The following is a 57062-nucleotide window of genomic DNA, read 5'->3' on the forward strand; positions in this document are numbered from 1 at the left end:
ACCCATCCCGGTACGCCGCAAACCCGACCCATCCCGGTACGCCGCAAACCCGACCCATCCCGGTACGCCGCAAACCCGACCCATCCCGGTACGCCGCAAACCCGACCCATCCCGGTACGCCATACGCCCGGCCCGCGATCTCAGCCCGGCGGGCGCGGCACCGGCCGTGGAGCAGGCGGGACGGTCATAGGCGGTCGGGGGCGGTTCCCGCCCGTACCGGAAAGAAGGTGAGGCCGGGAAGGGACGGCCCGGAGCAGAAAGAAGGGAAGGACGGCCCGGAGCTGACAGACGGCAAGGCCGGGAGGGGCGCGGACGCTGGTTCGGGCGGCCTGCTTCGCTCAACCCCGGCGGCGTGCGGCCGATAACCCCTGAGTGACCGGGAACGGACAGATAAGACAGGACCCGGTGCTTGCCGTGGCCGCGGCCTGGACCGTGCTCGGTGTGGCCCTGTTCTTCATGCTCGACGGCAGCCCGGACACCCAGGTGAACGTGTACTGGGTGTTCCAGCCGCCGCTCGACGCGCTGCTCGCCTACTCCGCCTGGCGGGTGTGGCGGGTCGCGGCCCGCCCGCTGCGCCGGTTCTGGCTGCTGTTGAGCATCGCCGGCGGTGTGCTCACCGTCGGCGACGTGATCCAGGTGGTCGTCTCGTTCTGGCAGCCGGGCGAGTGGACCACCGCGGGCGGGCCGGTCCAGTCGATCTGCTTCGCCATCGGGCTCGGGCTGATCATCGTCGGGATGCTGCTGCATCCGCACGCCGGCCGCAGCCGCCGGGATCGCCTGGCGTTCTGGATCGACTCCGGCACGGTGCTCGTCGGCGGTGCCGTGGTGGCGTGGTGTTTCGCCATCGACCCGGACGACAAGGGCGGCAACCTGGTCGCCGCGCTGGCCGGGGCCGCGGTGGTGCTCACCTCGGCGTTCGCCGCGGTGAAGATGATCCTCAGCGGGAACGCCCCGATGCATCGCGGCGCGGCCGTCCCGATGATCGCTTCGGCCGCGGTGAACGCCGTCGGGTTGTTCGCGGCTCCCCCGGACGCGAACGGCTCGCTGCCGGCTTTCGTCTACGCCATCCGTTTCGTGCCGTCGATGCTCATCGCCATGGGTCCGCGGATCCAGGAGCTCATCGCCCGGTTCGACGAGCAGGCTGCCTTCGGGACACGGCGGCGCAAACCGTACAGCCTGCTGCCGTACGGGTCGATCGTGGTCGTGTTCAGCACGCTGGTCGTGGTGCTGACCGATCACGAGGTGAAGGACGACATCCGGCTGTGGGGCACCGTCTGCGGGCTCGGCGTGATCGTCGCCCTGGTGGTGGCCCGGCAGTTGCTCGCCTTCCACGACAACAAGCGCCTGATCGCCGAACTGCAGGAGCACGAGGTCCGGCTGCGCCATCAGGCGATGTTCGACGACCTGACCGGGCTGGCCAACCGCAGCCACTTCCGCGAGGAGGTGATGGACGCCCTCCTCACGGCCGCCCCGGGAACGGTGTCGGTGCTGCTCATCGACCTGGACGGGTTCAAGGCGGTGAACGACACCCTGGGCCACGCGGCCGGGGACACGCTGCTCGCCGGGGTCGCCGACAAGCTGCGCACCTCGGTGCGCTCCGGGGATCTGCCGGCCCGCCTCGGCGGCGACGAGTTCGCGGTGCTGCTGCGCGACTGTGACGCCGGCGACGCCGAACGCACCGCGCAGCGGATCCTGCACGCCATGACGGTGCCGATCCCGATCGACGGTGAGCCGATCCGGGCCAACGCCAGCATCGGGGTGGCCTGCTCACAGCCGGGCGACGACATCCGCACGCTCCTGCACGCCGCCGACACCGCCATGTACTCGGCCAAGAACGACGGCAAGGGCACCTGGGCCTGGGCGGCCTGACACGCCGAAAACCATTTTCCGGGGGTACGGGCAATCCCCGCCCCCGCCGAATCATGGCCGTCCCGCCTGCTCCCCGCGACCTCCCGCCCGCGCACGCCTCTGCCGCGCCCGCCGGGCTGAGCTGCCCACTCACCCGGGATTCAGGAACGCAACCAGGTACGGACGGCGAGGGTGGCCCGGACGTCGTCCTCGTTGTAGGCCAGCAGACGGGCGGCGGCGGAGGCGTCGCCGTGACGGGCCGCGGCGTGCCAGGACTGGGACTGCAGGCCGCCGGGGTCGGGGTCGCGCCACGTGTGGCCGGGGCCGTGGGTGGCGACCGTCTTGAGACCGTGCCCGGCCCGGGAGTCGACGGTGGCGCGAACCACCGGGAGCAGGTCGATCCACCGGTCCGGGCCGGCGGTGCCGGACGGCAGCGGCGGAAACCGGCGGGCCTGACGGGGTTCGGGGGTGCCGTAGTGGAAGACCAGCAGATCGGGGTTCTCGGTGGCCAGGGCGGTGAGGCGGTCGAGGCAGCGGCGGGCGAGGAGTTCCTCGTCGCGGTCGGTGCTCACCCGGGGGTCGAAGAAGGACTCGTAGCGGGCCGCGCCGTTCGACGTGATCAGCAGACCCCACAGGTAGACGCGGTCGTCGACGCCCCATTCGATGTCGATGTCCACTTCGACGGCGGCGCGCGGGATGTCGGCCCGTTCACGGCGGCGCACGACCAGGCCGTCGGCGGCCAGGCGGGCGGCGGTCACCGCTTTGCGGAGACGAAACGACCGGGTACGCAGGTGCGGGACCTCCGCGCCGTACCCACCGGCGAGCAGGGCGTCCGGGTCGCCGGCGGCCAGGTCGGCGACCGTGTGGACACCGGCCGCGCGCAACGCCAGGTACTCGCGCACGCCCAGGATGCCGCGCAGGACGCCGCTCAGGTCCGTACCGGGGAGGGTGTCGGCACAGACCGGCGACCAGCGGCAGGTGGCGCACTCGGCCTGGCCGATCGGCTCGACGAGCGGGAGCGGGTCCCCGGCGGCGCCGGTGCGGCGACGCGCGACGTCGGCGACCCGGCGGCGGAAGCCGTGCTCGTGGTCGTAGCGTTCCAGGGCGCTGCGGGTGGCGACGCCGGAGGTCCGGGAGAAGGTGCGGAAGGCGGGGGCGGCCAGGTCGTACCAGACGAGCACCGGGTCGCCGGGCCGGTCGTCGCCGCAGATCGCGCCGCGCGGATGGGCCGCCTGGTGGCCGCACGCCTCCAGCATCCGCCAGTAGTGGGCGAGCTGGAGCAGGTCCTCCTCGCGCCGCCGGGCGCCGCCGTCCGGCAGCGCGACGGCGTCCCGGAACGACGGGGTCTTGAGCGTGCTGGCCAGGGCGTTGTCGTACTTGCGGTCGAGGACGTGGTGGGCCTTGATGTCGGCCGGGTGGTAGCCGCTGCCGTCGTGGAGCAGGATGTCGGGCTTTCCGGTACGGGCGCCGTCCGGGTCGTCGGGCAGCCGGCCGCCGACGATCACGGAAGCGCCGGCCCGCATCGCGCCGATCGTGGCGCCGATGTGGACGCGTTTGTCGCCGTCCAGATCACGCAGGTCGACGTAGCCGGGCAGGCTCAGCGCCGACCAGGCGGCGAGCACCTCCGCCTCGAAGGTGACGCCGCTGTCGTACAGGGCCTGGAGTTCCGGCGCGACCGGCAGGACGGGGCGCGGCACGGTCGGGTCGTAGTCGTTGTGGACGGCACGGGGGCAGGACTTGGCCGCGTAACCGCCGAGGAGGACCGGCCGCAAGTCAGCGCTGCTCGCCGGGGCGCAGCGTGCCGTTGGTGAGCCCGTCGCGGGCGCGGGCGATGGCGTCGAGACCCAGCTTGTTCAGTTGGCGCAGGGTCTCCTCCGCCTCGTCGAGCGCCCGGAAGGCGGCGCCGTAACGGCGTTGTTCCTCGATGTCCATCTGTGGAATGCGGGAACCGCGGATGTCCACCCGGAACGTTCCGCTGCTGCTCGTGTTTCTCGCCGAATTGGCGGAACCGTGCAGGAATCCGCGCAGATAATCGGTGTCCAATTGATCACTCGCGGAGGTGACGGTCTTCTCCTCGATGTCGACTATTCCGGCGCGGGCCAGATCGGCTATGCGTAATGTGCCACCCTCGATCGATCCGGTTCCGGCGGTGAGTTCCGGAAGTGATCCGGCGATCCGCTCCAGCACCTGGAGGATCTGCCGGCGGTCGGCGGCGTACTCGCCGGCGTGGTCGATCTGGGCGACCGGGAGGTGCGCGGCCGGGGTGAGGTCGACGGTCTCGTCCAGCAGGTCGATCACCGGCACGTGCACGACCGGCTGCGGTTCGGCGGCGAACGGATTGCCGGGGGCGGCGTGGGTGAGGTCGGTCATGCGGACCTCGGAGACCGGGCGTTCGCCGTCGACGGGCCGGCGCAGCACCCACAGGTGGACCGGCTGAGCGTGTGACGCCACCATTCCCGAGGGCAGCGCGACGACCTGTTCCAGAACCCCGCCGCGCAGCAATTCCGATCGAATGCGTTTACCGGCACGGCGATAGGCGACCGACGGCGGCATCACGAATATCACCCGGCCGCCGGGCGCGGTGTGCGCATAACAATGTTGCAGCCACGCCAGTTCGCTCTCCGCTTTCGTGGGAACGCCGAATTCCCATCTGCGGTCGACCATCAGGACGTCCCGGCCCCAGTCGGTGAGGCCCGCCGGCGGATCACAGACGACCAGGTCGGCGCGCAGGTCGGGCCAGGCGTCACCCTGGAACGAGTCACCGACCCGGAACTCCAGGTCGGCCCCGGCCAGGGCGGCCCGGGCCCGGGCCAGCCGGGCCGTCGCCGGGTTGCCGTCCTGGCCGGTCAGCCGGACGCCGGGGTGTTCCGCGCAGGCCAGCAGCAGGGAGCCGGCGCCGGCGGCCGGGTCGAACACGGTGCCGGTGACGTCACCGGCCACGTGGGCGACCGCCTTCGCCAGGTGTTTCGTGGTCAGCGCGGCGCCGGAGGCGATCAGTCGCTCGATGAAGCCGGAGACCACCTCGGCCGGCGAGGTGTTGGCGGCCTTCCCCCGCAGCCGCAGGCGGGACGCCTCGTCCAGCCGGCCCGGCGGGCCGTCGGCGGTCAGCAGCTCGGCGATCTCGGCGACCCCGCCGATCATGTCCTCGCCGTAGAGGGCGCGCAGCTCCTGCCAGACCAGCACCTCGTCGGAGACGTCGGTGCTCTTGCGCTGGCGGTCGAGCCAGTCGGTGATCTCGGAGAGGGCGAACAGCGCGTTACGGCCGCCGCCGACCGCCTCGGGGAAGTCGGGATGGCGCCGTCGCCAGTTGGACACCGCGGCGCGGGTCACGCCGGCCAGGCGTGCCACCTCCGCTGCGGAAATGAGCCTGCCGTCGGCGCCTGGCGTTGGACCCGTCACAGGCACGACCCTACACGTTGACCTGCGTTCTTACACCTGCGACCCATAACAGTGTCAACACATCAGCTCGTTCCGGCCGGACGGCCGGCCCGGGTCCGCTGGGTGAGCACCACGCACGCGAGCACGGCCAGCGCGGCGACGACAGCCGGCGCCGCCAGCCGCTCCCCCAGCAGCAGCGCGGACCAGAGCAGCGTCAGAATCGGCTGGGCCAGCTGGAGCTGGCCGACCCGGGCGATCCCCCCGCGCGCCAGTCCCGCATACCAGGCGAAGAACGCCAAGAACATCGAGACCACCGAGAGGTACGCGAAAGCCAGCCAGATCGTGACACCGGCCTGCGGTGGACGGGTCACGGCGGCGAACCCGGTCAGCGGCGCCGTCACCGGCAGCGCGACCAGCAGAGCCCAGCAGATGGTGCGGGCGCCGCCCAGCTCACGGGCGAGCGCGCCGCCCTCGGCGTACCCGAGACCGCACAGGGCGACGGCGGCCAGCAGGTGGAGGTCGGGGACGGACAGCGCGCCGTGCACGGTTCCGCTCGCCACCAGGAACGTCAGGACGGCCAGCAGCCCGGCACCACCGGCCAGCCAGAACGCGGGCGGTGGGCGCTCGCCGGCGCGGAGCACCGCGAGGACGGCGGTGGTCGCCGGCAGCAGCGTGACGACCACCGCGCCGTGCGAGGCCGTCTCGCTGGTCAGCGCCAGCGACGTGAACAGCGGGAACCCGGCGACCACGCCGAGCGCCACGATCGTGAGGCGGCGCCACTGGTCGCGGGTGGGCCGAGGCGCCCGGGTGAACCACAGGTAGCCGGCGGCGAGCACAGCCGCCACCATCGCCCGGCCGAACGCCACGAACCACGGGTCCAGCCCTTGCACCGCCACCCGGGTGGCCGGCAGGGACAGGCTGAAACCGAGCACTCCCAGCGCCCCGGCCGTTATCGCCCCCACGGCAGTAGCGCTACTCTTGTCTCTCATGGGTAACGGTAACGCAGCCGATCGGGTCATCCAAGATCTGCGGACCGCGGCGGGCGCCTCACCCGCCGGGACGCGACTGCCGTCGGTGCGCGAGCTGACCGTTCGCCACCAGGCCTCGCCGGTCACCGTGGCCGAGGCGATCCGGCAGCTCGTGGCAGAGGGCGTGGTCGAGACCCGGTCCGGGCGGGGCACCTTCGTGGCGGTGCGCCCCGGCCCGGCCGCACCGCCCGACCTGTCCTGGCAGACGGTGGCGCTCGGCCCCCGGCGGCCCGGCGAGGAGGAGATGCAGGCGTTACTGTCGTTACCGCCCGCAGGTGCCATTCCACTGTCCGGCGGTTATCTGGACGCCGACCTGCAACCGGCCGCCGCGCTCGGGGCGGCGCTGGCCCGGGCCGCCCGGCAGCCGGCCGCCTGGCAGCGCGGGCCGGCCGAAGGACGTGAGGATCTGCGCGCCTGGTTCGCCCGGGAGGCCGGCGGTGGGCTGCGGGCCGCCGACATGGTGATCTGCCCCGGCGGGCAGGCCGCGCTGTCGTCGACGTTGCGGGCGCTCTCCGGCCCCGGCGACACCCTGCTCGTCGAATCACCCACCTACCTCGGAGCGCTCGCCACCGCCCACGCCGCCGGGCTGCGCGTGGTGCCGGTGCCGGCCGACCACGACGGGGTGCGGCCGGATCACCTGGCGGCGGCGTTCACACGCACCGGGGCGCGGCTGTTCTACTGCCAGCCGCTGTATGCCAATCCGACCGGAGCGACCCTCTCCCCCGGCCGCCGGCCCGAGGTGCTCGCCGCCGTCCGGGCCGCCGGAGCGTTCCTGATCGAGGACGACTACGCCCGCGATCTGACCGTCGACGGGAAACCGCCTCCCCCACTGGCGTCCGGCGACCCGCACGGTCACGTCGTCTACCTGCGGTCGCTGACCAAGTCGGCGGCGCCCGGCCTGCGGGTCGCCGGGCTCGGGGCGCGCGGCCCGGCCGGGGCACGGCTGCGCGCCGCCCGGCTGCTCGACGACTTCTTCGTGGCCGGGCCGATGCAGCAGGCCACTCTGGAGTTCGTGACCAGCCCCGCGTGGGGGCGGCATCGCCGTAGCCTGCGGGCCGAGCTGGGAAACCGGCGGGCGGCCCTGCTCGCCGCGCTGCGGCGCCATCTGCCCGATCTGGCCCCCACCGTGATCCCCCGCGGTGGCCTGCATCTGTGGGCGCGGCTGCCGGACGGCTTCGACGACGTGGCGGTGGCGTCCGCGGCCGCTGCCGCCGGGGTGATCGTCTTCCCCGGGCGCGCGTGGCACGCGGCCGAGCCACCCGGGCCGTTCCTGCGGCTGACCTATGCGGCCACTCCGGCGGACACGATGGAGGAGGCCGTCCAGCGCCTCCGCCGGGCGATACTCGGCCCATAGAGCACAACCCCGGCTCTCCCTCCGCGCCCGCGTTCCACCGACCGTCAGAGCAGCCGCGGTGTGGTCAAGCCGACCCGGCAGGTCAGCCCGGGACGGCCCACCCAGGCTGGGACGGCCCACGCAGGCTGGGACGGCGCACCCAGGCTGGGACGGCCCACGCAGGCTGGGACGGCTGACGCACGCTGGAACGGCCGACGCACGCTGGGACGGCCCACGCACGCTGGAACGGCGCACCCAGGCTGGAACGGCCCACGCACGCTGGAACGGCCCACGCACGCTGGGGAAACGCAGAAGCCAGGCCGCAGGTTGCGGTCTCGCTGATCTGTCAGGGCGGTCACGGATGAGGCTGCGACTCGACATCCCAAACAAGAGATGTACACCCGCTGCGGGTGTGGGCACACCCGCAGCGGGTGTCGAACGCGGAAAGGTGGTGTCCCGGCGATGCCTACGTGCAAGCCCTTGGCGAACGGTCGCCGGGCCGGTGAGGCCACGCCGACCCTGACGAGGCGACCCTGAGGGCAGCCCGGCAGGTCAACCCGCCGCGGACGGCAGACAAGTCAGGCCGCGCCGGCGCGGACGCGGCGGCGGTGAGGGTTACCCGGCAGGTCAACCCGCCCCGGGCGGCAGACGGTCGCCAGGCGGTGAGGGTTGCCCGGCAGGTCAGCCCGGTGCGGGCGGCAGAGGCTTGCGTGGCAGGTGGTCGCCGGGTCGGGCGGTACTGTGTCCAACGCGTACGATAAAGGGGTTTTTGTCAGGTTCCGCAGAAGGTGCGGTAGGTGCCGAAGTCCGGTGGGGCCGGCTCGGCGTAGCGGGCCAGTTCGGGGCGCTCGTCGAAGGGTGACGTGATCGCTTCGAGGAGTTCGTGGATCTCGCCGTCCGCCAGTGCTTCCTCGACCAGGTGGTTGCGGGGGATGTAGACGGGATTGACCCGGTTCATCGCCTCGGTGTCGGGGGTCTCGGCACGCCAGCGGTCGACCCATTCGCCGGTTTCCTCCCCGGCGGCCAGTCTGCGGAAGAACGACGTGAAGTCGGCCTTCTCGGCGGCCAGGTGGGCTAGGAGATCCTCGGCCAAGGGAGCGTTGTCGGCCTTGAGGCCCAGCTTGGCGCTCATGCCCGTGATGGTGGCCCGCGCGTAGCGGGCACGGAACCCGCCCAGCGCCTCGGTGGCCAGGGCGATCGCCTTCTCCTGGTCGTCGTCGAAGAGCGGCAGCAGCGACTCGGCGAGGCGGGCAAGGTTCCACTGGGCGATCGTGGGCTGGTTGCCGTAGGCGTAACGGCCCGTCTCGTCGATCGAACTGAACACCGTCGCCGGGTCGAAGGCGTCCATGAAAGCGCACGGACCGTAGTCGATGGTCTCGCCCGAGATGGTCATGTTGTCGGTGTTCATCACACCGTGGACGAAGCCGGTGAGCATCCACTTGGCGATCAGCTCGGCCTGGGCGGTCACCACGGCCTCGAACAGCTCCAGAGCGTTACCGGCGCCCGGGTGGTGCCGGCTGATCGCGTGGTCGGCGAGGCGGCGCAGCAGGTCGGCGTCACCGGTCGCGCGGGCGTACTGAAAACTGCCGACGCGCAGGTGGCCGGCCGCGACCCGGGTCAGGACGGCGCCCGGGGCCAGATTGTCCCGGACGATGCTCCGGCCGGTCGCCACCACCGCCAGGGAGCGGGTCGTCGGGATGCCGAGGGCGTGCATGGCTTCGCTGATCACATACTCGCGCAGCATCGGGCCGACCGCGGCCAGGCCGTCGCCGCCGCGGGCGAACGGGGTGCGGCCGGAGCCCTTCAGGTGGATGTCGCGGCCGTTCAGCTCGCCGAGCAGCAGGGCGCGGCCGTCACCGAGACGTGGGGAGTAGCCGCCGAACTGGTGGCCGGCGTAGGCCTGGGCGACCGGTTTCGCCTGCTCGGGGAGGTTGGTGCCGGTGAGGAAGCCGAGGCCGTCGGGGGTCTCCAGCCAGTCGGGGTCGAGGCCGAGGTCGTCGGCGAGGGGCCGGTTGAGGGCCAGGAGGCGGGGCTTGGGTGTTTCGGCGGCCTGCCAGGGGATCGCCATCTCCGGGAACGTGTCGGCGAAGACGGACGTCAGTGGGATGGCGGGTGCGGCACTCACCTCACCGAGGTTACGTCGGAGGCCGCGGATCAGCGCCCCGGGAGAAGGCTCGGCTCTGCGCCACTTTACAGACCGAGCCGGGGCCAGGCTCATTCCGTTTGCCCGGTAGATCAGCCTCTGAGGCCGTTTCGAACTTCCAGGAGCCACTACGACGGGCGGCGTCCTGCGTTACGCGGACGCCGTTCGTCGTGAGTCCCGGCGGACGGCATACGCTCGGGAAGATCCACACGCTCACCTGGAGTGAAGCGGAGCCGCTCGCCGTCCAGGGACCAAAGGGTGAGATCTTCGCTTTCGGTAGCCCACGATGTGGCCGTTCAGGCGGCGAGGCGGCGGAGGTGCTCGCGGAGGGACGCCACCTCCCGGACCGTGGAACCACCCGGGCCGTAGACGTCATGCAGGTCGGCGAGAAGCGAGTCGAGCTGCTCGATCGCCTCGCCGACCTGGCCGATCCCCGCGGTGATCACGGCGATCTGGTGGCGCAGCTGGAACCGCTCCGGCCCGGTCGCCTCCCGCAGCAGCTCGTTGAGGGTGAGCAGGGCCTCGGCCGTCTGACCGGTCTCCGCCTGGCAGGTGGCGATGTGCCCCCGGCACTCGCGGACCAGCTCGTGACCGGGCCCGTAGCGGGCCGCCAGGTCGACGACGAGTTGTTCGAGGACCGGCAGGGCGGCCCGGTAGTCGCCGGCCAGCTCCAGCATGCCGGCGTAGCCGAGCTGAACCTCGAGGATCTCGGGCGTACGGGCGCCGTAGACCGGGACGGCCCGCCGCAGCACGGTGCCGAGCAGGTCGGCGGCCTGACCGAAACGTTCCTCGTCGACGAGGGCGTGCGCCTGTTCGAGCGCGTCCTGCACTTCGTCGAGGCTCGGGACGCTGCCCGGCGTGGACGGCGCCACGATCAGCCGGGAGCCGGCCGAACTCTCCCGGGGCAGCGGCCCGAACGGGAAACGGTACGGCGAGGTCGGGTCGGCGGTGCTGCGGTCCTCCGGGGCGCGATTGAGCGGGGGCAGCTCGGAGGTGACCCACCGCATCAGGCCACCGTAGACCTCGGCCGCCGACCCGGGCCGGTCCTGCGGGTCCTTCGCCAGCAGGGTGACGATCAGATCGTCGAGGGCGGCGGGCACGTCGTCGCGGGTGTCCCGGGCTCGCGGAACCGGCGACTCCAGGTGCAGGTGCAGCATGCCGAGCGGGGTCTCCGACCGGTACGGCGGCCGGCCGGTCAACAGTTCGAACAGGACGCAGCCCAGCGCGTACAGGTCGGCGGCGGGGCCGACCGTGGTCACGCCGAGCGCCTGCTCCGGGGCCACATAGGTGGGGGTGCCGACGAACTCGCCGGTGTTCGTGAGCTTCGGCAGCCTCGAGTCGAGGACCGCGGCGACCCCGAAGTCCAGCACCTTCACCGTGCCGGTGGGCGTCAGCACCAGGTTGCTGGGCTTGATGTCCCGGTGCACCAGCGACGCGCCGTGTGCGGCGGCGAGCACCGAGCAGACCTGCGCGCCGATCGCGGCCACCCACGGCACCGGCATCGGCCCCTGCTCCGTCAGCGTCGCGAGCGTGCTGCCGGGCACCAACTGCATGACGATGTACAGGTCCTCACCCAGGATCCCGGCGTCGTGGACGGCCGGCACGCCGGGATGGTCCAGGCGGGCGGTGACCCGGGCCTCGCGTTTGAACCGCTCGGCCACGGCCTGGCGATCGTCGGCGCTCGCCAGGCCGGGTTTGAGGAACTTGACGGCGACGGGCCGGTCCAGGCGCTCGTCGTAACCGGCCCAGACCAGGCCCATGCCGCCGTCACCGATCTTCTCGGTCAGCTGATAGCGGTCGGCGACGCGGTCTCCCGCCTCCACCTGTCCCCCCGTGGTGTCGGCCCGTTCACGTGAGGCCGTGCTTCCGGCGGATCAGCCGGTAGGCCTGGCTACGCGCGAACTGGTTGAGTTGACTGCGCAGCGTGTCGTCGTCGAGATAGCGCTGCATCAGTTTGCCGTTGTCGTCGTGCCGAGACAGGATCACATCCTCGATGCGCTTGTCACAGACCACGCCGAAGTTACTTTCGTCATTGACGAGCGCGGCGGCCTCGACCACCCCGTCCTCGGACAGCGCCTGGATCTGCTGCTCCACCCAGATCTTGTCGCCCTCGCCGAGCCCGATGCCGAAACGGTCGTTGAACACCTCGATCAACTCGGACAGGGCGACCTTGTCCGGGTCGTTCTGCGGGCCCGCGCCGCCGCCGAGGAAGCCGGGCAGCATCTGCTCGCCCTCCGGTGACAGGGAGGCGTCGTGCCGGCCGGTCTCGCTGATCCGCAGGTGGGTGAGCTGCACCTCGCCGATGTCGACGGAGGCGTCCTCGGTGCGGGGCAGCCGGTTCAGCAGGGCCCGGCCGTAGAGGTAGAGCCGTTCCAGGCCCGCGTCCTGGTAGGGCACGACCTGGCTGAGGAACGCGTACATCCGGGTGAAGTCGCGCAGCGCGGCCCGGAAACCCTCGGCGGCGTCCGGGTCGTCCGCGGCGAGCGCGACGTAGCGGTCCCGGGCCGGTTCGGTGAAACGGTAGAGGGCGGCGTGTGCTTTCTGCAGCGCGGCGTCCGTCTTCGCCTTGCCCTCCGCTTCGAGGAGCGCGTCGGCGTACGCCTGCATCTCCGAATCGACGAGCAGGGCGTACGAGGTGACCGCGTTCTCCGCCGTGTAGAGCAGATTCGGGTCGGTCGGCATGGTGGCCGCCGTCTCGAAGAACGGTTTGAACTGCTCGGTGATGTCGCCGGCCTCGTTGACGAAGTCCAGCACGAACACGTCGCCCTGCCCCTTGAGCGGGTGGGTGCGGTTGAGCCGGGACAGGGTCTGCACCGCGGCGACACCCTTGAGCGGCTTGTCCACGTACATCGTGGTGAGCAGCGGCTGATCGAAACCGGTCTGGTACTTCTCCGCCACCACCAGAATCTTGTACTCGACCGGCTGTTTCGCCCTCGGACCGCCGGCGAACTTGTCGTCGGCGGCCGTGTAGGCGAACCGCTCCGGCAGCTCACCCTCGGCGAAACCGTTCAGCTTCGCCTCGCTGACCTCGACACCGTCGAGTTCCAGGTCGCCGGAGAACGCGACGAGCGGCGCGCAGCCGGTGTAGCCGTGCAGCTCGATGTACTTCTTCAAGGCCGTGTACAGCCGAGCCGCCGCCTCGCGGGAACCGGTCACCACCATGGCTTTCGCCCGGCCGCCGAGCCGCTGAGCCGTGTGTTTCAGGAAGTGCTCGACGATCACTTCGGCCTTCTGCGCCATCATCGTCGGGTGCAGCACCGCGAACCGGGCCAGCTGTGAACCGGCCTTCTTCGGGTCCACCTCCGGGTCGTCGACGTTGGCGTTCGCCAGCTTCCAGTACGACTTGTAGGTCACGTAGTTCTTCAGCGTGTCGAGGATGAAACTCTCCTCGATCGCCTGCCGCATCGAGTAGGTGTGGAACGGGTACAGGTTCCCGGTCACCGGGTGCGGCGTACCGAAAAGCTCCAGGGTCTTCGGTTTCGGCGTCGCGGTGAACGCGAAGTAGGACAGCGTCTCGTGCCGCCCGCGCGCCAGCGCCGACGCGGTGAGCAGGTCGCCGCTCTCGTCGACGTCGTCGCTGCCCATCTTGAGCAGCACCTTCTTCAAAGCGGCCGCCGAATCACCGGACTGCGACGAGTGCGCCTCGTCGACGACCACCGCGAACTTCTTGCCTTTCAGCCCGGACACCTTGTCCAGGACGAACGGGAACTTCTGCATCGTCGTGATGATGATCTTCGCGGTCTCGCCCTGGAGCGCGGTCGCGAGCTGCGCCGAGTCCTTGTCGATCCGCTGCACCACACCCGGCACGTGCTCGAACTGGAACACCGTGTCCTGCAACTGCCGGTCCAGCACCACCCGGTCGGTGATGATGATGACCTTGTCGAAGACCGGCTCGTTGGCGGCGCTGTGCAGACTCGACAGGCGGTGCGCCAGCCATGCGATCGTGTTCGACTTGCCCGAGCCCGCCGAGTGCATCACCAGGTAGTTGTGGCCCGCCCCGTGCGCGGCGGCATGCTCGGTCAACTGCGTCACCGCGTGCCACTGGTGGTAGCGCGGGAAGATCAGCGCCCGCGACTCCTTCTCCGTGTGCAGGAAACGCCGGACCAGGTCCATCCAGGTGTCCGGGTGCCAGATCTGCTCCCAGAGGTACGCGGTCCGGTAACCCTGCGCGGTCGGGTTACCGGCCCCACCCGACACCCCCGGCCCCTCGGAACCGGTGTTGAACGGCAGGAACCGGGTCTTCTCCCCCGCCAGCCGGGTGGTCACGAAAACCAGATTCTGATCAACGGCAAAATGCGCGAGGGTACGCCGGGCGAAGAGCAATTCCCTCGGATCCCGGTCGGTGCGGTACTGCGCCTTGGCGTCCTCGACGGTCTGCTTGGTGAGTTCGTTCTTCAGCTCGGCCGTCGCCAGGGGGATGCCGTTCACGAAGAGGGCGAGGTCGACGCTGTTCTGGTTGCTCTCGGAGTAGCGGAGCTGGCGGGTCACGCTCAGCCGGTTCGCCCGGTAGAGGTTGAGCGCGTCGTCGGTGATCGAGTGCGCCGGCTTGAAGAACGCCAGCCGGAACAGGATTCCCCGGTCCTTGACACCGCGCCGCAGCACATCCAGCGGGCCGCGTTCGTCGATCTGCTTGGCCAGGTACTGCTTGAAGCGCTTCTGCGCCTCGTCCTGGCTGTTCCCGTGATAGGCCACGAGCCTCAGCCAGGCCTCGTTCTGGGTAGCCCCGATGAACGCGAACAGCTCCGACGTGTCCAGCCCGAGCTGCCGGTCATAGTTTCCCGGCAGTCCGCGCGTCCAGCCGCTGTCGAGCAGCGACTGCTCGATGACAGCCTCGAACGTGCTCTCCCCGTGAACACTCATCTCAGACCACTCCCCCAGCCGTAGTCACATCAATCTGTCCGGTAACCGCCGCCGTAATCAACGCCTGCCGCCGCTCCTCTGCGAGAGCATTGGAGCGCTCGGTCAATATTCGAAGAGGCCGAACAAATCTGATCCATTCGCCGATCTCCTCCTGCAATAAAAGTGGCACATCAGGAACTGGAATACGCCCAAAGAGGTCCCAGTTACGAAAGTCGACCGCGCGTTCCCGAGTGCTAAACGCAAACAACCCAAGATAGCCCGAAACTGCAAGAACTCGCAGCAGCCGTCCCAAGAAGAGCGAATTCCCGCCTTTGCGAGGAACGCAGACATGATAGACCGGACTGCAATTCCCGGCCGCCTCAGACATGCCGATGGCACCGGCAAAGCCATCCAGACCATGAACCACAACGTCACCAGCCTCAACATATTGGCCTTGCACTTCGGCACTGGACGGCAGAGTATATCCATCCACACGGCGACTCGATCGGGTTGCCACCTGCCCATCCCGAAAGGCAGTAATAACCTCACTCCCAGGCACCGCAGGACGAACCACCTTGGACAGCAATCGCCGGATAGGCAGGACGGGGTTGGCTGAATCCGAGTAATCGACGATCCGACTGGCACCTATGTACTCGAGAATTCGTCCGTCGATCCTCTCATCCAGCAAGGAAAGCAGCTCGATCTTCTTTAAAAGAATGGCATCGATCTTCCGCGTTTCACCGTCCAAGAAATTGGCGATGCGCCGTTGTTCTTCTAGCGGAGGCAGGCGAATCGAGATAGAGCGGAGTTCGTCATTGTCGACCTCCATTTGATTGGGCCTTACACCTCGCGATATCCGCTGATATTCAAGGACGTAAGGCTGCGACCGGAGCAGATAGTTCAAAAAACGAGGATGCTCTTTGTGGCGCGGACGGAAGCAAATATAGTGCCCAGATACGATTCCTCGATACTCCGATACGCCAACCGACCCCTGCCAAGCCTTCATCCGATTGACCACCAACCATCTATCATCAACCAATTGATAGATGTTCCGATTTTCGGCGGTCTTGTTCATGTTGTCGTCGCGACTAGCCTTTTTCACTACACCATAATCACGATATACGCTCAACATCTCTTCGCCGGGATGTCCGACATCCTTAACGCGCTCGAAGAGAGCCCAAAGCGGAACCCTACGCCAGCCCTCCGGCCACGCAACACCAGAGTTTTCAATGGTCGGCACATCCAGGGTCATTTGGTCACCTCACCGAGCAGGCTCTGGATCTGAGACTCAAGAGCTTTAAGTTCGGCATCGATTTCGGCCAGAGGACGCGGCGGCTGGTAGACGTAGAAGTGGCGGGTGAGGGGAATCTCGTAGCCGATCTTTGTCTTGGGCTCGTCGATCCAGGCGTCAGGGATGTGGGGGTGCACCTCGCGCTTGAGGTAGTCGTTGACGTCCTCCATCAGGGGGACGTTCTCGTTGTCTCGGAGGTCGGCGTCCGGGAGGGGGTTGCCCTTGCGGTCGGTCTGGATCTCGCCGGACGGGTCGCTGATCGAGAAGGCGTCCCACACCGCCTTGTCCACGGCGGCCGGCAGCTTGCCGAGCGGGGCCAGCGCCATCGCGAATTCGGCACGGCTCGTCGCTGTGGTGCCGAGCAGGGACTTCGCGGTGGCCAGCAACGGTTCGCGTTCGGCGTACCGGAGAAGGGGTTTTGAATCGGCGAGCAGCGCGAGCGTCTCCTCGGAGATCTCGAAACGCAGGCGCAGCGGACGTTCGACGGTGATGCGCTGGTAGCCGAAGTCGGTGGTCTGGAAGACCTTGACCTTGCTGTGCAGCGGGTGTGAGGCGTCGTCGGCGATCGTCAGCGCTTCGACGTAGGCCTTCGTGAGGTCGGTGATGTGGTCGTCGTTGAGCATTTTGCGCTTGTCGCCGAGGCTCTTGCGCATCTTGACCCAGTAGTCGCGGCCGTCGAGCAGGACGACCTTCTTGCGGCGCGACGGGACCTTCCGGTTGGTGAGGATCCAGAAATACGTGGAGATGCCGGTGTTGTAGAAGAGCTGGTCCGGGAGGGCGACGATGCCTTCGAGCAGGTCGTTCTCCAGGATCCAGCGGCGGATCTCGGACTCTCCGGAGCCGGCCGCGCCGGTGAACAGTGGCGAGCCGTTGAAGACGATCGCGAGGCGGCTACCACCGTCCTCCGGCCGTTTCATTTTTGAAATCATGTGCTGGAGGAAGAGCAGCGACCCGTCGTTGATGCGGGGCAGGCCGGCGCCGAAACGGCCGGCGTGACCACGGGACGCCTCGTCCTTGACGAATTTCTCGACCTTCTTCCATTCGACACCGAACGGCGGGTTGGCGAGCATGTAGTCGAACTTCTCGTCCTCGTGGCCGTCCTGGCTGAACGAGTTCCCGAAGGCGATCTTGTTGGGGTCGCCGCCCTTCATCATCATGTCGGAGCGGCAGATCGCGTACGTCTCGCCGTTGAGCTCCTGCCCGTAGACCTCGACCGTGGCGTGCGCGTTGTGCGCCTCGATGTGGTCCTGGGCCTCGCTGAGCATGCCGCCCGTACCGCAAGCGGGGTCGTAGATCTTCCGGACGATGCCGGGGGTGATCAGCTCGTCCTCGTCGGGGGCGAGGAGCAGGTTGACCATCAGCTTGATGACCTCGCGCGGGGTGAAGTGCTCACCGGCGGTCTCGTTGCTGATCTCGGAGAACTTCCGGACGAGTTCCTCGAAGAGGTAACCCATCTGGTGGTTGCTGACCACGTCGGGCCGCAGGTCGATCTCGACGAACTTACTGACAACCTGATAGAGCAGCCCGGACTCATCCAGTCGGGTGATCTGGGCGTCGAAGCCATACTTGTCGAGCACGTCGACCGCGCCGGGGGAGAACCCGCCGATGTAGGAACGCAGGTTGATCGCCACGTTGTACTCGTCGCCCGTGAGGGTGCGGAAGTTCAGCTTGCTGGTGTTGTAGAAGTTCAGCTTGGCGGTCTTGCGCAGCACCGGGTCCATGTTCTTGACGCCGGCGTCGGACAGCTGGGCGTGCCGGGCCAGGACGGCGTCCTTGGTCGGTTCGAGGACCCAGTCGAGTCGGCGGAGCACGGTGAGCGGCAGGATCACCCGCCCGTACTCGGACCGCCTGTAGTCGCCGCGCAGCAGGTCGGCGACCGACCAGATGAAGTTCGCCAGCTTCTGATGATCAGTGCTCACCAGGGTCCTTCCTCGCTTCTCGCACTAGGTCCGTGCAGCTTGCCGTAACCAGGCCGTTCGCTGCCGACCGGGTCCAGATCGGCAGCACCGCCCGCCACACAAGCCGTTACAGTACACGATCGCGCAACCCAACTTCGCGTTGACAATCTCGACCGAATGTCTGTAGCTTCACTGCATCGGCCGAACGGTTGCCGAGTTAACGACCTCAATCGGAGTGATGTCATGAAGAACCCGTCCCGGGCCTGGTACTGGATCGCCGGCGCCGTTGTCGGTCTCACGCTGCTGGGATGCTCCGGCGCCGGTGACACGGAGACCGCCGCCGCCGACGAGCCGGCCGGTGTCGAGGCCACCGCCGCCAAGCAGGAGAAGAAGGCCGACAAGCCGGAGAAGAAGACGCCCGGCCTGAACGACGCGGTGCGGGACGGCAAGTTCGAGTTCACCGTCACCAAGGTCAAGTGCGGTGTGAACAAGGTCGGCTCGGACCTGATCGGTGAGAAGGCGCAGGGCCAGTTCTGCCTCATCGACGTGCAGGTGAAGAACATCGGCAAGGAGGCGCAGGCCTTCGCCGACTCGGCGCAGAAGGCGTTCGACGCCAAGAAGGTGGAGTACTCGGTCGACTCGGCGGCGGCGCTCTACGCCAACGAGGACCAGCAGGTGCTCTTCGAGGAGATCAACCCGGGCAACACGGTGAAGGGCAAGCTGGTCTTCGACATCCCGGACGGCACGAAGCTGACCTCGCTGGAGCTGCACGACTCGGTGTTCTCCGGCGGTGTGACGGTGTCGCTGCGATGACCTCCCACGAAGTCCACCCCGGCCGTCGGCACATCGAACTGATCGGTTGAGCGCATGTCTGAGAACATCCGCCTGGAGCGGCGGGACACGGAACTGACGGTGATCGCCGAGTGGGGCGACGCGGCGGCGGAGTGGCCGCGGCGGTTGGTGATCGAGGCGCCGGCGATCAGCGGGAAGACGCTGCGGGAGGTGGAGCGGCGGCTGTTCGCGATGTCCGCCGAGCTGCACGAGATGCCCTCGGTCGGCGGGTTCGCGGTGATGGTCCGTCAGTTCGCGGAGAACCGGCTGGCGGAGCTGCCCGAGGACGGCCCCGCGTTCCACCGGGGTCTGCTGGAGATTTACGAAAAGATCGACACGGACGGGCACGTCGACGCTGTTCGCACCTTGGCGGCGGCGATGCGCCTGCCGGAGGAGACCATGCGCGCCTGCCTGCGGGTGGCGCGGCAGCGGCTCAGCGACTGACCGGAGGGGTGCGGTGAACGACGAGACCGAGCCGGCCGAAAAGCCGGGCACGCCGGCGGATGCGGCGGACAGCGACACCGGGCCTGCCGAAACGCCGGCGGACAGCGAGACCGGGCTGGCTGAGCGGCTGCGTGCGGCGGGCACGCCGGAGGCGGTGACCGCGCTGATCCTCGAAATGCTGCCGGACGGGCCGGACGACGCCGTCGAGGCGCCGGAGGTGTTCCTGGAGTCGATCCGGGTGGCCGGTTTCCGCGGGATCGGGCCGGAGGCCACGCTGAGCCTGCGACCGCGGCCCGGCCTCACCCTCGTCATCGGCCGTAACGGGTCGGGAAAGTCGAGTTTCGCGGAGGCGGCCGAGCTGACGCTGACCGCCGACTCGATGCGGTGGGCGCAGCGGCCGGTCGTCTTCCGGGAGGGCTGGCGCAACCTGCATCACGACGGCGACACCGAGATCAGCGTACGGATGCGGCTCGGCGACGACAGCCCGCCCGTCACGATCCGGCGATCCTGGGAGCGGACCGCCACCGATCCGGCGGACGCCCTGGTCACCACCACGGTCGGGACGGCCCGGCGGCCGGCCGGGGAGGTTCCGGCGTGGTTGGGCCGGATGTCGCTGTACCGGCCGTTCCTGTCGGCCCGCGACCTGGAGCGGGTGATCACCGCGAAGCCGTCTGAACTCTACGACGCGCTCGCCCCGATTCTCGGCCTGGCCCCGCTGGCCGCCGCCGACGCCGCGTTGCAGGCCCGCCGGAGGGAACGTGAGGAACGGGTGCGGGCGGTCCGTGCCGGGTTCGCCGAGCTGCGCGAACTGCTCGCCGGTGTGGACGACGACCGGGCCCGGCAGGCGCTGAAAGCGCTCGGCGGCCGGTTCGCGAGCGCCGACCTGGACCTGCTGGAGACGCTGGCCGGTGGGGACGGGCCGGACGCGGAAGCGCCCGCCGCGGCCGCCGCCCACCGCCTGATCGAGAACGAGCTGCCGGACGTGGAGTCGTCGCTGCGGGAGCTGGTGGCCGCCTCCGACGCCGTCGAACGGTTGTCCGGCAGCGCGTCGGCGGCCGCGGAACGCACCGCCGACCTGCTGCGGCGTGCTCTCGACCTGCACACCGCCGAAGGCGACCGGTCGTGCCCGGTCTGCCGGTGCGGGCACCTGGACGAGCAGTGGCGGGTGGCCGCCGAGACCGAGACGGCGCGTCTCGAGGCGTCGGCCGCGGAGGCCCGGGCGGCACGTGCGGCCCTCGCGACAGCCCAGAAGAACACCGACCAAACCCTCGATTTCGTACGCCGTGAGCTGCGCGCTGTCGCCTCAGCTCTGGAGGTGGTGCTGCCCGAACCGGCCGGGCGGCTGCGTGACGTGCTCGCCGTCCCGGCCGCGGGGGTCGCGGCCGGGACCGGCGACACTGCCGCCGTCGCGGGCGGGGCCGGGGACATGACCGCCGTTGTGGGGGCGTGGCGGGACATCGCTTCGGCGTACATCGAAATGGTTGAGGCTGCCACCCGCTGGCTGGTGCGGCGGCGCGACGTCTGGCGCGAACCCGGCGCGGCCGTGCGCCGCTGGCGGGACGCCGCCCTGGTGGTCCGCGCCGAGGCGGCCGAGCTGAGCCTGCTGGTGGCGGCGCGGGCGGCGCTCGGCCGGGCGATCGACGAGATCCGGGCGGAGCGGCTGGCCGCGTTCGTGGGACGGTCCGAGTCGATCTGGCGGCGGCTGCGGCAGGAGAGCAACGTCGAGCTGCACCGGATGCGGATGGAGGGCACGGCGACGCAGCGCAAGGTGCGGTTCCCGGTGGCGGTGGACGGGGCGGAGGCGAACGCGCTGGCCGTGATGAGCCAGGGTGAGCTGCACGCGCTGGGGCTGTCGGTGTTCCTGCCGCGAGCGACCGCGGAGGCGAGCCCGTACCGGTTCGTGATCGTCGACGATCCGGTGCAGAGCATGGATCCGGCGAAGGTCGACGGGCTGGCCGAAGTGCTCGGCGAGATCGCGGCGACCCGGCAGGTGGTGGTGTTCACCCACGACGACCGGCTGCCGGAGGCGGTGCGGCGGCTGGGGCTGGAGGCGACCGTGTGGGAGGCCGGGCGGCGCGAACGGTCCGTGGTCGAGCTGCGGAAAGCGGCCGATCCGGCGTCGCGGTACCTCGCGGACGCGTATGCTCTCGCGGCGGCGCAGACACTGCCGGAGGACGCGCGTTTCCCGGTGGTCGCCGGGTTCTGCCGGTCGGCGCTGGAAGCGGCCGGAATGGATCATTACCGGGCGCGCCGTTACCGGGACGGGGCGACCCACCGTGAGGTGGAGTCGCGGCTGGCGGAGGCGGACACCGTGAAGCAGCGGCTCACCCTGGCCTTCCTGGGCGATCTCGGCCGGGGCGGGGAGTTGTACACGTACCTGAACCGGACATACGGCGGCTGGGCAGCCGACACGGTCCGCGCGGTGGCCGAGGGCGCGCACGGCGCCCGCCGGATGCCGATGAGGTCCCTGGTGGCGAACACGTCCGACCTGGTGGAGAAACTGCAGTGAGCTCACGGTGGCTCCGTGGCGCATCGGAGGCGACGGCATGAGCGTCTATCTGGCGGCGGCGGATCAGCTTCTGGAAACGGTGGTTCCGGGGGCACGGGGCACCTGGCCGCGGGCCTGCGCCTGGCTGCTGCGCCTCGAGTTGGAGTCGGTCCTGGACCGCTACTGGGCCCGGGTGCGCCCGGAGATCGGGCAGGTCCAGGCGCAGCGGCCGAAACTGCTGATGCTGGCCGCCTACGCCGGTGACGAGCCGGCCCGGCGTGCCGGATACCTGTGGTGGGCTCTGTCACGAGCCGGACACCACCACCGGTACGAACTTGGCCTTACGGTGTCGGAGTTGCTCCGTCTTCGTGCCGAACTGGCCGCGGTGACGGAGGGACTACGGGCGACGGTCACCCGAACGGGCGTTTAGCGGTTCCATGCTGCGGATTCGGGGTCGCCGAACAGGGCCGAACAACCGTATGATCCTCCAGCTTTGAGATCTAGAGGTGTGCGCATGCGTGAGTTCTCCGTACCCGAGCGATTGGGCGGCTTCGGCGCGCTCGTCGCGGTCGGGGCGGTGGTCTGGCCGACGGTCACCGCCCGTACCGGAGCGGGTCTGCCGTGTCCGTTACGGACGATGACCGGTGTGCCGTGCCCGGCGTGTGGTCTGACGACCGCCGCCGTGGCGCTGGTGCGCGGCCAGGTCGACACCGCTTTCCATGCCAACCCTCTGATCTTCGGTCTGGCGGCGTTCACCGCCGTCGCCGGCCCGCTCGTGGTGCTGCGTGCCGCGGGCGTGCTCAAACCGCCACGCTCGTGGTCGTCCGCGCGACGGCGACAGGTGGGCTGGCTCGCCGGGCTGATCGCCACGGCGAGCTGGATATTTCAACTGCACCGGCTCGGATGAGCCGACCCCTACGAAGGAAACGAATATGAGCTACCCGCCTCCGCCCCCGAACGACCCCTACGGCAACCAGGTTCCGCCGCCCCCGCCGTACGGTGGCGCACCCTACGGTGGCGCCGGTGCCTACGGCGCTCCGGCCGTCAACTACGCCAACTGGGGCCAGCGCGTCGGTGCGTACCTGATCGACAACATCATCGTGCTGCCGTTCGGCATCCTCGGCGCCACGCTGGGCCAGGACACCGAGAACGGCGTGGTCACGTACAACGCCCTCTACTGGATCTTCCAGCTGCTGTCGCTCGCCGTGTGGGGCTACAACCGCTGGTTCCAGGCCGGCAAGACCGGTCAGAGCTGGGGCCGGAAGGCGCTGGGCATCACCCTCGTCGACGCCAACGTCGGCCAGCCGATCGGCGCCGGCAAGGCGTTCCTGCGTGACCTCGCGCACTTCATCGACACCATCATCTGCTTCATCGGCTTCCTGTTCCCGCTGTGGGACGCGAAGCGGCAGACCCTCGCTGACAAGATCGTCAGCACGGTCGTCATCCGCTGAACCGACTGATGGCCTGACGGCCCGCCCGGCGCCCCGTTGCGCTGAGCGGGCCGTCTCGCTTTCACCCCTTCTCCCCCGGTACGGCCCGCGCGTCCCATCACAGACGACGCATCCACGACAGTGCTCATCGAACGAAACCTCCTCGCCCGGCGTACACGAGGACAGAAGGCACCGCAAGCGGGGAGAGATCATCGTGGCCAACGACCGGACTCTGACCATCGACCTCGCCAACCTGTGGGAGGCCGGGGCCATCGTCGAGATCTACTTCTCGTCCGGATATTACGACCACACGTCCGAAGCCGATCTGGAACATCGCCTAGGGTCCCTGCTCCGGTCTCTGTGGGCGGACTTCGAGGAGGCACGGCGACGGGTCAGTCAGGTGTATCCCGACGACAGCGAACTCTCCGATGCCGATCGCCGCTTCTTCGAGGAGCGGGATGCGCTGGTCGCCGAGGGCCGGTCCGACGACGGTCGGATCACCATCACCGCCCAGGGCATGCAGCCATGGCGTGTCCACATCGCCGAAGACACGATTCGTGCCCTGCGCGAGGCCGAGTTCTGCGCCGGTGTTCGAGTCGCCGCCAAACGACTGATCAAGGATCGGTTGGCGCAGGCTATCCAGCTGAGGGGACGAATCTACCGATGAGACGATGGTTCCTGGTCTCGGCCGGCGTCGTCGCCGTGCTGCTGGCCGGCGTTGGTGTCTGGTTCGCCCAGCGCTCTGAAGGCGACACAGCCGTTGTCGTGGCCTCCTGCCCCGACGCGGTTGCGCCTACCGACCAGGGGGCGCCGGCCGCCACCGCAAACCCGAACAAGTCCGGCATAGCTGCGCCGGACGGCGGCGACCTCAGAGTCGTGGAGTCCGGATTCACCCAGATGGACGACGGCAGGTACGTCAGCTTGGGTGCGGTCGTGGAGAACAGCAGCAACCGCGTTGCTTTCCACACCCGGGTCGGCTTCCGGCTGTCGACGGCCGAAGACGAACCCGTCCTCGTTGTCGGCGAAGGACACCGGATCGAGATTCCCATCATTCACCCCGGCCAACGCGTGGTGATCGGAACCGTCCTCGGCCTCGATCCCAAGCCGCGGTTGCGGCCTGGTGGCTCGAACCCGGTCGTCGCCGAGGCGGGCGTCGATCTCGCACAGACACGATGGGTCCCAGCGGAGGGCACCGCCTCCTATCCGACCGTCATCACGACACTTGATCCGACATATCCGCCCAGCCGCAACGCTGGAACTTTCCGGCTGCGGACCAACTCGAATGCTTGCGGCGACCTCGTCCCGCGAGGCGCGACTCTGATCTACCGAGACGGATCGGACAAGATCGTCGGCGGCTCGTTCAGCAACGATCGGCATCCGGAGCAATGCCTCAGGGGAGATCAGGAGACAACCCTCCGGCCTTTCTACGATCCGCCTCCGACCGCCGACATGAACCGCGTCGAAGCGGCGGTGTTGTGTGATGTGACCGGGGCGACGCCGAAGGTGACCGATCCGAGTCCGCCGGTCAATTAGCGGCCGGCGCAGTAGCGGGCCAGTTCGGTCTTGCTGTGGGGGTCCATCCATTCGAAGGTGCCCCGTAGGAGGTCGGCGCGCTGGTCGACGGTGGTCACGGAGGCGGTCATCTCCCCCCACGGCATGGTGATGTGCAGAAGGGTGCGGCCTATGCCGTACGGAAGGGCCGGCAGGTTGTCGCCGGTGCTGGCTCTCAGCAGAAGGCCTGCGGTGGAGATGTCCTCGACGCGGCCGGTGATCTGGATCAGCCGGCGGCCGTCGATGCTCTCGATCTGAGCGGTGCCGACGGTGGGGTGGTTGCCGGGGCGGCGGGCGGCTGTGCGGCGCTGGACCACGTCGGTGGGGGCGTCGCCGATGACTTTGAGCTGGTCGTTGCGTAGCTCGGCTTCGACCCAGGTGACGCCGGAGGCGGTGACCAGTTCCAGGATGCCGATACGGCGGACCCCGGGGCCATCGAGGCTGAGCACCGGGATCGGCGGGAGCTCGGCCAGGAACTGCGCCTGCACCTCCGCCAGTGAGACCAGAATGATGGGCTGCGTGTCGGGGCAGCGCATGGTGAGGCTGCTGCCCGCCGGAACGGTGATCATCGTCCCTCCCGGTGAATGGCCGCCCTCGAAGCGAACACTACCGGCCGGCGGAGGTGCTCATCGGTGAAAGCCGGTAGGCGGCCCCGCGACTTGGCAGGAGCCGCACGACCCGGCCTACTTGCGAAACCGAGCGGCCCGGCCGGATTGCGGAGCCGCACGACCGGCCGGGGGTTACGGAGCCGAGCAACCCGGCGGAACACGGAGCCGCACCACCGGCCGGGGGTTACGGAGCCGAGCAACCCGGCGGAACACGGAGCCGCACCACCGGCCGGGGGTTACGGAGCCGAGCAACCCGGCGGAACACGGAGCCGCACCACCGGCCGGGGGTTACGGAGCCGAGCAACCCGGCGGATCGCGGAGTTGCATGACCGGCCGGATCGCGGGTCGCTCGGGTTGGCCGGGCGGGGCGTCAGGCCTCTGGGAGGCGGATGTCGTCGACCTTGACGGTGCAGTCGCTGACGTGCAGCCCGTACCGTTCGACGGCCTCGATGACCTCGTGGCGGACGTTGGCGGTCACGTCGGAGACCACCTCGCCCGCGTTGATCACCAGGATGACGGTGATCTCTACGTCGGTGCCGTCCACCTTGGCCCAGACGCCGCGGGTGGCGTCGCCGACCTTGTCCAGGCCGATCTTGTCGAGCACCGAGTTGAAGAAGCGGGCCACGTCGCCGCCGAGTTCGGCGACGCCGGCGACCGACTTGGCCGCGGAGGCCGCGATCTTCTCGATCACCTCGCGCTCGAACTTGGTGTTGCCGCGGTAGGCGGCCACCTCGATGACCTCAGCCCCGCCGTGCTGCGGTGGCACGGCCGGGACCACGGCCGGCAGGTAGAACTCCTGCGTCCGGTCCGCGTGGAACTCGGCCTCGTCACTCATATCCGTCCCTTTGCTGTGCTCTCGGAAACCAGGCCAGAGCCTACTAGTGAATCTTGCTCATGCCCCTCATGGAGTCGTGCCAGGACACTGTCGGACCGCCGACTCCAGCACTTGCGCGGCGAGGGTGCGCAGGCGGGCCCGGAACGGTTCGCCGGCGGTGCCGAGCAGTTCGTCCTCGAGGTGGCCGGCCACGTCGCGGACGGCGGGCAACCGGCCGGCATGCCGGGCACGATAGCGTGCCTCTTGCCATAGTGTGTGAGACACAGTATCGTGATTGGCATGACAATGGATGCGACGCTCTCCGGGCACCTGCAGGAGCTGCGCCGTGGCACGGTCGTCGTCGCGAGCCTCACCGTCCTCCGCCAGCCGGGGTATGGGTACTCGCTGCTCGAGACATTGAGCGCGGCCGGTTTCGAGGTGGAGGCGAACACGCTCTACCCATTGCTGCGGCGACTGGAGACGCAGGGCCTGCTGACCAGTTCGTGGAATACCGACGAGGCACGGCCGCGCAAGTTCTACCGCACCACCGAGCAGGGCGACGCGATCGCGGCCGCGCTGCGCGACGAGTGGGTGCGGCTGGACAAGGCGATCGGCGACCTGGACCACCCCTCCGGCAACGATTCGAGGAGCAAGCAGTGACCACCCTCATCGACCGTTACGTCTTCACCGTGCTGCGCCGGGTTCCGGAGCAGCAGCGTTCCGACATCGAGCGCGAGTTGCGCACCTCCATCGAGGACGCGGTGGACGCCCGCGTCGACGGTGGCCAGCCGCGCGAGGCCGCGATCGAGCAGACGCTGCTGGAGCTCGGCGACCCGGACCGGCTGGCGGACGGTTACGCCGACCGTCCCCGCTACCTGATCGGGCCGGTCTTCTACCCGGCCTGGCAGCGGATCATCATCCTGCTGCTCTCCACCATCCTGCCGCTGGTGGTCACGATCGTGGTGGTCATCCGGATCCTGGACGACGCCTCGATCGGCGAGGTGATCGGCTCGGCCGTCAGCACGACACTCACGGCCGGCGCGCACATGGTGTTCTGGGTGACGCTGACCTTCGCCATCCTCGAGCGCACCGGGGTGGCCCGCGCGGAGCTGCGCGGCCGGTCCTGGTCGCTGGACGATCTGCCGCGTTACGAGCCGGGTCTCCAGACTCCGGCGCAGCTCGGCGCGGCTCTCGGATGGGTGGTCCTGGTGATCGCCGCCATCGTCCTGCAGCAGTTCGCGTTCACCGAGGAGCCCGTGCTGGATCCGGCGAACTGGTCCTTCTGGTGGCCGTACCTGATCGGGGTCCTGATCCTGGAGGGCGTCTACGCGGTCTGGCTGTACCGTCGCGGCACCTGGACCCACACGGTGACGATCGTGAACGCGGTGCTGGCGGCGATGTTCGCGATCCCGGTGACGTGGCTGGCCGTCAACGAGCGGTTCTTCAACCCTGAGTGGATCGCCACTCTGGACTGGGGCGCTACGGACCCGCTGGCCTGGCTGACCGGCATCACGGTCAGCATCGCGGTCGGCGGCGCCCTCTACGACATCATCGACGTGGCGATCCGTGTCGAGCGGGCCCGTCGCGGGCTGCCGACCCCGGTTCCCGGCACCGGACGGGAGTACAGCACCCCGCTGTCCTAGGTCCGCGGCGAACACCAATGTGTGTTGAGTTGCGGCGCGGAGCGCGCCGCAACTCAACACACTAAACGCCGCCCCAGACCCCGCGAGACTCCCAAAACCCCGTGTTGAGTAGCGGCGCGGAGCGCACCCCAACTCAACACACCAAACACCACCCCAAACCCCACGCGACCCCCAAACCCCGTGTTGAATAGCGGCGCGGAGCGCACCCCAACTCAACACACCAAACACCACCCCAAACCCCACGAGAGACCCCCGAACCCCGTGTTGAGTAGCGGCGCGGAGCGCACCGCAACTCAACACGCCAGGGGTTGCGGCGAGCCGGGGGTGGGATTGCCCTCAGGTCGGGGGGTGGGGTGCCGATTCTCGCGGCGCTGCCGGAGAGGCACGGCCCGCTCCAGGGCCGGGGTGATCGATCCGTCGGTCCCAGACACGGATGTTCGGGAAGGAAGCACCCCCATGATCAAGGTTTCCGAGCGTGCCGTACCGGTACGCGACGATCAGTGGAAGCCGACGAATCCGCTGTTGGACAGCGTGATCCGCAAGTACATCGACGAGGCGCGGAGCGACGCGTGCGACACCACCGGCAACTCCGCGACGATCACGGCCGGCGGGCTGGTCCTGGTGGGGTTCGGGGTGGTTCTGAGCATGGGCACCGGTGATCCGCTCCTGGCGATCGCGATCGTGGTGGTGCTGTCGCTGCTCGGGCTGGCCTACGCCGGGGTGAAGGCGCCGCCGTTGAGACTGGATCCGCTGCAGATCCTGGCGCCGCTGGGCGGTCCGGGGAACCTGCCGGCCGGGTACCTGGTGCATCCGCTGGCCTGGCGGGCCGGCATGCCGGAGTACGTGGCCGGTGTCCCGGAGCGGCGGATGCGGATCGCGGTGGCGTTGTGCCGGACGCATCCGGGTGCGGTCACCGACCTGCTGCGGCTGGTCGAGCGGGCCGAGCGGTTCGTCGCGCTGAACCAGACGGGCCGGGAGTTCACCGACGCGGGCCGGGAGGCGGAGATCATGAGGATCGCCGCCCGGACCGTCGAGGATCAGGTCAGCCGGGTTCCGGTGCCGAGTGTTTCGGGCGGCCGGAAGGGCCGCAAGAAGAAGTGAGCCGAGATCGGCCAGGACGCCTCCGGCATCGCCGGGGGCGTCCTGTTTTTCGCGCAGGTCTCCCGGCGGCACCGCCCGGTGGGCGCGCCGCTGGCCGGACCGGGCAGTGGCTGGCGGGCCGCCCGATCGGGTTCGGGTAGGCGTACCGGAAATGGTCCTGAAGGGTGATGACCGCCCGGCGAAAGTGGACGGCGGGGCGGAAAGGGCCCGTAAGGGGCTTAAGTTGATCTTCGCTGCCGGACAGAATCGGTGCGCTGGGGGAACGCCTCGCCGAGCCGATCGGGAGCGAGCGATGACGATGGGTGCCCGGACCGAGACGGTCGCGGAGCTCGACGGGACGGTTGTCGGGGGCTGGGTGCGGCGGCTGGCCGGCAACACGGCGCCGCGGCGGAACCACTGGCACACCCGGCAGATCTACTACCGGGCGGCGGAGGCGCTGTTGGATGCCGGCCCACCGGCCGAGCTGACCTGGAAGAGCATCGTGGCGCAGGCCGGGCCGCGCGGGTCGCGGAGCACGTTCTACGAGGTGGCGGGCTCGCACGCGCGACACCGGATGGTGGACGACCTGATCGGCGACGGGCGTCCCGGGGCGATCGAGATCGCGCTGCGTTACCTGCGGACCGACCCGGTGCAGCAGTTGCTCGACGAGACGAAGGTGTGGTCGTTCTGGGCGTGCCGGCAGGACGCGACGCGGCAGCTCAGCGACCTGATGCCGGTGGGTGAGATGGAGCGGGTGCTGGCCGCCGCGGTGGCCGGGTGGGCCCGGCGGCATCCGGCACTGGCCCGCGCCGCCGGCTGCACCCCGCCGGCGTGCGCGGTGGAGGACCTGACCGTCCTGCACCGGGGACGTCTGTCCGGGACGGAGGCGCTGGCACGGCTCACCGAGGTGGTTCGAACCGCCTGATCCCGGCCTGTCCGCCAGTTCTAGGTGTGCGCCCTAGACGGTATGAGAAGAGGCCGGGGATGATCAGTCATCATTTGTTCATGATCGAAGATCGCGACCGGTAGCCCCTCTCATGGAACTGACCCCGGGGCAGCAGGAGCGGATCCGGCGCCTTCTCGAGGAGGCGCTGGCCGAAGCGGCCCGTGTCGCGCTCGAACAGCACGGCGAGGCGGAGGTGGGACTGTTCGCCGCCGACCGCCGCCGCGCCCTCGAACGGTTGCTGTCCGGTCCCGCACAGGATCCGTCGGACCAGGACTGACGGCCGCTGTCCGTCAGTGAGAGGTGGGCGGACCGGAGGAGACCGTGTGAAGACCCTGTACGCGCTGCTCGTCGGCATCAACGAGTATCAGGCCGCCGGGTTGCCGAACCTGTCCGGCTGCGTCAACGACGTGGCGGCCGCCGAGGCGCACCTGTGGGCGACCCTGGCGCCGGGCACCCGGCTGGAGGCGCTGATCCTGCGCGACGGCGAGGCCACCCGGGACGCGGTGATCGCCGCCTTCCGGTCGCACCTGGGGCAGGCCGGGCCGGACGACGTGGCGCTGTTCTGGTTCAGCGGGCACGGCTCCGACGCCGAGGCCCCGGACTGGGCGGAGGGCCTCGAAGCGTCGGGCCGGGTGCAGACGCTGGTCTGCGCGGACAGCCGTGCCGACGGTGTTCCGGACCTGTGGGACAAGGAGCTGGCGCTGCTGATCGACGAGCTGGACGCCGGGCACATCACCGTGGTGCTGGACAGCTGCCACTCGTCCAGCGCCTCCCGGGACCCGGCATATCCGGTCCGGGCGGTCCCGCGCTCGGCGGCGTCCCGCCCGGACCGTTCCTTCCTGCCCGGCACGATCGAGCGGGCCGCCGCCGTGCCACCGATGCGGCACGTCGAGCTGTCCGCCAGCCGATCCGACGAGACCGCCCAGGAGCGGCCCCTGGACGGCGCCTGGCGGGGCGTCTTCAGCTGGGCGCTGATCGGGTCCCGCGAGCGGCTCGGCGCCGAAGCCACCTACCACGAGCTTCTCCAGGCGGTGCGGGCCGAACTCGCGGGCCGGTGGATCCAGCAGACTTCGGGCCTGCGGTCCAACATTGCGGCCGAGCTCGACCAGCCGTTCCTCGGCGGTGCGGTGGCCGCCCCGGGCACCGGTGTGCAGATGCGGTGGGGCCACGGCGGCTGGACGATCGACGCCGGAACGGTCCACGGGATCCCGGCCGAAAGCGGGATGCGGGTGGGCGTGCACAACGCCCCCGAGCAGGAGGCCGAGATCGTCGAGGTGCGCACCGAGGACTGTCTCGTCGAGCCGGCCGAACCGTGGCGCCCGGACCGGAACAAGCGGTTCCCGGTCGTGATGACGTCGGTGCCGCTGCCGCGCACCTCGGTCACCGTGATCGGGGCCGGCGCGGCCGACCTGACCGCCGCCATCGGCCGGTCCCGCCACCTGCGGGCGCCCGAGCCCGGCCGAAGCCCGGACGTGCGGGTCACCCTGGAGGCCGGGGGCAACCTGGTGATCACCGACCGGTACGCGGAACGGCTCGCCGAATGGGAACACACCGGTCCGGACGCGGTCGAACGGGCGGTGCGAGCGCTGGAGCACATCGCCCGGTGGCGGCTGATCTGGGGCCTGCGGAATCCGGCGCCGGGCATCACCGCGCCGGTCGGCATCGAGATCGTGGACCCGGACACCGGGCAGCCGCTGCAGACCGACGAGCACGGCGAATACGTGCTGCGCTACACGTGGGCACGGACCGGCTGGAAGGCGCCGCGGATCCGGATCCGGCTGCACAACAGCGGTGCCGTTCCGCTGTTCTGCGTGCTGCTCGACCTGACCCCACGGTTCGCGGCGACCCGGTTCCTGTTCGGGGGCGACTTCATCGGGCCCGGCGTCACCGTCTACTGCCGGGACCGCAACGACATTCTCGTGCAACTGCCGGCGGACGTCCCGGTGGAGCCCGGGGCGTTCGCGCGGGACCGGTTGAAACTCTTCGCCGCCGAACGAACCTTCCCGACCCGGCCGTACGAGTTGCCGGTGCTGCACAGGCGCCTGCCCGGCAGACGCAAAGGGCTCGGCGCGCAAGGGCTGCTCGAACGGCTCGGCGACCAGATCATGTACCGGGACATGGTCGACGCCGGGCTCGACAGCGCCTACGACTGGACCACCGCCGAAGCCGTCGTCAAGACGGTGGTGCCGTCCATCCCATGAGCGCGGCCGTCAGCCGTCGGCGCCCTCGCCGACGATCGCCAGGATCTCCGCCACCACACGGTCCACCCGGGACCGGTCGGTCAGCGCGCCGATGATCCCGCCGAGCGGGTCGGCCACGCTGTGCGGCATCTGGTCGAGCGTGCCGGTGAAGGCGCCGCCGAAGACCGTGTGCAACACCTCGCCGACCACCGTCTCGGGCTTCTCACCACGGCCGAGACGGGCGGCCATGACCCGCACGGCGTCGCCGGCCAGATCATGAAGCTCGGACTCGACCCTCGCGTCGGGGTCACCGGGGACCAGCGGTAGCACTGGTTCACCGTACGGGTCGACGGCAATCGTGACCACAGGTGGACGCTTGGCTCCGAGCGGTCGTTCCACGAAGGACTGGAACCAGGCCGGGCGGACCCGCATCGCGGCCAGGACGGTGTCGATCTCGCGCTGGACCGTGGCCGGGTCGCTGCCCTGCCAGTCGCCGGTGTGCGCGCCGCGGCTCTGCGCCCACGACTCGACCGGCCACAGCCGGTCGCCGGCCGTGCCGCTCACCCCGACCCAGACCAGCATGTCGGTGGCCAGCGCCATCAGCCAGCGGTCGCGGCCCAGACCGTCGGCCAGCCATCCCGGCAGCCGCGGCCGTTGCAGGGCGCCGCGTTCACCCCGGCGGCGGCGGTGCGCGTTGACGGTCGCCGCACCGAGCCGGGCCGTCACCCACGCCTCCAGATGCCGGATCGGCCGGCGGGCGTGCGTGAGCAGGTCGTCGACGACCGCCTCGACGTCGTCGTGGAAGCGGTCCAGGCACTCGTCGGCCAGTCTGGTCAGCCCGGAGGCGCAGACGGCATGACCGCGCTGCCGCTCGAACCGGCGGGTCACCCGGGCGAACACGATCGGCCACACCAGCTCGTAGGCGGCGCCCGCCAGCGCGGTCCGCTCCAGGCCGTCGTCCGACGCCGCGGCGGCCAGCGTGCCGGCCGCGGCCAGCTCCCGAAGACGGCGCAAGGTGACCGGTTCCGATCGGGTGACCGGGCCGTACGAGATGACCACCGAGGGCTCCTTCCGACGGTTGAAGCTTGCTCTGATCGCCCTCCCACGGGGAGTCCCCCGGCCCCGGTCGGTCCGTCCGCGGGCCGATTCCGCACGATCAGAGGCGGCTTGTCGGGTGGACAGTCGATTCGTTCCGGCTAAGTGCATCACACGACACAAAGGACGGACATCCATCGGCGCGGCGCCACGTCAGCCGCGGCCGCCACGTTCGCGGAGGACGGCGGTCAGGCGGTGGCCGGCGCGCACACCCGGGTCGGCCTCGTCCACGATGGCCGCCACTCGGCGCATCACGCGTACCGCCTCGGGGGGTGCGGACCTCGCCGAGGCCGCCTCGACCAGGGCGTCCGCGGCCTCGGCGAGGTCGCGGCGGGATCGGCGGGCGCCGGCCGCACGGGCGCGCAGGCACAGCCCGGTGGCGAGCATGAGCTGATCGGTACGGTTCGCGGCGCCCGCGTCGACGACCGCGGTGGCCAGTGCGACCACGTCGTCCACCAGGCCGGGCGCCGGGCTGGGGTCGCGCAGCAGCCGGTACAGGGCCGGGAAGAGGTCGCCGCCGCCGGTGATCCGTTCCCGCAACTCGCGGCGCAGGGCAGCGGTGTCGTCCCCGGGACCGGAGGCGGCCCGCGGCGCGGGACCAGAAGAGGGACGCGGCGCGGGACCGGAAGAGGGACGCGGCGCAGGACCGGAAGAGGGACGCGGCGCGGGACGGGAGGCGGGACGCGGCGTGGGAGCCGGGCCGGGGGCGGGGGCGGGACGCGGGTTGCGGCGCGGCCGGGGCACGGCCGCCGGGTCGGTGGACTGCATGAGCGGCACCGGACGGTCCAGCGGATCCTGGTCGGCGAGGGTGTCGGCGCCGTAGAAGGCCCCGGCGGTGCCCACCGGCACGACCGTGTACAGCGCCGACTGCTCCTGATGGATCTGCTGGAAGACCTTCATGGCCTCCATCAGCCGGTTGATCGCCTCCACACCGGACGTGCCCGGCCGGGTCGTCACGATGATCCGCAGCGCGCCGGCCATCCGGATCAGGGTGCGGGACACCTCGCGTGTCTCCCGGGGCATGCCGTGCTCGTCGCGTACCTGCTCGAAACACTCGATCGCCCGGTCCACGTCGGCGGCCGCGCTCGCCGGCATCCCCCTGCTCGTGAGGCTCGCCATCGCCCCCGGCTGCTGGAGCAGCGCCGTGACGGTGCTCATGTGCAGCTGGCCCAGGGTGAGCCGCAGCGTTCCGCCGAGCACCGGTGACAGGTTCGGCGCGCCCAGGCCCTCCTCGATCAGCCGGAGGCCCAGGTCACGGTCCTCGACGGGGCCGGCGTGCGCCAGGTGACGGGAGCCGTGCAGCCAGCCGCGTACGCCGGCCAGGTTACGGCGCATCGGGTCGGCGGCGCCGAAGTAGCCGTACGCCTCGTCGATCGCCGTGATGGCCTGGTCGAGCAGCGGCAGCGAGTCGGGTTTGCCCGGCCCGGCCCGCCAGTACGCGTCACTGAGCAGTTGCGTCAGGTCGAGCAGCGGCCGGGCGCGGGCGGCGCCGGTGAGCCGTTTCAGCCGGGCCCGCAGCGCGTCGATCTCGGACAATCGCCGGTCTCCTTTCAGCGGCCGCCGTGCAGGAAACCGGCCCAGCCGGTGACGTCGGCCGGGTCGCCGTCGTCGAGCTGCGCGCTCAGCCGGGCGGGCATCGACTCGGGCGCCTCGCGGTCCGGGTCGAGCATCCACAGCTGGGCGCGGTGCAGCGCCTCCCAGACCGGCAGCCGGCCGGTCATCAGATGGTGATGGAACATGAACATCAACAGCGAGGTGCTGCTGTCCGGAATCGTCCACTGGGTCGACAGCACCGACCGGGCGCCGCCGGCCAGGAAGGCGGTCCCCAGGCTGTACGCCTCGTCGTAGTCGCGGGACGCCATCCCGGAACTGCACGCGGCCAGCACGACCAGGCCGACGGCACGGTCCGGGACGGCGGTCATCAGCTTCACCAGGTCCTCGGCGGCCAGCCGCTCCCCGGCCAGCATCAGGTAGGAGCCGCCCGCCGCGTCGGCGACGCCGTGACAGGCCAGGTGCAGCATGGTTCCGGCGGCACGGCCGGTGCTGGTCAGCCAGTCGCGTACCTCCTTCGGGGTGCCCGCGCCGGACGGGCTGACGGCGCCGTCGTCGCCGGGCAGCCGGCCCAGGTACCGGGCTCCCCGGTAGATGACGTCGTGGATCGCCGACGCCTCGTCGCGGGCGCCGTGCAGGGCGACCGCCTCGGTGCCGGTCTCCGGGTCGGCGACGATCAGGCCGAGCCGGGACGGCGGCACCGGCGGCAGGGCGGCGCTGCGCAGCAGCATCCGCGCCGACGCGGCCTGGGAGAACGCCACCGAGCGGATGGCCGGCTCGCCGCCCGCGCGGCAGGCCGCCTGCCACGGGATGAGGGCCAGCTCCCCCATCGGCACGAGCGCCATCCGCGGCACCCGGCCGGTGGGCACGTGCGCCCAGGACGGCAGCAGCCGCTCGATGACCGGCCCCATCGCGGCCCGCCACGCCCAGTCGCGGACCACGTCCAACTGGTCGGTCAGGTCGTCGTCGAGCACGACCATGTCGCGTTGGCCGCCGCGGCCCACGGCGGCGCTGTCCCGGCTGCTGGCGGCGGCCAGGTAGGCGTCCACCTCGGGGCTCTCCCCCGGTTTCAGGCCGGGCAGGCCGAGGTAGGACAGTGTGCCCTCGGCCGGCACCGTGAGGGCCATCCCCGGCCACAGCCGGGACCCCGGCACCAGGTAGACCAGGGCGTCCAGATCCAGCTCGAACAGCGCGTCGCGGATCTCGTCGATCTCCGGCGGGTCGAACAGGGCGCCGCCCGGTGCGGCGCGGGCCAGCACGCCGAGCACCCGGCGGCGCAGGGTCTGTGGCGGCCCGTCGCCGTCGATCGCGCGCTGCCAGTCGGCGGCCAGGCCGGGATCGCCGGCGTCCCGCAGCCGTTCGGGCACCGACCGCATCTCGGTCGCCGCGTACAGGGCCAGGCCGCGGCCCGCGTCCAGAGCGCGAACCGCCCCGGCGATGTCGTTGACACGCAGGCACTCCCGGGCGGCGGAGACTGCCGCGTCCCCGGCCTCCTTCGCGACGGCCGCGGCGCCTGCCGCGTCCGGCTGCATCAGAACCCGCCAGACATGGGTACGCAGGGAGGCGACCGCGTCCAGGTAGGAGTCCTGGACGGCGCCCAGCCGCTGGCGGACCTGGGCGAGCCCGTCGTGGACGATCTCCCAGCCCCGGTCCTGCGGTCCGCTCAGCAGGCCCTGCGCCTCGACCAGCAGCTCTTCGGCCTCCGGCAGGCCGGTGATGTCGGCGGTGACCTCGGCGCGCCGGGCCAGGGCGCCGGCCAGCCCGGTCAGGTGCAGGATCCGCAGCTGCGGGTCGGTGGTGCTCGCGGCGAGGGCGGCCCGCAGACGCTCGACCGCCTCGTCGAGGTCGGCGACGGTGGCGTCCTCGTCGGAGAGCAGCCGGGCCGCCTCGACCGCCAGGCCGAGCGCGGGACCGCCGCCGTGGTCGCCCGGCGCGAACGCCGAGAGGTCACCGCCGGTGGCCTGGCGCATCTGGTCCACCGCCGACTCGATCAGCGTGGTGGCCGGCGAGTCCGGCATCAGGGCGGCGACCTCACGCAGCCGGGCCAGCTTGCCGTCGAGGTCGTTGTGCGGGTCGTTCATCAGGTCCTGGGTGATCTGGACGGCCTCGGCGAGGGCGGTGACCGAGGGCGGGCCGTTCTCGGCGAGTTTCCGGAACCGTTCCCACGCCTCGTTCTGCATCGGGTCGTCGCCCTGGGTCACCGCGTGGTACATCGAGACGGCGAGGCGGGCCCGCTCCATCTGGATCCGGCCGGTCCGGTCGTCGCCGTCGATGACGGCCGCCAGTTCGTCGAACTCCTCCAGCGCGGCCGCGCTCTCCGGCAGGTCGTATCTCAGGGCGGCCATGGCGAGCAGGGTGGCCCGGCCCAGCGCCCGGGTTCGCGGCCACGAGCCGTCCGGCGGATCGCCGTCACCGATCGTGATCAGCGCCTCCAGGTGGGCCCGGTCGCCGAGGATCTGGCTCTCCTCGTCGGCCACGAACCGGCCGATCAGGCCCGCGGCGAGAACCCCGCGGAACGGCCCGTCCACCGGGACCGCGCACAGCGCCCGGACCGCGTCGGCGACCGGGACGTGCCCGGTCAGCGCGGCGGCGATCGTCGCGTACCGTTCCGCGTTCTCATCCATTCCCGGCCCCTTCCCGCACCGGTGTCTGACGGACAGCGTCGTCCTGTCCGTCAGACACCGGTGAGATCACCCACCCGGAAAGGTGACAATGGAGCCCCGGTTCGTCACGTTGCTGCTCGACACCTCCGACTCGATGCGGACCACCGAGACCGGTGGGGTGCCGGCCATCACGGCGCTGAACCGGCAGCTCGCCACCTGGCTGCCGGCCGTCCGGGCGGAAGGGTCCGGCGCGCTGCGCGGCGTCGAGTTCGCGGTCGTCACCTACGGGATGGGCGGGGTCCTGGTGGTCTCCGGCGACGGCACCCCGTCGGCCGCGTTCGTCCCGGCCGCCCGGCTGGAGATCCCCGAGCTGACCGCGGGCGGCGCCACCCCGATGGTGGCCGCCATCGATCTGGCGCTGCACCTGCTGGAGGACCGGCGGGCGCTCGTCGCGGGGCCGTCCTCGTCGCGGATCATCCTGGTCGGCGACGGCGCCCCCACCGACTTCGAGGGCAACCCGAGCGACGGGTGGCGGCCGCTGGCGCAGCGGCTCGCCCGGGCCCGGGAGGACCGGCGCACCCAGATCTTCGCGTTCGGCCTGCCCGGCGCGGACGACACCGTGATGCGTGCGCTGGCCACCGACGACGGCTACTTCGAACTGCCCGGCCTCGACATGGCCCGGCTCCTCTCCGCGGTGCTCGTGGCCGGCGCGGAGAGCGACTTCAGCGAGGTGCGCCGCTTCCTCTCCACGGCGACCTGAAACCCACTTCGCTTCGTACGCGGAAGCGCTGACTCTGCTGGTGGGTGGATGAAACGGTCTGGCCGGGCATGTCAGCCACGATGGCCGGCCGAGGTCAGTGGCGTGACGGCCACGAAGCCGGTCCCCGATCGGTGAGTTCGCCGGCCGAGTCGTAGGTGTCCGGGAAACCCGACACCCGCAACGGGTGTCGGCACACCCGCACCGGGTGTCGGATTCTCACCGCACACGTCGCTGCGGACGCCGGCCCGGGACCTCCGGGCGACACCGCACCAACCGACGTCCACGTCAACCGGCCCGTCTCCCCCGAGCCGGGCCGGCCCGGTCCGCGCAACGCCCGCGGGGTTCGGCGGGCACGTCATCCGCGGCGCCACCGGACCGGACCGGCTGACCACCGGACCGGCTGACCCACGAATAGGCCGGCAGGGTCAGAGTTGACCCTGCCGGCCAAATCACTCGCCCCCGCCCGCGCCGGCCGGGTGGGCGCGCACAGCGCACCGACCGTGTGCCCGGACCACCGCCATGACACACGTGAGTGACCACGCAAAGCCTTACGTGCGCGCCGGCCGGCCGCGGGGAGGCGCGGGGCTGGTCCTGCCGGCCACCGGGATCAGCCCGGCGGGCGCGGCACGGGCCGGAGCGGGCAGCTGGATCGCGCCGAACGGGCAAAACTGTCCTGACTTACTGGGACAAAGGCGCCCGTACCATGGGATTGGGGTTTTAGCCGGTCTCGGTGAGAGGGCGCCAGATCGTGGCGGTGATGTCGGTGATGACGGCGGTGGCCCGGTCGACGGCCGAGAGGACCGCGGGCGACGTGCCGAACCAGACCGCCAGGGCGACGATGACCAGCAGGATCGTGAGCCGGGACAGCCGGTGCACGGCCGGCAGCCGGGTGCGCGGGTCAGCCAAGGTCTCCCCATCCTCTCCCGAGCACCCAGCGCAGCACCGACACCGGGCCGTCCGGGTCGGTGTCGCGGCCGGAGACCAGGAAGAACCGCACCTGGCCGAAGTCACGTTCGGCGGTCAGCACGAGATTCTCCAGGCCGTGCGCGCACAGCCACTCGCGGACCGCGGCGCTGTCGGTGGCCGGTGCGGTCAGCGGCAGGCGGCGCAGCAGGTCGGCTTTGGTGACCACGAACGCGAGCCGGTTCCGGCTGGTGCGGACGCCGTATTCCTGCAGGCGCTGAGCGGTGGCGTTGTAGGCGTCGCCGGGGTCGTGCAGGGCCGCGTTGGCGTCGGCGAACACGCTCGCCGAGGCGGCGCCGTGCTCGTCGCGGATACGCCGGATGGAGAACGGGTCGAGCACGAAGGTGAGCGTCTCGGCGGTGTCCAGGTAGGAGAGGCCGGCGTTCTGTTCCCGGTCGGTGAGGGTCTCGCCGGCGGCGTCGAACAGGTGCAGGAGGGTGGTGTTCAGGCGCTGTTCGATGCGGACGGTGACGGCGACCGGCGCGGTGGTGTCGGTCTTCGGCGCCGGGGCGGACCGGGAGATCAGGTCGGTGTAGACGGCGTACGCGACCCGGCCCCGGTTGTCCGGCATGGTGAGCACGACCTTGGACCGCTCGGCCGCGCGGTGCAGCCCGACCAGCGCCGCCATGATGAACTGGGTCTTGCCGGCCGACGCCGCGCCGAAGACCGGTGCCCGCACGTCGCGGATCCGGCCGGCCCCGTCGAACAGCGTCTCCCCGCAGCTGGGGCAGCAGGTCTCCAGATGCCGGCTGTGCGCGGCCCGCAGCACCATGGTGGGCAGCCGCAGCCCGCACGCGCAGCGCCGCCACAGCACGCCGAGCCGGCCGGGCCGCAGGTCGCGGTGCAGGTCGTCGCCGGAGGAGCGCTGGGCCGGGCCGTGCGGGCCCCGGCAGCGGTAGGCGGGCACGGCGGCGGTGGCGAAGCAGGCGGTGCAACTGGCCCGGGATCGCCACGTCAGCCGCCATCCGGCGTCCACACCGCGCAGCAGGTAGACCAGCGGCAGCCCGCCGAGCCAGGCGGTCAGGGTGATCGCGGCGATCACCAGCAGGCAGGCGGGCAGCGCGACGAGGGCCCCGGCCGTTCCGGCGGCCAGGACGGTCAGCACCGGCAGCACCACGATCGGCCACCAGTAGCCGCCGCAGTCGTTGACGGACAGCCAGCGGATCCCGGACCGCCACGCGCCGGAGGCCCAGGTCCAGGCACGCCCTGCCGTGGCGTTCGCGTCGAGGGCGGCCTGTGCCGCGAAGTACTGCGGCCAGGCCGGGTCCCGGCGGACGAACTCGCGGGCGACCCGGCCGGGCAGGCCGTGGCGGGCGGCGTCCGGGGTGAGCAGGCCCGCCCCGGACGGGCCGGCGAGCACCAGACCGGCCGCCACCAGGACCGCCCCGGCCCCGGCGACCACACTCACGCCGGCCAGCACCAGGCTCACCGGGACGGTGACGAACAGCAGGCAGGCCAGCGCTCCGGCGTAGTAGATGGCGAAACCGATGACGCGCATCAGGATCTGCCCCCGCCGAACGGGTGGGTGATGCGGTACCGCTTGCGGCGGCCGGCCAGCCGCTCCACCCGGTTGTCCCAGGCCTCCGTCCACTTGCGGCCCAGCACGTCGGCCACCTGCCGGCCGGCCTCCGCCACGTGCCGGTCGGGCGCCCAGGTCAGCCAGTGGTCGACGGCTTTGCCGAGCGCCGCCTTGCGGTTCTTGTCGTCGCGCAGCCGGTTGCCCTCCAACTGGAAGGCCATCACCGCGAGCGCCGCGCGGGTGCTGGTGCGCAGGGTGTCGGCGAGGTCGTTGAGGTACGGGTCGAGCAGCTCCGGATGGCGGTCGAACACCCGGTCACCGGATCGGAAGACGGGCAGGTCGAGCAGGGCCGCACGGATCCGGTCGGAACGGGCCCGGACCAGTTTCGGCGGGCTCTCGGCGATGTCGGTGAGCAGGCCGGACACCCGGTCGCCGGGGGCGCCGGGCAGCCGGTCGAGCGCGCCGGTGAGGGTCTCGTCGGCGGCCAGGGTCGTCTCCAGCGCGCGGTTCGGCGCGATCAGGCCGCGGCGGCGCAGGTCGTGGCAGAGCCGCAGCTGGCGGGCGGTCGCCGGGCCGGGGCCGGCGACCGGCTCGGTCACCGCCCGGAACACCCGGTCGATCGGGGGCGTGCCGGGTGGGGCGTTCTCGGCGATCAGCCTGATCTCGTCGGGGTACGGGGTGGTCTGGCTGAACAGGTCGGTCACGCGGCGCGCGTACCGGTCGGGGTCGTCGAGCACCGTGGACAGCTCGTCGCGCAGCAGCCCGGTACGGTCGTCGCCGGCGCGGACGGCGGCGCCGAGGGCCGCGGCGCGCAGCTCGCGCGGCAGCTTGGACCGGTGGCGCAGCAGCCAGGGTCCCCACATGTCGCCGATGAGGGCGGGTTCCGGGCCGCCGCGAGCGGCCCGGGCCCGCAGCGCCGCGATCACCAGGTCTTCGGTTTCGGCGCCGTGCGGCCATTCGGCGGGGCGCAGCAGCCGCGGGTCGCGGGACAGGTGCCGGGCCAGTTCGGCGGAGGCCTCGCCGAGGTGGGCCGGGTGCACGGCGGCCCGGTAGCGGTGGGCGACCCGCAGCAGCGCCTCGATGGCGTGCCCGGACCGGCCGGGCGCTTGAAGGGCCTCCAGGAGCAGGGCGAGCGCCTGGTCGTCGCGGTCGGGTCCCCATTCGCCGGCGGGCAGCGGGGCGGGCGGTTCGGAGGTGACCGGGCCGCCGGTGACCGCCTCCTCGATGTCCTTGAGGAGCAGGGCGATCCGCACCTCGGCGGCTTTGCCGGGCAGCAGGCCGTCGCTGCCGACCTCGTCGAGCAGCCGCAGCACGTCGCGTGACCAGCGTTCCGGCATCTCGGCGAACAGGTCGGTGAGGTCGGCGCCGTACGCGTCCCGCAGCCGCCGGGGCCCGCGCCGCAGCCAGCCGACGATCGTCTCGGCGTGTTCGGCGGGCGGTTCGGCGTGCAGGATGGCGGCCCGTCCGAGGGCCGCGGCGGCCGCGTCGTCGTCGATGCCGGACTCACCGGCCACGTCGAGGGCGTCGACGGCGTCGCGCGGGTCGCCGTCGAGGAACAGCCGCACCCAGCGTTCGGCGCTGTCCGACACGCCGACCGGGCTGTGCCGGTGGGTGGTGAGGTCGAAGACGAGGTAGCCGAGCTGGTTGTCGACGTGGGTGGCGGGCCCGGCGAAGTCGGGGTGCACGGCGACGACCGGGGCCGGTGACCGGGCCGGATCGTTCGAGTAGACCTTGAAGCCGAGTTCCAGGGCCCGCGACCGGGGCACGAGGAGGGTGCCGGCCACCAGCCACTCGACGATGTCGCCGACGTCGTCGCCGAGGAACAGCACCCGGCCGTCGCTGCCGGCCCGTTCCAGGGCGGAGACCAGGGCGAACAGCATGGCGGCGCCGTTGCGCCGGGACAGGACGAACTTGCGGGCCCGGGCCGGGGTGTACGGCACGTCCTCCGGGCTGACGGTGACCGGCGCGGACCGGGAGCCGGGCGCCGGGGTGGTGGTCCAGAACGAGGCGCCGTACAGCTGGGCCGGGCGCAGGCCGCGGTACGCCTCCGGCCCGGTCGCGACGATGGCGTGGGTGAGCTGGTTGCCCTCGCGGACCCCGTTGGCCTCCCGTCCCAGGTAGACGCCGGACGCGGTGGCCAGGTAGCCGGACGCGCTGAGGTGCCCGAAGGAGGGCGGGTACTCCCCGGCCGGGCGGCGGTCGGCCATCCAGCGGGCCGGCGGCTCGTACAGCAGGCGGTCCTTGACCAGGGTCTGGGCCGGTGCGGCGGCGTCGCTGGAGCGGGCCTGGAACTGCAGGCCGGCGCCGCCGGTGAGGCCCTCCCCGGGGCGGCAGTCGGTGTAGACCAGCGTCTCGAATCGGTCCATGCTCAGCCCCTGCCCGGCACCACGCCGAACTGGCTGAGCAGCCACAGCAGCGGCTCGTCGACGCGGAACGGGCGCACCCCGTTCGGGTCGATGATGTCGTTGTCGTAGTCCGGTTCGGCGCCCAGCGCGGAGACGGCGAAGTAGCGGAAGTTCTTGTAGTTGTGGGCCAGGTGGTTGTCGACGTCGTGGGCGCCCCAGTCGGCGAGCTGGGAGCGCACGTACTCGTGGGTGGTCCGCCCGGACGCCTCGTCGTAGTAGGGTCCCGGCTCCGGGCGCTGGACCAGTGGATGAATGTCGCCCCACACGTCGAAGAACGCGTCGATCTTGGCGAAGACCACGGCCACCGGGATCGGTATGTTCTTGCGGCCGCCCAGATGCCGGCTCTCGCGCAGGTTGTCGGTGACCCGGTTGAGCACATCCACGGTGGACTGGTTGGTGGTGTAGGCCGACTTCGGCAGGTTGATCTGGTCGCGGGCGCGCGGGATCAGGAACGGGTCGAGCAGCAGGATCAGCGCGTCCGCGGCGCCCAGGTAGCGCAGGTTGTCGACGGTCGACATCGACGACAGGTCCTCGCCGGCGGTGTCGAAGAACGACAGCAGTGTGGTGTCGTAGCGGGCCAGCCGCCGCTGCCGCCAGGCGAAGACGATCGGGTCGCGGCGGCCCTCGGCGGCCGGCTGGGTCTTGGCGTAGAGCTGCCCGCCGGGGAACAGATCGCCGGCCGGGTCGAGGAAGTCGGCCCGCCCGGTGGTGTTGGCGAACTGCTCGTCGCCGATCAGCCGGACGTCGGCGCCGAAGCGCAGCCCCATCCCGTGCCGCAGCTGGTCGGCGAGGATGCGCAGGTAGACGCTCTTGCCGGTGTGCGGGGCGCCGGCCATCGCGATGAGCGGGCTGCGGCCCTCGCCGAACGACGGTGGCATCCGGCTGTGGCAGTGCGGGCACACCTTCACCCCGGAGACGGCGTGGCACACGTCGTGCACCGCCGAGTTGACCACCCGCAGGCCGTAGCCGGGCGCCGGGAACGACGGCAGCACCAGCTCGTCGATGCCGGTCAGCTCCTTGCGGGCGGGATCCTTCTGCGGCACGCACGCCGGCCGGCCCGGGGCCTTGCGCCCGGTGCAGCGGAACCACAGGCGGCGCGGGTTGATCCGCTCGTAGCAGTAGGGGCAGGCGACGTTCATGTCAGGAAACCCTCATCTCGTCGATCGGGTCCACGACCCGGATGCCGCGGGGTCGCGTCACGAAGCAGCGCAGCCAGTACGGGCGGGCAAGACGCCTCGGCACGGTGAACGGGACCTCCCAGGGGGCGCCGGGTTCGAGCGTGAGGCCGGTGAAGCGCAGCAGCGTCTGCCCGGCGTCCGGCCGGGCCGGCATGACGGTGCCGAGCGCCACGACCAGCCGCAGTTCGACGCCCTCGCAGAGGTCGTCGACGGTGACCCGCAGCATCCGGCTGCGGCCCCGGCTGAACGGCCCGCCCACCTTCGGCAGCCGGTACGCCAGCTTCCCGGCCACCGGCTCGACCGTCACCGACCGCGGGGCGGACAGCAGGTCGCCGTCGCGGGTGCGGGTCACCGCGCAGACCGTGATCCGGCCGCCGCTCGCCCCGGCCGGGATCCGGCAGCCCTGCTCGGCGACCTCGCCCCGGGTCATCCGCCGCCGCCACTGCGGACCGTCGGCGGGGGTGAACGTGACGTCGACCAGGTTGATCGACGGCGGCCAGATCCACGACAGAACCACCTCGGACCCGGTACGCCGGGCGCGCAACCGCTGCACCGAACCGGCCACCCCGGCGCTGACCGGCTCCCCCACCACGCCGCCGCCCTGGTCGTCCAGGGTGAACGGGGTGTACACGTGCGCACCGCCGGGCACCCGCACCGCGATCTGGGACTCGGGCCCGACGGTGAGCCGGTCACCGGCCAGCGGTTCCCCGTACGCCCGCAGGTCGGCGGCCCGGACCGTGGCGCCGGGCGGCCAGACCGGCGGCACCGGGGAGCGGCGGATCGACACCCGCCCGGACGGTGGGGTACGCCAGGCGATGTGCGCGATGGCGGTGTCGGAGTCCTCGGCGGTGACGGTGACCCGCAGCCGCTCGACGTGAGGCGCCGGCCGGCTGACGGGAGGCGGGGGTTCCTCCTCTTCCTCGAAGTCGTCGGCCTCGTCCGGAGTCGACGGAAGATCGGTCCACCAGTCCGGGTCGTGCATCCGGTCGCCGTGCTCGCGCCGCAGCTGCGCGTCGCGGTCCAGCATCCGGGCGCACACCCGGGCCGCCGCGCCCGAACCACCCTGCCGCTGCTCCCAGAACTCACGCACCCGGTCCAGCTGTTCGGCGATGTCGGCGCCGGTCATGCGGGGTTCCACGCCGTAGTGGCGGGCCAGGTCGCCGGGGAGGGCGCCGACCTGGTCGCGCAGCGGGTTGACGACGTCCCGCAGGTAGGCCTTGGAATCGAAGCTCACGCCGGTATCTGACGGACAGCGCTGTCCGTCAGAAGGTGAAGGATCGCCGGAAAGGGGAGGACATCATGCGGACCGGACCGGCCGTGGCGGCGATGCTGCTGACTGCGACGCTGACCGGGTTCGGCGCGGGGCCCGCGCACGCCGCGCCGCCCGGCATCGACGAGGTGTACACCGCACTCGGCGTGGACTCGGTGCCGTCCGACTTCGTGGTGATGGTCGACGTGTCCGGGTCGATGCGGGGCGCCCGCTACACGCAGTTGCGCCAGAGCCTGACCGGGTTCTTCGCGGCGCTCGCCCCGGAGGACCGGGTCACTCTCATCCCGTTCGGGGAGCGGGCGACGGCGACCACCCGGCAGGTCGGGCGGGAGCCGGGACGGTTGTCGGCCGGGCTGCCACGGGACGCGGCCGGGGCGTACACCGACATCGGCGCGGCCCTGGAGGCGGCGGTCGGGACGCTCGCCCGCCCGGACGCCCCGCCGCTGGCCACGGTGGTGCTGCTGACCGACGGGCGGCACGATCCGGGGCCGCGCAGCGCGTACCCGCTCACGCAGGGACACAACTGGAACCTGCTGGCGGGGCGGGCGGCGAAGTTGAACAAGTCGGCGCTGCGGGCGTACGCCGTACCGCTGTCCGGCGCGACCGGCGCTCCTCTGCTGCGGAAGGTGTTCCCGGACGCGGGCGTGCTGGCGCCGACGTCGGTGGACCGGCTGACCGCTCAGCTGGCCCGGCCGAAGGCCGAGGCCCGCGCGGCGAAAGCGCGCAGCCTGCTGGCCACCGAGATCACCGAGCCGGTCCGGGTGAGCTGGCCGTCCGGCCCGATCGGCGCGGGAGAGTCAACCATCGGGGTACGCGTACAGAATCCGATGCCGCACGTTCCCCTGGTCCTGGAGGGTCTCGCGGTGGCCGGCGCCGAGGTCGCGCCGGGCCCGGTCGAGCTGCCGCCGGGCGCGACGGTGACGGTGCCGGTGACCGTCGACTGGGATCCGGGCCCGCGCGCCCTGGCCCCGGTGAAGACGGTGACCGAGAGCCGGGATCTGCAGCTCACCGGCCGGGTCACCTCCCCCTGGTCGGCGGTGCTGACCGAACAGCTGGGCCTCACGCTGAACCCGGAACTCGCCGCCGCGCCGGGTCGCCGGGAGTTCTCCGCCCAGCGCGGCAGCCTGTGGTGGTGGGTGACCGCCGCGGTGCTGCTGGTGGCGCTGGTGGTCGTGCTGGCGCGGTGGCGGCGACGGCGGCTGGCCCCGGCGCTGGCGGGCGCCGTGATGATCCAGCGCGGTGACGGGCAGCAGCGGACCGTGCCGCTGACCGGCCGCCGGGTGGTGGTGCTCAGCGCCGACGAGACCGGCCTGCCGGGCAGCGGTGAGATCACCGCGGCCCGGTCCGGGGTGGGCTCGGCCGACGTGCGGCTGATGATCACCTATTCGCCGGACGGGACGGCCGGCAGCCGTGGCTCGGCTGCCTGCCCGCCCGGTGGCACGGTGTCCGTCGCCGGGACGTCCTTCACGTGGTGGACGGGTCACCACAGCGGGTAGGCGCGGTTGCGCGACCGGCCCGGATCATCGGTCGCGGCGTACCCACCCCCGGCCTTCGACGTAGACGAACGATCCGGCCCGCTTGCCGTCCTCGATCGTGTCGGCGCCGGTCTTCCGCGGTTCCGGCGGGCGTGGCTGGGGAACCGGCGGCGGCGGTTTCGGCCGCGGCGGTGGCGGTCCGCCGGGCCGCATGGACTCGTACAGTTCGCGGGCGGTGGGCCGGTCGTCCGGGTTGGCGCTCATCGCCCGTTCCAGATGTTCGGCGGCCGGTCCGCCCCACGCCCGGCGGAAGATCCGGACGGCGGCGTCGGGTTTGCGGTTCACCGCCCTGCCGCGCCCGTGGTCGACGATCCGGACCAGCATGAGCGCGAGTTTGTAGACGTCGGTGGCCCGGTTCTGCACGGTGGTCCGCGGCAGCAGTGTGTTGATCACGTTCTGGTCGGCGCGCCGGCGGGCGGCCCGCAGCTGATTCGCGGCGAGCAGCGCCTCCGGCGGCTCCCAGTGCGGGGTGTGCGGCTGGCCGCCGAAAGCGCCCCGGCTGGGCGGAAGACGGGCCGCGTCCGCGTCTACGATCATCACCTGCGGCCGGGGACCGCTCACGTCGTACACCATGTTGCGGCCGGAGATGTCGCCGAGCACCACGTTACGAAGATGCATGCGGGCACACATCTTGGCGACCTGCACGGCGATCGCGCGGCGCAGCTCGGGGCCGGCCGCGGGCATCCCGAGGCGAGCCATGTCCGCGGTGTCGCCGAACAGCTTCTCCACCTCGCGCGGATCGCGCCGCCGCCGGCCGGAGCGGGTGTGCAGCGTCTGGAAGTAGGCGGCCGGGATGAGCGGCAGCAGGATGCCGGAGGCCTCGCCGCCGTCGTCGACGACCCGCAGCGGCCAGGTGACCCAGCTGTCCCAGACGGCACGCCGCTGGTCGGTCATGGCGAGCCGGTAGCGGACCAGGTCGAGCAGGCCGCGGCGCAGCGCCGGCCCGGCGAACGTCCGGGTCCTGGCGTTGTACTCCTTGTAGACGAGAGCCGGCTGGCCGGGCAGCTGGAGTTCGGGCAGGCGGTAGATCACCGCGGTGCCGCCCTTCGCCAGGTGATCGAGCCGCCCGAGCACGGCCTTCTCGACGGTGTCCGGCTCCGCGCTCATGTCGCCGCCCCCGATGCGCTCCGGAGGCGGCAGGAGTTCGCCGGCTCGCTCATGCCGGCTCCGGGGCGACCCAGACGGCGATCACGGTGCGGTCGTCCATGAAGGTCTTGCGGTAGAAGCCGACCTGGTTGGCGAACTCGATGGTGTCCGGCGGCCCGGCCCACTGCTCGGCCAGGAACCGGCCGACCACCCCGCCGCCGCTGCCCATCGGGTCGCCGATGCCGTCGGTGACGACCGCGAGCACGTCACCGGGCCGCAGGGCGAGCGTCACCGGTTCGGCCTCCACCTCGCGCGGCAGCGGCCGGACCGCGTTGGACGCCATCTCCTCGCCCTCGCCCTTCACCGCGGTGACCGGCCGCCAGCCGTCACCGTCGAGGACCAGCGCGGCCGAGTCACCGGCCAGGGACGCGACCACCGCCCGGTGGGCGCCGTCCGGGTCCGGCCGGGCGGCCACCGCGAAGGCGACCGCCGTGGTCGACATGAGCGCGCGGACGTCGGCGAGGTCGGCGTCCTCGACCCGGGCGGCGGCCAGGAACTCCCGGCGGATGGCGGCGTTGACCCCGGCCACCCCGGCGGCCCAGTCCAGGGTGTCCAGGTCGGTGTCCGGCCCGGCGGCGAGCCCGTCGATCAGCTCGCCGGCCAGCTTCTCGCAGGCCAGGTCGGCGGCCCGGTGCGACAGCCGGCCGTCGGACACGCCGTCGGCGACGCAGCCGACCAGCCAGTGGTCGCCGCGGGTGACCGTCACGACGTACGAGTCCTGGCGGGGTTTCCCGGTCTCCAGATGCCCGACGCCCCGCAGGCTCGCGGCCCGGTAGTCGAGCCGTCCGACCCGGCCGCCGTCGACGGCCACGTCGGGGCGGCGGCGGACCAGGGCCGGGGGCACGGCCACGACGGCCGGCTGGTTGCCCGCGTCGCCGACGATCCACCGGCCGTTGGGGTGCCGCTCCCAGAGGACGTCAGTTCCAGTCACTGTCGAGGTCCTCGTCGTCCAGCACGAACCCGCCGCCGCTGCCCTGGTCGTGGACCGACTGGGCAGAGGCGATGACGCTCGACAGCAGGATCTCGGCGACCTTGGTGATGGCCTTGGCCGGGTCGACGCCGTCCTTGGCGACGTAGCTGCGCATCGGCTTCCGCGAGCCCGCCTTCGGGTACACCCACTGGTCGAGCTGTTCCTTGGTGGCGTTGCTCACGCCGAACGGGATGAGGTTGGGCCGCAGCTTGAACGACGGGTCGGTCAGGTCGTTGTAGGCGGCCTGGATGTCGGCCAGGTCGTCGGTGGGCTCGCCGTCGGTGATGAAGAAGACCGCCGGGCGGTACGCCTTGTAGTTGTCGCCACGCAACTGGGCGTAGTCCTTCTCGATCTCCTGGCGCAGCAGCCGGAACGCCGCCGCGTACGAGGTGGCGCCGCGCACCGTGAACTGCGGGATCGGGTTGACGTTGCGCACGTCGTCGAGCCGCAGCACGACCCGGGCGTCGTCGGAGAAGTCGATGGCGCCCAGTCGCACCACGTCACCAAGGGTCGGCGACGCCTCGATACCGTCGATGACGGTCGGCAGGATCAGGTTGACCGCCTGCAGCGGCGACTGCGTCTCGCCGGCCGCCGCGACGCTCATCGACAGCGAGACGTCCACGACGATGTAGAAGGGCAGCACCAGGAGCCGGTCGTCGCCGTGGCTCTCGCCGGCCGTGGATGTGGTCATCGGATTCCTCTCATCCCCCTGAATCGAAAAACAGCGGCGGCAATCCCCGCCACCGTCACCTGACGGACAGCGGGAGACAAGGACAGATCCGAACCCCACAGACAGACGGGGTACGCCTGGACGGACGCGCCGTGGCGCCGCCCCCGGCCGGGCGGCCCGTCCCGGCCGTCGCCCGCCGCCGGGCCGGAGCGGTCCCTCACGCCGGCGCGTCCCCGCCGCGGGTGCTGTCCGGCGCGGCGGGGACGCAACCCGTACGGTCCGCCGTCCGCCGGTTGTATCGTCGCCCGATGCGAACCCCCGGCCCGGTCAGGGCCGTACCGTTGCGGGGTTTCGCCGTGTGGGCGCGGGCCGTGCTGCGCGGCGCGGGAGCGACCGAGCAGGCGGCTCTCGGCTGTTTCCTGCGGATCGTCACCGAGCGGATCGCGCAGGTCCATGGCGTGGGGCCGGCCGGCCGGCCGTTTCCCGGCGACGCCGGTGATCCGCCCGGCCCGGCGGCCGGGCGGGTCCGGGCCCGGGCGGCGGCCGTGCTGACCGCGAAGGCCTGCCGGGATGTCGAGGTGGCCGGCTGGCTGTGCCAGTTCTTCCTGGCCGGGCAGAAGGACGAGGTGTTCGCCGGTTTCACCCGCAACCGGAAGGCGGGCGCCGCCGAGATCCCGGCCGCCACCCAACTGTTCACACCGGACTGGATCGCGCGGTATCTGGTGGAGAACTCGCTGGGCCGGCTGTGGCTGCTCAACCGGCCGTCGTCGGGTCTGGCCGCGCGGATGCCGTACCTGCTGCCGCTGCCCGCCGGGGAGCCCACGTCGTACGCGAAGGTCACCGGCCCGGAGGAGATCCGGCTGATCGATCCGGCCTGCGGCGCCGGCCATCTGCTCACCTGCGCGTTCGATCTGCTGCACGCGATCTACGAAGAGGAGGGCTATCCGGCGGCGGAGATCCCCGGGCTGATCCTGGCGCACAACCTGCACGGCGCCGAGATCGATCCGACCGCCGCGGCGCTGGCCGTGTTCGCGCTGACCATGAAGGCGCGGGCGCGGGGTTTCGGCGGGCCGGTGGCGCCGCGCATCCGGTTGCTGGCGCCGGAGTCGTTCACGCCGGGCGAGGTGGAGGCGCTGGGCGGGGACGCGGTGTTCTGGAACGGGTTCCGGGACGCGGACACGCTCGGGTCGCTGCTGCGGCCGCGGATCGCGCCCGCCGGGCCGGTGACGGTGGCGGACGAGGGCTTGCGGCGGCGGGCCGGGCGGGTGCTGGAGCAGGCGGAGCTGCTGGCGTCGCGGTATCACGTGGTGGTGGCGAACCCGCCGTACATGGGTCACGGCAACATGGACGCGGTGCTGTCGTCGTACGCCCGGCGGGAGTACCCGGATTCGAAGACCGGCCTGTGCGCGATGTTCATCGAGCGGTGCGTGGAGCTGGCGGCGCCGCGCGGGTTCGTCGCCATGATCACCATGCAGTCGTGGATGTTCCTGCGGTCGTACGCGGCGCTGCGGGCCGGCCTGCTGCGGAACCGGGCGATCGTGACGATGGCGCACCTGGGCGCCCGGGCGTTCGACGCGATCGGAGGCGAGGTGGTCGCGACCACGGCGTTCGTGCTGGTCAACGTGGAGCAGCCGGATCTCGCCGGCGGGTTCGTGCGCCTGGTCGAGGAGCGGGGCGAGGCGGCGATGAGCGCGGCGTTCCGGGCGGCGGTGGCGGGGCGGCGGACGGTCCACGCGGCTTCGGCCCGGCGGTTCGGGCGGGTGCCGGGGGCGCCGATCGCGTACTGGCTGCCGGAGCCGATGCTGCGGGCCTTCGAGGTGGGCCGGCCGCTGGCGGAGATCGGTGAGCCGCGGCAGGGCCTGGCGACCGCCGACAACGGACGGTTCGTCCGGCTGTGGCACGAGGTGAGCGCGAGCCGGACCGGGTTCGGGATGTCGCGTGCGGAGGCGGCCGCTTCCGGGCTGACCTGGTTTCCGTACAACAAGGGTGGCGACTTCCGCCGCTGGTACGGCAACCAGGAGTTCGTGGTCAACTGGCGTGACGACGGGGCGGAGATCCGGGCGTTCGGCGCGGGCGCCGGCCGGCCCCGGTCCCGGGCGCAGAACACCGCCTACTACTTCCTGCCGTCGCTGTCCTGGTCGAAGGTGGGCACCGGGGCGCCGGCGTTCCGCTGGTACCCGCCCGGCTTCGTCTTCGACGTGGCCGGCACGTCGGTCTTCGCGCCGGAGGAGGAGTTGCTGCGCCTGGCCGCGGTGTGCAATTCGACGGTGGCCCGGGACATGCTGGCCGCCACGTCGCCGACGCTGAACTTCGAGGTGGGCACGCTGGCCCGGCTGCCGGTGGCCGAGGTGCCGGACCGGGCGCTGCCGGACGTACGGGAACTGATCGAACTGCACCGGGCCGACTGGATCGCCCGCGAGACGTCCTGGGACTTCACCACCCTGGACCTGGTGGCCCACGGTCCGGGACGGCTCAGCGAGGCGATCGGCGCGGCGTCCGCCCGGGGAGCGGCCGCCGCCGGGCGGGCACGGCGCCTGGAGACCCGGCTGAACAAGGTGGTGGCCGCGGCCTACGGGCTGGACGCCACCGGCACCGAGACGCCGCCGGGCCGGATCACCCTGTTCGGCAACCCGGCCTCGAGGCCCGGCGAACGCTACGTGCGCGACCGGGTCACCGACCTGATCTCGTACGCCGTCGGCTGCATGTTCGGCCGGTACAGCCTGGACGTGCCCGGCCTGATCCTCGGCGACCAGGGTGCGGGCCTCGGCGACCATCTGGCCCGCGTCCCGGTTCCGTCGTTCCCGCCGGCCGCGGAGAACGTGCTCACGGCCGGTGAGATCGCCGACCGGTTCCGTGTCTTCCTGCGGGTGGTGTTCGGTGAGGCGTACGCCGAGGAGAATCTGCGGTTCGTCACGGCCACGCTCGGTGTGCCGGATCTGCGCGCCTACCTCACGCGGTCGTTCTACCGCGACCATCTCCGGCGGTATCGCAGACGGCCGGTGTACTGGCTGTTCGGCGACCCGAAGGGATCCTTCGCGGCGCTGATCTACCTGCACCGGTACCGGCCTTCGACGGTCGGCGCGGTGCTGCGGCGGGCGCCGGCCGGGGCGTACCGGCGGGTGCTGTCCGCCCTGGCCGACCGGCCACCGGAGATCGACCTGGACGACGGGGTGAAGGCGAACTACCCGCGGTTCGGGCCGGCGCTGTGGCCGGTCCCGGGGCTGAGCGGCGCGCTGTCCGGCGACGTCGAGCCAGGTGACGACTGGTGATTCTCCCGATCGCGGCGGCTTCGACCGGCGTGGCACGATCTGCCGGTGCCGTTCTTTCCCGCCTCCGACGGTGTCGGCTTGTTCTACGACGTGCTCGGCGCGGGTGATCCGCTCGTGGTGCTCGGCGGCGGGCCCGGCATGGACGTCCGCTACCTCGGCGATCTCGGTGGTCTCGCGGCGGACCGCCGGCTGATCCGCCTGGACGGGCGTGGCGCGGGCCGTTCCGGGGTGCCGGCCGACCGGTCGACGGTGTCGTTCGTGCGGCAGGCTGCCGACGTGGAGGCGCTGCGCGGGCATCTCGGGCTGGACCGGCTGGACGTGCTGGCCCATTCGGCGGGCTCGCTCACCGCCCAGGAGTTCGCGGCCCGGCACCCCGATCGGGTCCGCCGGCTGATCCTGGTGACGCCGGTGGGCCGTCACGGCCGCGACATCGACCCCACCGACCTGGCGGCGGTCCGCGCCACCCGGCACGCCGAGCCGTGGTATCCGCGGGCCGCGGCGGCCGCCCGGGAGCTCGCCGCCGGCGGCCGGGGCCCGTTTCTCCAGGCCCGGCTGATCCCGTTCCACTGGCACCGGTGGACGCCGGAGCGCCGCCACGAGTACGTTCCGGGCCACTCGACGACGCCGCCGTGGTTCCGGGACGCCTTCTACGCGGGTGCGGAAGCGGCCTGCCCGGCCCCGGTGACCGCCCCGGTGCTGGTGGTGGCGGGCGCGTCGGACGGCATGATCGGTGTCGCCCCGTCCCGGACGGTGGCCGCCGCCCACCCGCACGCCCGCCTCGAGATGATGGCCGCTTCCGGTCACCGCCCGTGGGTGGAGGAGCCGGACGCCTTCCGCGGACTGGTGAACGCCTTCCTCCGCTGACGGCGGCTCCGTCGCGCGGCTTTCGAGAAACCGGGAAACCCGGCAAAACACCTGGTCAGTGGGATACAACGAGCAAGTATCTGCCCACATCCGGATGAAACGGGGCGTTCACCGTGACCAGTTCTCTGAAGCCGTCGGAGACCCGTGAGGAACAGGACCAGCAACACCGGCAGAGCCTGAGCACCGCGGCGGCCCGGAACCTGACCCACACCACCAAGTCGGTCCCCCAGATGCAGGAGATCACCTCCCGGTGGCTGCTGCGCAAGCTGCCCTGGGTGGAGGTGTCCGGTGGCGCCTACCGGGTGAACCGGCGCATGACCTACCGGCTGGGCGACAACCGGCTCACCTTCATCAACACCGGCGCGACGGTGCAGGTGGTGCCGGGCGAACTGCGGGAGATCGAGGTGCTCGCCGGGATCGACGACGAGGACCTGCTGCGGGCGATAGCGGAACGGTTCGTGCAGCGCGAGTACGAACCCGGCCAGGTCATCGTCGAGTTCGGGTCGATGCCCGACAACCTGTACCTGATCGCGCACGGCAAGGTCGACAAGGTGGGCGTCGGCGCGTACGGCGACCCGGTGAGCCTCGGCGTGCTGGCCGACGGGGAGAAGTTCGGCGAGCGGGTGCTGATCGAGGCCGACCCGATCTGGGAGTACACCGCGAAGGCGATGACCGCGGTCACCATGCTGGAGCTGCCGCGGACGGCGTTCGCCGAACTGACGGCCGGCAGCGAGACGCTGCGCCGGCACGTGGCGGGGTTCCGGGACAAGAGCCGGCGGCCGCAGAACAAGCACGGCGAGGCGGAGATCACGGTGGCGGCCGGGCACTACGGCGAGCCGACACTGTCCGGCACGTACGTCGACTACGAGCTGCGCCCCCGTGAGTACGAGCTGAGCGTCGCCCAGACCGTACTCAAGATCCACACCCGGGTCGCCGACCTCTACAACGACCCGATGAACCAGGTCGAGCAGCAGCTGCGGCTGACCGTCGAGGCACTGCGCGAACGGCAGGAGTACGAACTGGTCAACAACCGTGAGTTCGGACTGCTGCACAACGCCGACCTGCGGCAGCGTATCCACACCCGCAGCGGCCCGCCCACCCCGGACGACCTGGACGAGCTGCTCAGCATGCGGCGCAGCACCAAGTTCTTCCTGGCTCATCCGCAGGCCATCGCGGCGTTCGGGCGGGAGTGCACGAAACGGGGCATCTACCCGCCGCCGGTGGAGATGGACGGGCACACCGTCCCGTCGTGGCGGGGCGTGCCGATCCTGCCGTCCGGCAAGATCCCGATCAGCCACACCCACACCACGTCGATCCTGGCGATGCGAACCGGGGAGAAGGACCAGGGCGTGGTCGGGCTGCACCAGACCGGGCTGCCGGACGAGTACCAGCCCGGCCTCAACGCGCGGTTCATGGGGATCAACGAGCAGGCGGTCATGTCGTACCTGGTCAGCGCGTACTACTCGGCCGCCGTGCTGGTGCCGGACGCGCTCGGCATCCTCGACCACGTCGAGTTGGCGCACTGATGCCCACCCTCGCACCGCCGGGCGACCTGCGCCGGATCCTTCCCGGCCTGGGCATGTCGGCGGCCTTCCTCGGGCCGCTGGTCAAGCCGCCCCCGGAGGGTGAGCTGTTCTGCCCGGACGCGTTACGCGACGACCCCGCCCTCGGCGCGCTCGTCGACGACCGGCTGATCGACTGGGCGGCGGAGGTCGGGATCTACTCCGGCCGGCTGGACAAACTGCGGTCGTACGGCTTCGGCCGCTACATGATGCTCGCCCACCCGGCCGTGAACGACCCGGACCGGCTGCTCGCCGCCACGAAATGCCTGGTCGCCGAATGGGCGACGGACGACTACTACGTCGACGAGGTGGAGCTGGGCGCGGACCCGATGGTGGTCGGCTCCCGGCTGGCCAGTCTCATGTCGGTGGTCGACCCGGCCCGGATGGTCCCCCGCTACACCACCGACATGGACGCCTACCACCGGCTCCAGCCGATCTCGGAGGCGTTCCGCACCGCGATCGAGCACCTGAGCCGATACGCCTCCACCGCGCAGATGGGCCGTTTCCGGCACCAGATGGCGATCCTCTTCCTGGCCTGGTGCCAGGAGGCGGACTGGCACGTCAACCGGCGCACTCCCCCGGTCTGGGAATACCTCGTGCAGCGGCATCTCAACAGCTACCTGCCGCCGATGATCCTGGTCGACGTGCTGGCCGGATACGAGCTGCCCGCGCACGAGTTCTACCACCCGGAGGTACGCCGCGCCTACACGACGGCCGCCAACGCCGCGGTCCTCGTCAACGACCTCCACTCGGCGCCGTCGGAATCGGACACCGACTACAACCTGCCGCGCGTGCTGGCGCTCGCCGAGAACCTCACGCCACGGGACGCGGCCCGGCGCACCGTCGAGATCCACAACGAGTTGATGCACACCTTCGTCGAACTGGCCGCCCGGCTCAGCGCCACCGGCTCGCCGAACCTGCGGCGGTTCCTCGCCGACGTCTGGGCCTGGCTCGGCGGCAGCCGCCGCTGGCACGCCACCACCGGCCGCTACCAAGGGAGTTGAGAGATGACGAGCACGATCCTGCGAACCGACTTCGAGCGGTCCGTGGCCGCCTACTGGAACACCAACCGCAACGATCCGGTCAACCTGCGCCTGGGCGAGGTGGACGACCTCTACCACCACCACTACGGCGTCGGGCCCTACGACCCGTCCGTGCTGGAGGGCCCGGCCGGCACCCGCGAGCAGCGGATCATCGCCGAACTGCACCGGCTGGAGAGCGCACAGGCCGACCTGCTGCTCGACCATCTCGGCCCGATCGCGCCCGACGATCTGGTCCTGGACGGCGGGTCCGGCCGCGGCGGCACCAGCATCATGGCCCACCAGCGGTTCGGCTGCGAGGTGGACGGGGTGTCGATCTCCGAGTACCAGGTCGGCTTCGCCAACGACCAGGCCGCCCGGCGCGGCATCGCCGACCGGGTCCGCTTCCACTTCCGCAACATGCTGGACACCCGCCTGCCGTCCGGCACCCGGCAGGCGATCTGGACCAACGAGACGACGATGTATGTCGGCCTCGGCGACCTCTACCGCGAATTCGCCCGGGTGCTGCGATTCGGCGGCCGTTACGTCTGCATCACCGGCTGCGCCAACGACGTCACCGGCTTGCGATCGAAAGCGGTCAGCCGCATCAACGAGCACTACACCTGCGACATCCATCCGCGCAGCGCCTACTTCCGGGCGCTGACCGACAACGGCCTGGTGCCGCTCAACGTCGTCGACCTGACCGCGGCGACCATCCCCTACTGGCGGCTGCGCGCGCAGTCACCGGTCGCGACCGGCATCGAGGAGGCCTTCCTCACCGCCTACCAGGAGGGCAGCTTCCACTATCTGCTGATCGCCGCGGACCGCATTTGAACCCATCTTCCGGTACGCACAAAGCCTGACCGGGCGGCTGGCGCCGCACGGTCCGGCCCGGGCGGCTGGCGCCGCA

Annotated in this window: 45 protein-coding genes; 23 read left to right on the forward strand and 22 right to left on the reverse strand. The window is 71.3% G+C overall.

Annotated features, from left to right (window positions below; genetic code table 11):
- The first annotated feature begins 372 nt into the window (after positions 1-372).
- Positions 373-1869 carry a GGDEF domain-containing protein gene (locus AB0I88_RS02220; protein WP_361017363.1) on the forward strand — a complete coding sequence of 499 codons (1497 nt, stop codon included), beginning with the start codon at positions 373-375 and terminating at the stop codon, positions 1867-1869.
- 140 nt (positions 1870-2009) lie between these two features.
- On the opposite strand, the gene AB0I88_RS02225 is transcribed toward AB0I88_RS02220, so the two are convergent.
- The 3 genes from AB0I88_RS02225 to AB0I88_RS02235 all read right to left on the reverse strand — a co-directional run bounded on the left by AB0I88_RS02225 (position 2010) and on the right by AB0I88_RS02235 (position 6215).
- Positions 2010-3620: a TM0106 family RecB-like putative nuclease gene (locus AB0I88_RS02225; RefSeq protein ID WP_361017365.1), complete on the reverse strand. Its 1611-nt coding sequence runs from the start codon at positions 3618-3620 to the stop codon at positions 2010-2012.
- A 1-nt stretch (position 3621) separates the two neighbouring features.
- A complete protein-coding gene (locus AB0I88_RS02230) occupies positions 3622-5247 on the reverse strand; it encodes an N-6 DNA methylase (RefSeq protein ID WP_361017367.1) in 1626 nt (541 codons plus the stop codon).
- 62 nt (positions 5248-5309) lie between these two features.
- A complete protein-coding gene (locus AB0I88_RS02235) occupies positions 5310-6215 on the reverse strand; it encodes a DMT family transporter (protein ID WP_361017369.1) in 906 nt (301 codons plus the stop codon).
- Here AB0I88_RS02235 and AB0I88_RS02240 point away from each other — a divergent pair.
- Positions 6214-7608: a PLP-dependent aminotransferase family protein gene (locus tag AB0I88_RS02240; RefSeq protein WP_361017371.1), complete on the forward strand. Its 1395-nt coding sequence runs from the start codon at positions 6214-6216 to the stop codon at positions 7606-7608. The two genes, AB0I88_RS02235 and AB0I88_RS02240, sit on opposite strands and share 2 nt — an antisense overlap.
- A gap of 751 nt (positions 7609-8359) precedes the next feature.
- On the opposite strand, the gene AB0I88_RS02245 is transcribed toward AB0I88_RS02240, so the two are convergent.
- From AB0I88_RS02245 to AB0I88_RS02265, 5 genes are all read right to left on the reverse strand, one after another.
- Positions 8360-9712, reverse strand: a complete 1353-nt coding sequence (locus AB0I88_RS02245; protein WP_361017372.1) for a protein adenylyltransferase SelO — start codon at positions 9710-9712, stop codon at positions 8360-8362.
- A gap of 314 nt (positions 9713-10026) precedes the next feature.
- Complete coding sequence (locus AB0I88_RS02250) at positions 10027-11553, reverse strand: protein kinase (protein ID WP_361017374.1); 1527 nt, start codon at positions 11551-11553, stop codon at positions 10027-10029.
- Between the two features lie 25 nt (positions 11554-11578).
- Positions 11579-14590: a type I restriction endonuclease gene (locus tag AB0I88_RS02255; protein ID WP_361017376.1), complete on the reverse strand. Its 3012-nt coding sequence runs from the start codon at positions 14588-14590 to the stop codon at positions 11579-11581.
- A gap of 1 nt (position 14591) precedes the next feature.
- Positions 14592-15821 carry a restriction endonuclease subunit S gene (locus AB0I88_RS02260; RefSeq protein WP_361017378.1) on the reverse strand — a complete coding sequence of 410 codons (1230 nt, stop codon included), beginning with the start codon at positions 15819-15821 and terminating at the stop codon, positions 14592-14594.
- Positions 15818-17779, reverse strand: coding sequence for a class I SAM-dependent DNA methyltransferase (locus AB0I88_RS02265; RefSeq protein WP_361017380.1), 1962 nt, complete (start codon positions 17777-17779; stop codon positions 15818-15820). The genes AB0I88_RS02260 and AB0I88_RS02265 overlap by 4 nt, the downstream gene beginning before the upstream one ends.
- Before the next feature lie 222 nt (positions 17780-18001).
- On the opposite strand from AB0I88_RS02265, the gene AB0I88_RS02270 reads away from it, so the two are divergent.
- The 8 genes from AB0I88_RS02270 (at position 18002) to AB0I88_RS02305 (ending at position 24484) form a co-directional block, all read left to right on the forward strand.
- Positions 18002-18571: a DUF4352 domain-containing protein gene (locus AB0I88_RS02270; RefSeq protein WP_361017382.1), complete on the forward strand. Its 570-nt coding sequence runs from the start codon at positions 18002-18004 to the stop codon at positions 18569-18571.
- A gap of 54 nt (positions 18572-18625) precedes the next feature.
- Positions 18626-19033: a hypothetical protein gene (locus tag AB0I88_RS02275; protein ID WP_361017384.1), complete on the forward strand. Its 408-nt coding sequence runs from the start codon at positions 18626-18628 to the stop codon at positions 19031-19033.
- Between the two features lie 13 nt (positions 19034-19046).
- Positions 19047-21542, forward strand: a complete 2496-nt coding sequence (locus AB0I88_RS02280; RefSeq protein ID WP_361017386.1) for an AAA family ATPase — start codon at positions 19047-19049, stop codon at positions 21540-21542.
- A gap of 37 nt (positions 21543-21579) precedes the next feature.
- Entirely contained in the window at positions 21580-21951 is a 372-nt protein-coding gene (locus AB0I88_RS02285; protein WP_361017388.1) for a hypothetical protein, read from the forward strand.
- 84 nt (positions 21952-22035) lie between these two features.
- Entirely contained in the window at positions 22036-22428 is a 393-nt protein-coding gene (locus tag AB0I88_RS02290) for a DUF2752 domain-containing protein (RefSeq protein ID WP_361017390.1), read from the forward strand.
- A gap of 25 nt (positions 22429-22453) precedes the next feature.
- Complete coding sequence (locus AB0I88_RS02295; RefSeq protein ID WP_361017392.1) at positions 22454-22972, forward strand: RDD family protein; 519 nt, start codon at positions 22454-22456, stop codon at positions 22970-22972.
- 193 nt (positions 22973-23165) lie between these two features.
- Positions 23166-23618 carry a hypothetical protein gene (locus AB0I88_RS02300; protein WP_361017394.1) on the forward strand — a complete coding sequence of 151 codons (453 nt, stop codon included), beginning with the start codon at positions 23166-23168 and terminating at the stop codon, positions 23616-23618.
- Positions 23615-24484, forward strand: coding sequence for a hypothetical protein (locus AB0I88_RS02305; protein ID WP_361017396.1), 870 nt, complete (start codon positions 23615-23617; stop codon positions 24482-24484). The genes AB0I88_RS02300 and AB0I88_RS02305 overlap by 4 nt, the downstream gene beginning before the upstream one ends.
- Here AB0I88_RS02305 and AB0I88_RS02310 read toward each other — a convergent pair.
- The 3 genes from AB0I88_RS02310 to AB0I88_RS02320 form a co-directional block, all read right to left on the reverse strand.
- The gene (locus AB0I88_RS02310) at positions 24481-25071 is read right to left on the reverse strand and encodes a hypothetical protein (RefSeq protein ID WP_361017398.1); all 591 of its coding nucleotides are present in this window, start codon (positions 25069-25071) and stop codon (positions 24481-24483) included. The two genes, AB0I88_RS02305 and AB0I88_RS02310, sit on opposite strands and share 4 nt — an antisense overlap.
- 409 nt (positions 25072-25480) lie before the next feature.
- A complete protein-coding gene (locus AB0I88_RS02315; protein ID WP_361017400.1) occupies positions 25481-25945 on the reverse strand; it encodes an Asp23/Gls24 family envelope stress response protein in 465 nt (154 codons plus the stop codon).
- A gap of 66 nt (positions 25946-26011) precedes the next feature.
- Positions 26012-26155: a hypothetical protein gene (locus AB0I88_RS02320; protein ID WP_361017402.1), complete on the reverse strand. Its 144-nt coding sequence runs from the start codon at positions 26153-26155 to the stop codon at positions 26012-26014.
- Positions 26156-26224: 69 nt separating this feature from the next.
- Here AB0I88_RS02320 and AB0I88_RS02325 point away from each other — a divergent pair, with 69 nt between their 5' ends.
- The 6 genes from AB0I88_RS02325 (at position 26225) to AB0I88_RS02350 (ending at position 31794) form a co-directional block, all read left to right on the forward strand.
- A complete protein-coding gene (locus tag AB0I88_RS02325) occupies positions 26225-26584 on the forward strand; it encodes a PadR family transcriptional regulator (RefSeq protein WP_361017404.1) in 360 nt (119 codons plus the stop codon).
- Positions 26581-27567, forward strand: a complete 987-nt coding sequence (locus AB0I88_RS02330) for a permease prefix domain 1-containing protein (RefSeq protein ID WP_361017406.1) — start codon at positions 26581-26583, stop codon at positions 27565-27567. The genes AB0I88_RS02325 and AB0I88_RS02330 overlap by 4 nt, the downstream gene beginning before the upstream one ends.
- Positions 27568-28023: 456 nt before the next feature.
- On the forward strand, positions 28024-28668 hold the full coding sequence (locus AB0I88_RS02335) for a hypothetical protein (protein ID WP_361017408.1): 645 nt from the start codon (positions 28024-28026) through the stop codon (positions 28666-28668).
- 292 nt (positions 28669-28960) lie between these two features.
- Positions 28961-29572, forward strand: coding sequence for a hypothetical protein (locus AB0I88_RS02340; RefSeq protein WP_361017410.1), 612 nt, complete (start codon positions 28961-28963; stop codon positions 29570-29572).
- Positions 29573-29684: 112 nt separating this feature from the next.
- A complete protein-coding gene (locus AB0I88_RS02345; RefSeq protein WP_361017412.1) occupies positions 29685-29870 on the forward strand; it encodes a hypothetical protein in 186 nt (61 codons plus the stop codon).
- 46 nt (positions 29871-29916) lie between these two features.
- On the forward strand, positions 29917-31794 hold the full coding sequence (locus AB0I88_RS02350; protein WP_361017414.1) for a caspase family protein: 1878 nt from the start codon (positions 29917-29919) through the stop codon (positions 31792-31794).
- A 9-nt stretch (positions 31795-31803) separates the two neighbouring features.
- Here AB0I88_RS02350 and AB0I88_RS02355 read toward each other — a convergent pair whose 3' ends face one another.
- The 3 genes from AB0I88_RS02355 to AB0I88_RS02365 form a co-directional block, all read right to left on the reverse strand.
- On the reverse strand, positions 31804-32832 hold the full coding sequence (locus AB0I88_RS02355) for a hypothetical protein (protein ID WP_361017416.1): 1029 nt from the start codon (positions 32830-32832) through the stop codon (positions 31804-31806).
- Between the two features lie 189 nt (positions 32833-33021).
- Entirely contained in the window at positions 33022-34404 is a 1383-nt protein-coding gene (locus AB0I88_RS02360; protein WP_361017418.1) for a hypothetical protein, read from the reverse strand.
- Between the two features lie 14 nt (positions 34405-34418).
- Entirely contained in the window at positions 34419-37043 is a 2625-nt protein-coding gene (locus AB0I88_RS02365) for a CHAT domain-containing protein (RefSeq protein WP_361017420.1), read from the reverse strand.
- A gap of 88 nt (positions 37044-37131) precedes the next feature.
- On the opposite strand from AB0I88_RS02365, the gene AB0I88_RS02370 reads away from it, so the two are divergent.
- Entirely contained in the window at positions 37132-37782 is a 651-nt protein-coding gene (locus tag AB0I88_RS02370) for a VWA domain-containing protein (RefSeq protein WP_361017422.1), read from the forward strand.
- A 717-nt stretch (positions 37783-38499) separates the two neighbouring features.
- On the opposite strand, the gene AB0I88_RS02375 is transcribed toward AB0I88_RS02370, so the two are convergent.
- The 5 genes from AB0I88_RS02375 to AB0I88_RS02395 are packed head-to-tail and all read right to left on the reverse strand — an operon-like array spanning position 38500 to position 45081.
- Positions 38500-38688, reverse strand: coding sequence for a hypothetical protein (locus AB0I88_RS02375; protein ID WP_361017424.1), 189 nt, complete (start codon positions 38686-38688; stop codon positions 38500-38502).
- A complete protein-coding gene (locus tag AB0I88_RS02380; RefSeq protein WP_361017426.1) occupies positions 38681-40243 on the reverse strand; it encodes a hypothetical protein in 1563 nt (520 codons plus the stop codon). The genes AB0I88_RS02375 and AB0I88_RS02380 overlap by 8 nt, the downstream gene beginning before the upstream one ends.
- The gene (locus AB0I88_RS02385; protein WP_361017428.1) at positions 40243-42630 is read right to left on the reverse strand and encodes a GTPase-associated protein 1-related protein; all 2388 of its coding nucleotides are present in this window, start codon (positions 42628-42630) and stop codon (positions 40243-40245) included. Before AB0I88_RS02385 ends, AB0I88_RS02380 begins: the two co-directional genes overlap by 1 nt.
- A 2-nt stretch (positions 42631-42632) precedes the next feature.
- Positions 42633-43808 carry a hypothetical protein gene (locus AB0I88_RS02390; protein WP_361017430.1) on the reverse strand — a complete coding sequence of 392 codons (1176 nt, stop codon included), beginning with the start codon at positions 43806-43808 and terminating at the stop codon, positions 42633-42635.
- Position 43809: 1 nt separating this feature from the next.
- Positions 43810-45081: a hypothetical protein gene (locus AB0I88_RS02395; RefSeq protein WP_361017432.1), complete on the reverse strand. Its 1272-nt coding sequence runs from the start codon at positions 45079-45081 to the stop codon at positions 43810-43812.
- Between the two features lie 65 nt (positions 45082-45146).
- Here AB0I88_RS02395 and AB0I88_RS02400 point away from each other — a divergent pair, with 65 nt between their 5' ends.
- A complete protein-coding gene (locus AB0I88_RS02400) occupies positions 45147-46613 on the forward strand; it encodes a vWA domain-containing protein (protein ID WP_361017434.1) in 1467 nt (488 codons plus the stop codon).
- A gap of 24 nt (positions 46614-46637) precedes the next feature.
- Here AB0I88_RS02400 and AB0I88_RS02405 read toward each other — a convergent pair whose 3' ends face one another.
- From AB0I88_RS02405 to AB0I88_RS02415, 3 genes are read right to left on the reverse strand one after another with little or no spacing between them, the layout of a single operon-like run.
- Positions 46638-47759 (reverse strand): hypothetical protein, encoded by a 1122-nt coding sequence (locus AB0I88_RS02405; protein ID WP_361017436.1) that lies wholly within the window; start codon positions 47757-47759, stop codon positions 46638-46640.
- A gap of 49 nt (positions 47760-47808) precedes the next feature.
- On the reverse strand, positions 47809-48729 hold the full coding sequence (locus AB0I88_RS02410) for a protein phosphatase 2C domain-containing protein (protein ID WP_361017438.1): 921 nt from the start codon (positions 48727-48729) through the stop codon (positions 47809-47811).
- Positions 48716-49459 carry a VWA domain-containing protein gene (locus AB0I88_RS02415; protein ID WP_361017440.1) on the reverse strand — a complete coding sequence of 248 codons (744 nt, stop codon included), beginning with the start codon at positions 49457-49459 and terminating at the stop codon, positions 48716-48718. Before AB0I88_RS02415 ends, AB0I88_RS02410 begins: the two co-directional genes overlap by 14 nt.
- 287 nt (positions 49460-49746) lie before the next feature.
- Between AB0I88_RS02415 and pglX the strand changes: the two genes are divergently transcribed.
- The 5 genes from pglX (at position 49747) to AB0I88_RS02440 (ending at position 56986) form a co-directional block, all read left to right on the forward strand.
- Positions 49747-52707 (forward strand): BREX-1 system adenine-specific DNA-methyltransferase PglX, encoded by a 2961-nt coding sequence (gene pglX / locus AB0I88_RS02420; protein ID WP_361017442.1) that lies wholly within the window; start codon positions 49747-49749, stop codon positions 52705-52707.
- A gap of 45 nt (positions 52708-52752) precedes the next feature.
- Positions 52753-53571, forward strand: coding sequence for an alpha/beta hydrolase (locus AB0I88_RS02425; protein ID WP_361017444.1), 819 nt, complete (start codon positions 52753-52755; stop codon positions 53569-53571).
- 113 nt (positions 53572-53684) lie between these two features.
- Positions 53685-55097, forward strand: a complete 1413-nt coding sequence (locus tag AB0I88_RS02430) for a family 2B encapsulin nanocompartment shell protein (RefSeq protein WP_361017446.1) — start codon at positions 53685-53687, stop codon at positions 55095-55097.
- Positions 55097-56137, forward strand: coding sequence for a family 2 encapsulin nanocompartment cargo protein terpene cyclase (locus AB0I88_RS02435; RefSeq protein ID WP_361017448.1), 1041 nt, complete (start codon positions 55097-55099; stop codon positions 56135-56137). Before AB0I88_RS02430 ends, AB0I88_RS02435 begins: the two co-directional genes overlap by 1 nt.
- 3 nt (positions 56138-56140) lie before the next feature.
- On the forward strand, positions 56141-56986 hold the full coding sequence (locus AB0I88_RS02440) for a geranyl diphosphate 2-C-methyltransferase (RefSeq protein WP_361017450.1): 846 nt from the start codon (positions 56141-56143) through the stop codon (positions 56984-56986).
- Positions 56987-57062: the final 76 nt, after the last annotated feature.

This window comes from Actinoplanes sp. NPDC049802, assembly GCF_040656595.1.
Taxonomy (GTDB): domain Bacteria; phylum Actinomycetota; class Actinomycetes; order Mycobacteriales; family Micromonosporaceae; genus Actinoplanes.

Coding starts and splice junctions, on each gene's coding strand:
- AB0I88_RS02240 (WP_361017371.1), top strand. CDS start 6,214: ATGGGTAACGGTAACGCAGCCGATCGGGTCATCCAAGATCTGCGGACC.
- AB0I88_RS02235 (WP_361017369.1), bottom strand. CDS start 6,215: ATGAGAGACAAGAGTAGCGCTACTGCCGTGGGGGCGATAACGGCCGGG.
- AB0I88_RS02255 (WP_361017376.1), bottom strand. CDS start 14,590: ATGAGTGTTCACGGGGAGAGCACGTTCGAGGCTGTCATCGAGCAGTCG.
- AB0I88_RS02260 (WP_361017378.1), bottom strand. CDS start 15,821: ATGACCCTGGATGTGCCGACCATTGAAAACTCTGGTGTTGCGTGGCCG.
- AB0I88_RS02270 (WP_361017382.1), top strand. CDS start 18,002: ATGAAGAACCCGTCCCGGGCCTGGTACTGGATCGCCGGCGCCGTTGTC.
- AB0I88_RS02275 (WP_361017384.1), top strand. CDS start 18,626: ATGTCTGAGAACATCCGCCTGGAGCGGCGGGACACGGAACTGACGGTG.
- AB0I88_RS02285 (WP_361017388.1), top strand. CDS start 21,580: ATGAGCGTCTATCTGGCGGCGGCGGATCAGCTTCTGGAAACGGTGGTT.
- AB0I88_RS02290 (WP_361017390.1), top strand. CDS start 22,036: ATGCGTGAGTTCTCCGTACCCGAGCGATTGGGCGGCTTCGGCGCGCTC.
- AB0I88_RS02295 (WP_361017392.1), top strand. CDS start 22,454: ATGAGCTACCCGCCTCCGCCCCCGAACGACCCCTACGGCAACCAGGTT.
- AB0I88_RS02305 (WP_361017396.1), top strand. CDS start 23,615: ATGAGACGATGGTTCCTGGTCTCGGCCGGCGTCGTCGCCGTGCTGCTG.
- AB0I88_RS02310 (WP_361017398.1), bottom strand. CDS start 25,071: ATGATCACCGTTCCGGCGGGCAGCAGCCTCACCATGCGCTGCCCCGAC.
- AB0I88_RS02315 (WP_361017400.1), bottom strand. CDS start 25,945: ATGAGTGACGAGGCCGAGTTCCACGCGGACCGGACGCAGGAGTTCTAC.
- AB0I88_RS02325 (WP_361017404.1), top strand. CDS start 26,225: ATGACAATGGATGCGACGCTCTCCGGGCACCTGCAGGAGCTGCGCCGT.
- AB0I88_RS02335 (WP_361017408.1), top strand. CDS start 28,024: ATGATCAAGGTTTCCGAGCGTGCCGTACCGGTACGCGACGATCAGTGG.
- AB0I88_RS02340 (WP_361017410.1), top strand. CDS start 28,961: ATGACGATGGGTGCCCGGACCGAGACGGTCGCGGAGCTCGACGGGACG.
- AB0I88_RS02345 (WP_361017412.1), top strand. CDS start 29,685: ATGGAACTGACCCCGGGGCAGCAGGAGCGGATCCGGCGCCTTCTCGAG.
- AB0I88_RS02365 (WP_361017420.1), bottom strand. CDS start 37,043: ATGGATGAGAACGCGGAACGGTACGCGACGATCGCCGCCGCGCTGACC.
- AB0I88_RS02370 (WP_361017422.1), top strand. CDS start 37,132: ATGGAGCCCCGGTTCGTCACGTTGCTGCTCGACACCTCCGACTCGATG.
- AB0I88_RS02380 (WP_361017426.1), bottom strand. CDS start 40,243: ATGCGCGTCATCGGTTTCGCCATCTACTACGCCGGAGCGCTGGCCTGC.
- AB0I88_RS02385 (WP_361017428.1), bottom strand. CDS start 42,630: ATGGACCGATTCGAGACGCTGGTCTACACCGACTGCCGCCCCGGGGAG.
- AB0I88_RS02390 (WP_361017430.1), bottom strand. CDS start 43,808: ATGAACGTCGCCTGCCCCTACTGCTACGAGCGGATCAACCCGCGCCGC.
- AB0I88_RS02400 (WP_361017434.1), top strand. CDS start 45,147: ATGCGGACCGGACCGGCCGTGGCGGCGATGCTGCTGACTGCGACGCTG.
- AB0I88_RS02405 (WP_361017436.1), bottom strand. CDS start 47,759: ATGAGCGCGGAGCCGGACACCGTCGAGAAGGCCGTGCTCGGGCGGCTC.
- AB0I88_RS02415 (WP_361017440.1), bottom strand. CDS start 49,459: ATGACCACATCCACGGCCGGCGAGAGCCACGGCGACGACCGGCTCCTG.
- pglX (WP_361017442.1), top strand. CDS start 49,747: ATGCGAACCCCCGGCCCGGTCAGGGCCGTACCGTTGCGGGGTTTCGCC.
- AB0I88_RS02435 (WP_361017448.1), top strand. CDS start 55,097: ATGCCCACCCTCGCACCGCCGGGCGACCTGCGCCGGATCCTTCCCGGC.
- AB0I88_RS02440 (WP_361017450.1), top strand. CDS start 56,141: ATGACGAGCACGATCCTGCGAACCGACTTCGAGCGGTCCGTGGCCGCC.